The following is a 57,671-nucleotide window of genomic DNA, read 5'->3' as shown; positions in this document are numbered from 1 at the left end:
GGTCCACCCGGCCGAGGAACTCCAACTCCTGGTCCGGCCCCCACCGGACCAGGTCGCCCGTGCGGTAGAGCCGGGATCCCGGTTCCCCGAACGGATCCGGCGCGAACCGCTCCGCGGTGAGGTCCCCGCGCCCGAGGTAGCCGCGTGCCAGGGCGTCCCCACCCAGGCACAGCTCGCCGGGCACACCGACCGGCACCGGCCGCAGCCGCTCGTCGACGACGTAGGCCCGGACGTGCGGCAGCGGTCGACCGATGGGCAGCCGGGTGGCGGTCAAGTCGCCGTCGTCGGTGCGGTATGTGGTCGCGCACACGGTCGCCTCGGTCGGCCCGTAGTGGTTGAACATAGCCGCGCCGGTCATCGCCGCCCACTCCCGCACGGCACTCACCGCGACGGTGTCGCCGCCCACCATCATCGCCCGCAGCGGCGACGGCCCGGGAACCCCGGTGACCGCGAGGTCGTCCACCCACTTGCGCCACAGCGGCGCGGCGGTGTCGACCATCGTGAGGTTCTGTTCGGCGCACCACCGCAGCACGTCCGCGCCGGACAGGGCTGCCGGGTCCGGGCAGGCGACCAGCGAAGCGCCGCTGATGAGGGCGGGGAAGACATCGCCGACGGAGGCGTCGAAGGTCAGCGGCGGGATCATCAGGACCCGCTCACCGGGGCCGAAACCGTGCACGTCGACGAACGCCCGCGCCAGGTTGGCGACCGTGCCGTGCTGGACGGCGACGCCCTTGGGCGCGCCGGTGGAGCCGGAGGTGTAGATGACGTAGGCGAGGTTGTCCGGGCCGAGTTCGGTGGGCGGCGGCGCGTCCCGCCGTTCGACACCGACGACCAGGACGGTCCCGTCGAACGCCACCCGGTCCGCGCGGTCGGTGACCAGCACCGTGACTCCCGCGTCGGCGAGCAGCGCGGCAAGCCGGTCGGCTGGGTGGGCCGGGTCGAGCGGCAGGTAGGCGCCGCCCGCGGCGTGGATCCCGACGAGGGCGACGACCGCCGCCGGACCGGCCGGGGCCGCCATCGCCACCAGCGACTCCGGGCCCACACCGCATTCCCGCAATCGCCAGGCCAGCGCGTTGGCTCGCTCGGTCAACTCGGCGTAGCTGAGCACGTCGTCGCCGTCGAGCACGGCGGGCGCGTCCGGCGTCCGCCGTGCCTGCCGGGCGATCAGCTCGGTGACGCATCGGGCGGCAAAGGGCGCTGGGGCCGCCGGATGCCCGCCCGAGCGGATCAGCGACCACTCGTGGTCGGTGAGGAGATCGACGTCGCCGACCCGCTGGTCGGGGTCGGCGGTGATCGCGGCCACCGCCCGGGTGAAGTACTCGGCGATGCGGGCCACCGTGCCCGCGTCGAACAGGTCCGTCGCGTAGTCGAGGTGGCCCTCGAACCGGGAGCCTTCCTGCGCCAGGGCCAGCGTGAGGTCGAACCGGGCCGTGGCCGACTCCGGCTCGACCGGCTCGGCGGCCAGTCCGGGCACCGACACCGAATGGCCGGGCGGGTTCAGCACGAACATCGCCTGGAACACCGGGTTGTGGCTGAGATCCGGCTGCGGCGCCACCGCCCGGGCGACCAGTTCCCACGGGTAGCCCTGGTGCTCCAGGGCGTCCACGGCGTCCTGCCGCGCCCGGTCGAGCACCGCCCGGACAGTCGGGTCGCCCGACAACTCGGTGCGCATCGCGACCGTGTTGGCGAGCATGCCAACGCAGTTCGACAGCTTCGAGTCGTCGCGCATCGGGACGCCGACGACCACGTCATCAGCTCGGGCGAGCTTGCCCAGAACGATCGAGAACGCCGCCAGCAGCAGCGGGAAGGCGGTCAGTCCTTCCCGCAGGCAGAACGCCGACACCGCTTCGCCGTCCTTGATCGACACCGGGACACTCGCGCCGCGGTAGCTCTGCACCGGCGGCCGCGGCCGATCGGTCGGCAGCTCCAACAGCGTCGGCACACCCGCGAGCCGCTCCTCCCAGTACCGCGCGTGGACGGTCAGGTCCGCGGCCTGGTCCGCCTGCCACACCGCGAAATCGCACGCCGACGTCGCCCGCGCGGCAGGCTGCGCGCCCGCGAGAAGACTGCTGAACTCGTCTACCAGAATCGACAGCGACGGCCCGTCACACACGATGTGGTGCACGCACAGGGCGAACAGGTGTTCGCCATCGGAGATCCGCACCAGGACCGCGCGCAGCAACGGCGGCGTCGTCAGGTCGAACGGCCGCCGCGACTCGGCTTCGAGCTCCGCCATTCCACCGTCCATAACGGACAGCGGAGCGACGCAGCACTCGGCGATCCGCTGGACGGGCTCACCGTCCACCTCGGTGAACGAGGTCCGCAACCCCTCGTGCCGCGCGAGAAGCACGTCGAGCGCGTGCTGGATGGCGGTGACGGACACCGCCCCGGAGAGCCGCCACACCTGCGACATCGTGTAGACGCCGTCGGTGGCGCCCACCCGGTCGAGGAACCACAGCTGCCGCTGCCCGGGTAGCAGCGGCACGACACGCGCCGGGTCCCGTCGCGGAATCCCCTGGGCCGCCGCCAAACCACGCTTCGCCGCGAGCATCGCGAAGAGCCGGTCACGCTCACTCACCGGACACCGCCGTTCTCCAGCATGGCGGCCACCTCGTCGTCCGGCAGCGCGGCGATCTCCGCGCGCAGCACGGCCACCTCATCGACGGCGCCCGGCGTGCTCTCGTACCGCCGCAACGCTTCCGCGAAGCCCGCGATCGTCCGCGTCTCGAACGCCACCCGCATCGGCACGTCGACCAAGAGCTGCTCCCGAACGGCCGCGAGCATCTTGGCCGCGAGCAGCGAGTGACCGCCGAGGATGAAGAAGTCGTCGTTCGTGCCGACTTCCGACACCTCCAGCAGGTCTTGCCAGATCTCCGCGAGCGCGCGCTCGACAGCGTCGCGTGGGGCCACCCGGTCGGCGGTGCGCAACTCGTCCCACGAGGGCTCCGCCAGCCTGCCCCGGTCGACTTTCTCGTTCGGGGTGAGCGGCAGAGCGTCCACCACCACCAGGGCTGCCGGGATCATGTAGTCCGGCAGTGATTCGGCCAGCAGCGAGCGAATCGACGCCCACAGCGCCACCGGGTCGTCATCGGACTCCACATACGCGGCCAGGCGTTCACCCGCCCACGCCTTGACCACCGCCTCGCCGACGCGGGGACACGCCCGCAGGGCGGCCTCGATCTCGCCGAGCTCGATGCGGAAGCCCCGGATCTTGACCTGGTTGTCGGCTCGTCCGAGGAACTCCAGTGTCCCGTTGGGACGGTAGCGTGCCAGGTCGCCCGTCGCGTAGAGCCGCGAGCCCACGCCGAACGGGTCGGGGACGAACTGGGCGGCGGTCAGGTCGCCGCGGCCGTGATAGCCGCGCGCCACACCGACACCGCCGATGTGGATCTCGCCGACCACACCGACCGGAACCGGCCGCAGCGACTTGTCGAGCACATACACGCGCAGATTGCCGACCGGCGGACCGATCTCCAGGGGAGTGCCCGTGACCCTGGTGGCGGTCGCCCAGATCGTGGCCTCCGTCGGCCCGTAGACGTTCCACAGGGTCGCGCCGTCCGCGGCGAGCGTCCGGGCGAGGTCCGGGGTCAGCTCCTCGCCGCCGCACAGCCGCGTCCGCACCGACGCCGGGACGTCGCCCGCGGTGAGGAGCAGCCGCCACCGCGATGGGGTCGACTGCAGCACCGTGGCGCCGGATTCGACCAGCCGGGACCGAAGCAAAGCGGGCTCGCCCGCCTCGATCGTGTCGAACATCGCCACCTTGGCGCCGCACAACAGCGGCAGTAACAGTTCCAGCACCGACGGGTCGAACGACAGGGTGGTCACCGCGGCCCACACGTCGTCGGAGTCCAGGCGCAGCAACGTGTCGAACGCGACCAGGTGGTTGAGGACGCCCGCGTGCGGGACCCCGATGCCCTTGGGCCTGCCGGTCGAGCCGGAGGTGTAGATGAGGTAGGCGAGAGTGTCGGCGTCGACGTCCACGTCCGGCGCGGTGTCCTGTCCGGTGCCGTCGATCCGGACGGTGGTCATGCCGTCGAGAAACCCGAGCCCGGCGGTGGACTCGTCGACGAGGGCCACCGTGGCCGCCGCGTTGGCCAGCATGTAGCGCAGCCGGTCGGCGGGCCAGGACGGATCGAGCGGAACGTAGGCGCCACCGGCCTTCCACACGCCAAGCAGGGCCACAAGCAGGTCGACACCACGGCTGACGCACAGCGCGACCGGAACCTCCGGCCCGACGCCGGCGGCGCACAGCGCGTGCCCGACCCGGTTCGCCCGCGCGTCGAGTTCGGCGTAGGTGAGGCAGTGGCGGCTGTCCTCCACCGCCACGGCGTCGGGCCGCAGGGCGACCTGGGCCGCGATCAAATCGAGCACCGTCCCCGCGGGGAGCGGCAGTTCGGTGTCGTTCCAGTCGACGACGGCCCGCCGCTGTTCCTCGGCGTCGAGCAGCGGCACGTCGAGGATCCGGGTGTCCGGGTCGGCGACCACAGTGGACAGGAACCGCACATAGTGCTCGCCGAACCGCTCGACTGTCGCGGCGTCGAACAGCGCCGTGTCGTACTCGAGGTCGACGTGCAGGTCGTCGCCGCGCTCGGCGGCGGCCAGGGTCAGGTCGAACTTGGCGACGTCGGCGGTGACGAACCGCGGCTCGGACACGGCGACGCCGTCGAGATCCAGCGTGGGGGGACGGGTGCTCTGCAAGGTCAGCTGGACCTGGAACACCGGTGAGTAGCCAAGGCCGCGCTCCGGGTGCAGGGCCTCGACGATCCGCTCCAGCGGCAGGTCCGCGTAGCTCAGGCCGTCCAGCGTCACGTCGCGGACCCGGGACACCAGCTCCCGGAACGTGGGGTTGCCCGCGAGGGAGGTCCGCAGCGGCACGGTGTTCACGAACAGGCCGATCAGCGGTTCGGCGTCCACTCTGGACCGGCCGCCGACCGCGGTGCCGACGACGACGTCGTCTTGGCCGCTGTAGTGGGAAAGCAGGGCCTGGTAGGCGGCGAGCAGCGTCATGAACAGCGTTCCGCCCAGCGCGAGCGTGGCGCTGCGCAGACCGGCGGCGAGCGTCGGTGGCAGGTCGAAGCCGTGCACCCGCCCGCGGTATTCCTGGGCGGCCGGACGGGGACGGTCGGTGGGCAGGGTCAGCAGCGGGGGCGCGTCCCTCAGGTGCTCGACCCAGTAGTCCAGGGCCATGGCTCCCATCGGTCCGGCGGCTTCCTCGCGCTGCCAGGCGGCGAACTCCGCGTACTCCAACGACAGTTCGGGCAGCGCGGGGTCTTCGCCGACACGGAACGCGCGGTAGGCGCTGCCCAGTTCGTCGAGCAGGACCGCCAGGGACCAGCCGTCGGAGATGATGTGGTGCAGGGTGAACATCAGGAAGTGGTCGTCGTCGGCCAGCCGCAGGAGAAGGACCCGCATGAGAGGTCCGGTGGACAGGTCGAACGGCCGCCGGGCCTCGGCCTGGATCCGGCTCTCAGCCTCGCTTTCACCGCTCACGTCGAGCACGGTCAACGCCGCCCGGGCATCGGGCAGCACAACCTGAACCGGCCCGCCGTCGCGCTCCGCGAACACCGTGCGCAGCGCGCCGTGCCTGTGCACGACCTCGTCGAGACCACGCCGCAGCGCGCCGACGTCGAGCGGACCGGTCAGCCGCAGCACGGCGGGCACGTTGTACAGCGCGGAGGCCGGGTGCAGCCGGTCGAGGAACCACAGCCGCTGCTGTCCGAAGGACGGCGGGTGCGTCGTCACCGGGTCCCCACTTCCAGCTCGTCGCGCACCAGCGCGTGCACCATCGCCTCGCGGACGGTCGCGGGCACCTGGCTGGCGAACTGCCGCAGGTACGCGAGTGCGTGGCCGCGGCTTTCCCGCAGGAAGGCGAAGTCCGTGGGCACCATGTGCCGGATCGCCAGCAGCGGGACGGGACTGCGCAGCGGTCGGAAGTCCGGGTTCCACAGGCCGCCCTTGTCCGGCGGCCCGTCGTGGAATTCGCCGATCATCAGACCCCGGTCCACGTAGTCGGACTTGAGTGTCTCCTGGGAACCGTCGATCACCTCGTCGACGTCCTCGGATCGGAGGTCGGGGAACAGCACCAGGATCGTGGTCAGCTGAGCCGTCCCCTGGCCGCGCGGCGCCAGTTCCAGGAACCAGTCCCGGTACGGCAGCATCGCCGCCGCGACGTCCGACGGGTCGGCCGGACGCCCGGGGAAGACCGTGAGGTAGAACTTGCGCCGGTCGATCGACGCCTGGACGAACGGGCACACGCTTCCCTTGCGGCCCAGGCTCTCGTGCGGCCTGGTCAGGTATTGGCGCGCCCAGTCGAGGATCAGGCGCAGCTGCGGGGCGTAAGGGACCATTCGCGTGGGCAGCAGGTTCTGCTCGATGTCGTCGACCTCGAGCAGGACTCTCGCGGGTTCTCCAGGACTGGTCAGCATTTACTTCCCCTTGACGCGACGTGCGAGGTTGCGGAGCAAGACCGCGCCAGCGGCCGCGGTCCCGGTGGCGGCTGCCCCGGCCAGCCAGGCGAGCGTGGTGTTCTGCCTGCGGGAGCGGCGAAGCGCGTCCGCGTACGGCGTGGTGGTGTGCGAGATCATCGTGTACAGCGGGACCCAGCGGTTGCCGAGGATCCGGTTCAACGCGAGGTCGGCGTTCTTGCGGGCGAGGAACAGCGGCGAGGCCAGCCGGTCGCGCAGCTCGATGAAGTTCTCGGCCGAAAGGTCCGCGAGGACATCGGTGTTGGGCTTGCGGATCGCCTGGTATTCGGCGAAAGCGGCGGCCCAGTCGTCGGGATTGCGGTCGAGGCAGCCGTCGAGGGTCACGCAGTCCTCGAACGCGGAGTTCATACCCTGCCCGTAGAACGGGTACACCGCGTGGCAGGCGTCGCCCAGCAGCACCACGCGGTCGTCGTGGTGCCACGGCGCGGTCCGCACGGTCACCAGGTGGCCCACCGGCTGGCTCAGGAACTGCTCGACGACGTCGGGCACGAGCCTGTGCAGATCCGGGAACCGGTCGGCCAGCAGCGATGAGACCGCTTCGGTGGTGCGCAGCGTCTCGAAGCTGTCCGGCCCGGCCAGCGGCAGGAAGATGGTGCCGGTCAGCGACCGGTCGGCGTTGGGATGCGCGACGATGAGGCCGCCGTCGGCGGGCCACACGTGCAACGCCTCCGGGTCGGTGCGCCGCTCATCCGGCGGGCCCGCCTCGATCGACAGTTCCTTGTAGCCCCAGGGGAGGAACTCCTGGTGGTAGTCGGCGGGCTCGCCGCGGTGCATCTGGGCGCGCACGGTGGAGAAGGCGCCGTCGGAGCCGATCACCGTCTCGGACAGGACCCGTCGCACCCCGCCCGCGGTCTGGAAGAGGCACTCGACGGTGGCCTTGCTCTTGTCCATCGCGGTGAGCTTGGCGTCGAACTCGAACCGGACGCCGGGCATCGCCTCGGCGGCGTCGAGCAGCACCGTGTTCAAGTCGTTGCGCAGCACCGAACGCAGGATCTGGTCGTCACTGGTGCCGTAGGGCTGGAAGCCGAGGCCCCCGTCCGGCAGGTGCACGACCCGCCCCCGCATCGGCGCCGCGTGCGCGAGCACCTCGTCGAGCAGCCCGGCCGCACGCAGCGCCGTCATGCCGCGCCGGGAAAGACCGAGGTTGATGGACCGCCCGTGGTCGGCCGCCCGGGATCGAGGGTCCGACCGCCGCTCGAACACCCGGACGCGGCAGCCGCGGCGGGCCAGCAGCACCGCCATGAGACACCCCGACAGGCCCGCGCCCACGATGACTACGTCCCGGTCGGACAGACCACTCACCTACGACTCCCTTTCGAACAAGGATTCCCGCCTCGCTTCGCCAATGAAACAGACGTCCGTACGGGGGCCGGGGTTGCCGGTGAAGTATCCACGAAGGACAGACATCCGCATTAGTCCGAGGAATCGAATCCGCGTTCCTCTTTTCGGCGTAGCGCCCGCCGGCGCGTGCTCGGGAAAGAAGAGCATCGACGGTTCGGCCACGTACACCGACCGCCGCCATTTCCCCCTTTTGGCCGTATAGCCCCAGTTCACCCTAGGGCTGAATGTGGCAACCCAGTGGCGGTCCGTCATGACTCCGACGCGGAGTGTCGTCCCTTCGAATTCTCGAACAAGACTGTGTAAAGCAATCCCTGATCGGCGGCATGCGTCCATTCGCGAATTACCGACCGGTAGTACCTTGAAATCTCACCCGAATGGCCGTAGGGGGTTCAGGGAATAGGGGTTGTCGGGCGCGAGGGGGCGGCGGTTGTATCCGCCTAGTGTCCACGGTGCTGCGTCCACTTGGCGGCAGCGTGGGCGCGGGTGGACCATTCGACCCATGGCTTACGACGAAGGACTCGCCACCCGCGTCCGGGACCTGGTCGCGGAACTGCCCGGCATGGTGGAGAAGAAGATGTTCGGCGGTCTGGCGTTTTTGTTCCAGGGCAACATGTCGGTCGGCGTCCTCGGGGAGGCCCTGATCGTCCGGCTCGACCCGGAGGACGCCCAGGCGGCGCTCGCCGAACCGGGTGTGCGGGTCTTCGACTTCACCGGCAGGCCGATGAAGGGCTGGGTGCTCGTCGGCCCTGAAGCCCACGCCGAGGACGACGACCTGCGGCGTTGGGTCGACACCGGGGTCGACTACGCCTGCTCGCTGCCGCCGAAATGACTCAGATCGCGACGGCGGCACCCCGGGGCAGTTGGACCAGCCGCGTGCCGTAGGCGTCGGCCAGTCGGGCCACGTCGTCGAGGAAGCCCGGCCAGTCCAGGCGCGCCACCGGCCGCGGCGGCTCGCTCAGCGGGCGGAAGAAGTTGTCGTGGTGGCAAGGGATGATCACCTTGGGGCACAGCCGTTCGCCCAACCGGCGGAAGTATCCCTCGGTGCCCTGCCGGGCCGCCAGGCACGCGATCAGCACGTCGACCGGTGCTTGGCGGGCGAGTGGGGAGTCCTCGATCCCGGCGCTGGTCTGCAGGTGCAGCGACAGGCCGCCGACCTCGACCCGGTAGGCGAACACCTGCCCGCGCGGCCACCGGAACACTGTCTTCGGCATCCCTTCGCCGCGTAGCTCGATGACGTCGATCCGGCTCGCGATCGGCACCGTCCCGTGTCGGGAGGCGATGGCCTCCACGGTGAACGGGCCGATGGTGACTCGTTCGCCGTCCTCGACCGGGTGGAGCTGGTCGTCGGGGACGCCCTGCCTGCGGCAGATCTCCGTGGTCGTCGGGCTTGCGTGCACCACGCACCCGGGGTTGGCCTTGGCCAGCGGCGCGACGTCCATGGCGTGGTCGAAGTGGGTGTGTCCGACGAAGATCCCGGACACCTTGCCGAAGGTCCGCTCGACCAGCGCGTGATCGGGGCGGGCCGGGCGGAACAGAGTGTCGCGCAGGCCGGGGTTGCTGGCGTACGGGTCGAAGCAGATCCGCTCACCGCCGACTTCGAGCACGAAACCGGCGCAGCCCGTCCAGGTGATCGATCCGCCCAGCTTGTCCTTGAGCCAACCCGGCTCGGGCGCGCTGGTGGGAAACACCGGCGCGGGGCCGGACACCATCAGCGGCAGCACGCACGTCAGGCACATGCGCCGACCCTACCCACGGTCGCTAGGCGCGCCAGATGGTGATCGCGAGCCGGTAGTACTGGCTGGATTCGTCCGGGTCGGGCGCTTTCCTGACTTCGACCATGGCGACCCGCTGGTCGGTCAGGACGCAGAACTTGGTGCCCACGGTGACGTCGTTGAACTTGGTGGTGAGTGCGTAGCGGGTGTCCGTGGTGCAGGTGCGGTGATCGCCTGCCTGGTCGTCGTCCAACAGCACTACTTGGGCGTTGTTGAAGGAGATCCCCTTGTCATAGACGTGGGCTATGTCGGGGAATCCCTCCCAGCGGACCATCGTGGTGGGTTCAGCCAGGTAGACGCCATTGCCGAGGGCCAGGTCCACAGCGTCGACCTGGGTGAGGATCTCCGGCTCGCCGCCGCCGGGCTTGCTCCCGGTGGCTGTCGACGAGGTGCCTGGAGTGGACTGGTCGGCGCTCTTCTCCGCTGTGTTCTCCGGTGTCTTCGCGTCGAAGGCGCCCGCGATCGCGGCGGCGCCGATGCCCGATCCGATCGCGAGCACCGCGAACCCGACCGCGGCGGCGACTCGGAAGCGAGAACGTTTGGGCGCTCGCGGAACCGGGGGGACCGGCGTCACCGCGATCCGGCTCACCGCGGCCGCGACCGCGGGCGGCAACCACCCTTCGCCCATGTGCAGCTGGGTCCCGGTGGAGGCCTGCCTGCACATCTCGATCACCTGGACCGGCGACGGGCGCTGCCGGGGATCCTTGGCCAGGCACCGGGTCACCAGCTCCCGCAGCTGTGTCGGGCAGGCGGCCAGGTCGGGTTCCTCCTCGAGGATTCGGTACGGCACAGCCGGGTCGAGTCCGCCGCCGAACGGCAGTTCCCCGGTCGCCGCGTACACGGCGAGCGAGCCCAGCGCGAAGATGTCGAGCGCGGGCGTGACCGGTTGGCCACGAACCTGTTCCGGTGCCATGAAAGCGGGGGTGCCGACCCGGATGCCTGCCTGGGTGACCGACGTCGTGTCGACCGCCCTGGCGATGCCGAAATCGATCACACGGGGACCGTCGGCGGCAAGGATCACGTTGGAGGGCTTCAAATCCCGATGCACGATGTTCGCGGAGTGGATGGACTGCAACGCCTCGGCCACTCCGGCCACCAGGATGAGCACACTCTCCACCGGCAGCGGGCCGTACGCGCCGACCGCCTGCTGCAGTGAGGGACCCGCGACGTACGCGGTAGCGAGCCAAGGCTGCTCGGCGCGCGGATTGGCATCGATCACCGGAGCGGTGTAGAGCCCCTGAACCCGTTGCGCTGTGCTGACTTCCTGTTCGAAGCGGCGCCGGAAAGACGGGTCGGCAGCGAACTCGGCCCGGATGACCTTGAGCGCGATCGGTCGCCCGCCAGGGGTGTTGGACAGGTAGACCCGGCCCATCCCGCCCTCGCCGAGTGCGGCCCGCAGCCGATAACCACCGACCTCACGCGGCTCGTCGGCCCCCAAGGGCCGGTGCGCGGCGATCTCAGCCCAGCGGGGCTGTGTCGGCACCGCATCGGTTGGTCCGTCAGGGGTCACGCAAGCCTCCCGTGGTCGACTCAGGGTAGCGTGATCAATACGGTGAGGAGGGGCGATGCGCGAACTTGTGTACTTGTCGGACCGCAAGCTGGAGCAGTTCCTGCCAGCACTGCGGTCGCTCTGGCCGCGGCCGAAGGTGAACCTCAAGACCCCGGTCCTGGAGATCGGCGTCGAGCCCACGCCGGACGCGGAGCGGAGCAGGCTCAAGCAGTTGGCCAGGGTCATCGCCCACATCGAGCGCACCGCCCGCTGGTACGACGACCCGGCGGCGGTGGCGGGCCACTGGGTCCATTTCGAGGCCCCACTGAACTACCTGGTCCTCGACGGCGGCCCCGTCCCGGGCATGACCCTGTTCGTCGACCGCGCGACCCAACCGGGCTCGACCCGCCTGATCCTGCACTGCTCCAGCAACCACCTGCGGATCGAGGGCAGAGCCCAAGCGGTGGCCCCGCCCGCCGGACACACCGTGGAGACGGCGGATTCCGGGGGAAGCGGCGCGGGCGCGATCACCAACAACATCGACTTGCTGATCGGCCTCCTGAGCGCACAGCCGTCCGCCTCCGACGGCCACGTGGTGGCGCCGAACCACTACGCGGGCCGACACCTACCGGGCGCCACCATCGACCTGCTGCGCACCATCGACGGCCGGACACATCCGGAGACAGCGGCCTGGATGGCAGGCTATGCCCGCGTCACGGCGAACTTCGTCGTCGGAACCACCCGCTACGTGATCGCCAGTCCCCTCTACATCGAGTACGCACCCCCGCCGCGCCCCTGAAATCAGTTGCCGCGACGGAACAAAGACGTGGACGCGCCAGTCTCGGTGTGGTCCTCGAGGGTGCACATCAGCGGCGCCCAGGTCGGCGCCGAACTCGGGAACGGGCTCGACCCGCAACTCGAACCGCGCGACCGCGAACTCCAGCGCCATCCGGTCGTCTGCGGGGATTCCGAGGGTTAGTTGACGCTTACGTTAGCGACATCTAACATAAGCCCCGTGGACGCTCAGCTCAAGGCGCTTGCCGAACCTCGCAGGCGCAAGATCCTCGAACTGGTCCGCGACCAGGAACTTCCCGCGGGCGAGATCGCCCGGCGGTTCGCCGTCACCCGGCCCGCCATCTCCCAACACCTCACTGTCCTGCGCGAAGCCGGCCTGCTGATCGAGCGCCGAGAGGGCACAAAGCGCCTGTATCGGGCAGACCCGGCAGGCCTGCTCGGGCTCAAGCGCTTCGTCGACCGCTTCTGGATGACCGGCCTTGAACGACTCAAGCTGGAAGCCGAGACTGAGGCCGCCCGCGGCGAGCGGAAGGACCAAGCGTGACGATCGTTTCCGACCGGGTCGAACACGAGATCCACATCAAGGCCCCACCCGAGACCGTGTTCGCCTACTTCACCGACCCCGAACGCCATCCGCGCTGGATGGGCGTCGAAGCGACCCTGGACCCCCGCCCCGGCGGCGTGTACCGCTGCGTGGTGCACGACAAGGCGACGGTGCTCGGCGAATACGTGCTGGTCGAACCGCCCCACAAGGTCGTGTTCACCTGGGGCTTCGAGGGTAACAAGGACGTCCCACCGGGCAGCAGCACCGTCACGGTCACCCTGACCCCTGACGACACCGGCACCCACCTGCGACTCGTCCACACCGGTCTGCCCCACCCGTCGCTGGCCTCCCACGACCGGGGCTGGACCACCTACCTCCACAACCTCAGCGACGCCGAATAGGAGCCCGGAATGGCATACGACGAATCCCTCGCCACGAGAGTCAGGGCGCTGGTCGGCGAGATGCCGGGAGTGACCGAGAAGAAGATGTTCGGCACCCTCGTCTTCCTCTTCCAAGGCAACATGTCGTGCGGCGTCTACGGCGACGGCCTGATCGTGCGGCTGTCGCCGGACGCTTCCGCGGCGGCCTTGGCCGAGCCTGGCGTGCGGGTGCCGGAGATGGGCAGCCGCCCGATGAAGAACTGGATCATGGTCGACCCCGACCACCTCGCCGACGACGACACCCTGGACGACTGGATCCAGCGGGGTGTCTTGCACGCCCGAGGTCTGCCCGCGAAGTGATCGTGTCTCGCTGAAGCTCCACAACGACTCAGCGGCAGCGCTGAGACCGTGTTGTCCGCAGGCGCCAGCTTTGGGGCGCGCACGTCCGAGAAAGGAGGTTGCCGAACCCGACGCGCGCAAAGATCACGCTGCCTGGCAGGTGCGCTGCCCACGTGCGCCGCCCAGCCGCGCTGTGTCCAGCCGTTCGGCGTCGAACGGCCGGACACCGGGAAAGACCGTCGGTACATACCGTCACAATGGGTGCCATGACAGCGCAAGGCGCAGACACGAGTCAGCCGTTCGCGCACCTGAGCGCACCCAACGCCGAGACCTACCGCGCCGTGCTGCGGACCTTCGCCCGTGCCCGTGACCGGTTCATCGTTCACCTGCGTCCTGAGGACGTCGCCGCCGAACTCGGCAACGGGGACCCTGACCAGGTCGGATCGGCGCTGGACCAGCTCGTCGGGTGGGGAAACCTGCGTTCGGACCCGGACACCGGCCGGGTCACCACGGTCGCCGATTTCCACCGCGCTCGCTACCTCTACCAACTGACCCCGCGCGGGCAGGCGGCCGAGAACGCCATCGCCGTCTACGAGGAAGCGATCGGCAAGCGTGGTGCGCTGCAATCCGTTGCCTTGGCCGACATCGCCGTCCAGTTGCGGGCGTTCGCCGAGTTGGCGGCCACGGATCCCGCCGCCCTGGACCCGGCCAAGGTGCACTTCCTCCTGCTCGGTCTCGCCGAGCGGTTCAGCGGCCTGGCAGACAACGCTCAGGCGTTCATGGCCTCCTTGCGGCGGGTGATTGACTTCGCCGACGGCGACGTGGAGGCGTTCGTCGCCTACAAGCAGCGCCTGATCGACTACATCAACCGGTTCATCGCCGACCTGGCCAACCGTGGCGCGGAGATCGCCACCCTCCTCGGGCAGATCGATGGCGGCGATGTCGACCGCCTGCTCGGCGTCGCCGCGCAGCGGGAAGCGGTCGACGCGGCACCCGACCACGAACTGGCGACGGAGGATTACACCCGCGCCTTGGACGGCTGGCGCAACCGGTGGCGAGGCCTGCGCGACTGGTTCGTCTCGGCAGGCTCGGACCACCCGTCGCAGGCCCGGCTGCTGCGAGGCGCGGCGGTCAGCGCGATCACCCAGCTCATCGACACCGTGGCGGCGCTCAACGAGAGGCGGTCGGGCCGCTCCGACCGCTCCGCCGACTTCCGGACGTTGGCGCGCTGGTTCGCCGAGGTGCCGGACGACGACTCGGCGCACCGACTGTGGCGGGCGGCGTTCGGCCTCAACTCCACCCGACACATGACGGTCACCCCTGCCACCCTCGCCGACTGGCAGGAGACCGAGCCGACACCGAGCACGCCGTGGGCGGACGCGCCCGCCGTGCACATCAGTCCGCAACTGCGTCGCACCGGCAACTATGAGCGACGTGGCAGGCCGTCCCAGGTCGCAGACCGTGGTGAGCAGCGTCGGGCGCTTGAGGCATTGGCCGCGCGGGAGGCCGAGGAGACCGCTGAGGCGCGACGGAGGCTGACCACGCACGGCCCGGTCCGCCTGTCCGAGCTCGATGTGCTCGACGCCCGTTCGTTCCGGCTGTTCCTCGGCCTGCTCGGCGACGCCCTTTCCGCCCGGCTGCCCGGTGACACCGAGGTCAAGACCACGACCAGTGACGGCACGATGGAGATCCGCCTGTCGTTGGTTCCCGACGGCGGGGTGGTCGACATCGAGACGGAGGACGGTGTGCTGCGCGGCCCGGAACACCTCATCGACATCGTCGACCTGACTCGGTCGAGAGCACTCGCATGACGGCGGCTTTCACCGACGAGCAGGCGGTGCAGCGCCGCAAAGCCATGCGTGCACTGCTGATCCGGCCCCTGCTGGTCTCGGGGAAGGACGACGACACGATCCGCCTGGTTCGCAGGCACGCGACCGAGTTGCGGCACTGGCTCTCGCAGGAGACCGGTTGGCGTCTCCAAGTCGACAGCGACTCGGTGCGCCTGTTCAAGACCGCCCCCGCCGACGCCGACGGAACGCACCCAGCCCGCGACGGCGCCACCAAGCCCGCGTTCGGTCGCCGCCGGTACGTGCTGCTGTGCCTGGCTCTGTCGGTGCTGGAACGCGCGGATGCCCAGATCACGCTCGGTCGACTGGCCGAGGGTGTGCTCACGGCTGCCGCCGAGCCGGACCTGGTCGACACCGGGATCACGTTCACCCTCAGCCGCCGTGACGAGCGCTCAGACCTGGTCGCCGTGGTGCGGCTGCTGCTGAACTGGGGTGTGCTCGACCGGGTCGCGGGCGAGGAGGACGCCTACCTCTCGGCCAATGGCGACGTGCTCTACGACGTCCGCCGCCGGGTGCTGGCCGCGATGCTCACCGGGCAGCGCGGGCCGTCGACTGTCACGGCGACGAGCGTGGACCAGCGGATCGCGGACCTGATCCACGAACTGGTGCCTGACACCGACGAACTCCGAAACCGGGCAATGCGCCATCGGCTGACCCGCAAGCTGCTCGATGACCCTGTCGTGTACTACGAGGATCTCGCCACCGAAGAGCGCGTCTATCTCGTGAGCCAGCGACACGCGATCACCCGCCGCATCACCGAGGCCACCGGACTGGTCGCCGAGATGCGCGCCGAAGGCATCGCCATGGTCGACGGAGACGACGAGCTGACCGACGTGCGGATGCCCGAGCAGCGGACCGATGGCCACGTCACGCTCTTGGTCGCCGAACATCTCGCGAACAGGGACACCCCGGTCCCGCTCGACGAATTGCGCGCATACGTGCGGAAACTCGCAGCCAAGCACATGAGCTTCTGGCGCAAGGGCGTCACTGAACCCGGTGCCGAGGACGAGCTGCTCGACATCGCCCTGGGCAAACTGCGCGCGCTGCGGCTGGTGAAGGACCTCCCAGGTGTGGTGGTCCCGCTTCCCGCGATCAGCCGGTACGCCGTCGACGAGCCCACGATTCGTTCCGCCAAGGGAGACAAGAAATGAATCCGACTCCCCAGATAGCGCGGTGGCAGCCCCTGCGCACCGGGCTGGTCGATCTGTTCTATTACGACATCGAGGAGTTCCACTTCCACGATGGCCGACTTCTGTTGCGCGGCAACAACGGCACCGGCAAGTCGAAGGTTCTCGCGCTCACCTTGCCGTTCCTGCTCGACGGTGAACTGTCGCCGCACCGGGTCGAACCGGACGGCGACCGCAACAAGCGCATGGAGTGGAACCTCCTGCTCGGCGGCAAACACCCGAACAACGAGCGGCTCGGCTACACATGGCTCGAGTTCGGCAGGCTCCTGCCCGACGGCACGCCCGAATACCGCACGATCGGCTGCGGACTGAAAGCGGTCGCGGGCCGCGGGATCGCGCGGCACTGGTACTTCGTGACATCCCAACGCATCGGCGAACAACTATCGCTGCTCAGCCCAACGCGAGTGGCGTTGACCAGGGAACGGCTCAAGGACGCCGTCGACGGGCACGGAACGGTCTACGACACCGCCACGGACTACCGGCGCGCGGTGGACGAAGCGCTGTTCAGCCTCGGCGCGCACCGGTATGAGGCGCTGGTCAACCTGCTGATTCAACTGCGCCAACCGCAGCTGTCGAAGCGACCCGACGAGAAACTGCTCTCCCGAGCACTGACCGAGGCCCTGCCGCCGCTGGACCCGTCGCTGGTGACGACGGTCGCCGACGCCTTCCGTGGCCTCGACGAGGAACGCGAAGCGCTGCGCGGGCTCGGCGAGGCCAAGACGGCCGCTGAGGCGTTCCTGACGCACTACCGCCGCTACGCCAGGATCGCCGCCCGCCGCCGCAGTCTCCCGCCCCGCCAAGCGCAGAGCCGCTACGAGGCGCTGAACACCGAGCTCACCAGGGCCGACGCCGACTTCCATACCGCTGAGGTGGCGCTGCGCGCCGTTGAGGAAGCGCTTGCCGGTCTCACGGCGGAACGCGGACGTCTCGCCGCCCGACAGGAAGCACTCAACGACAGTCCGGAAATGGCCGACGCCAAGCGGCTCGACACGGCCCGCCTTGAGGCCGAAAACCTCGAACGCACCGCCGGGAGACGTGAGGACGACCGGGTCGACGCGGCGAACACCGTGCGGGTCAGGAAAGGCAAGGTCGAACGCGAGCGGCAGGCTGCCGAGACCGATCAGCGCACTCTGGACACCGCACGCGCCACCGCCGAGCAGCGCGCGGAGCGCGCGATGGTGGCAATCGCCCACGCCGACGTCATGGCCGAGTTCGCCCGCGACGAGCCGCCATACGCCGACGCGGGGCGGGCGGGGGACGCCGTCGTGGACAAGCAGATTCGCGCCGTGGCGGAACTGGACCGGCTGCTGTCCCTGGTGTTCGCGGCAGATGCTGAGTTGCGCCGTGCGCGGGAAGCGGTCGACCGGATCACCGGCGAGCAACAGCGGGCCGTGGAACTGATCGGCGAAGCGGAAGTCCGTCTCGCCGATGCCGGTAGGCGACTGGTCGAGTCATGTACGGCTTACCTTGCCGGGGTGACCGGGTTCACTCTGTCCGATGTGGACGCGGTGCTCGGGGAACTGGAAGCGTGGACGGACAGTCTCGACGGCGCCAACCCCGTCACCGCCGCTGTCGATCACGCCGTCTCCCAGGCGACCGCGGAGCTGGGCAGGCGCCAGGCCGAGACGACCGCTCGGGCGAAGTCGGTCGACGCCGAGATCAAGGCGGTCACCGACGAGATCGACCGGCTTGAGTCCGGCGGCCACGACGCACCACCCTCGCCCCACACCCGTGCGGTGAACAGCAGGCAAGGACGACCGGGCGCTCCACTATGGAGGGTCGTGGACTTCGCCCCGGGCGTGGGCGGCGCCGACCGGGCGGGCATCGAGGCGGCGCTGGAGGCCGCGGGGATTCTCGACGCCTGGGTGACTCCCGACGGCAGACTGTTGGACGACGACGACACGACCGTCGTCGCCCAGGGCGCGGTCGCCAGCACGGCCTTGGCATCGGTGATGATCCCGGCGATCGACCAGGCCGACGACCGCGCGGCCACTCTCACCGACGCGGGAATCACCGCCGTGCTGCGCGCCATCGGACTCGGGCCGCACGGATCGACCTGGGTGGACGTTGACGGCCGCTACGCCATCGGCGTGCTTTCCGGCTCGTGGCACAAGGATTCGGCCGTCTACATCGGCGAGGGCGCCCGCGAGGCGTCCCGCCGCGCCCGGCTCGCCCACCTGCGGACCGAACTGGATCGACTACTCCTCGTGCGGGCCGAACTGGCCGAGTCGGCGGCCGAGTTGGTCCGGATGATGGACGTGCTCATCGCCGAGCACAAGGCGCTTCCCGGCGATGAGGGTCTGCGGGAGGCCCACACTCGGCTCGCGGGCGCACACCAGGTCAAGCGGGGCATCGACGAGAACCTGGCGTCGGCGCTCGTGGTCGTTTCCGAGAAGGCCGAGCGGGCACAAGCGGAGCGGGAGCGCGCGGAGGAGTTCGCCGGTGACGTCGGACTCCCCGCCGACCGGGACGCGCTGCACGCTGTTCGCGTGGCGGTGGGTGACTACCGGGTCGGGCTCGCCGAGCTGTGGCCCGCCGCGCGGGCAGCCCACCGGGCCGCGTCGGCCGTCGTCGAGGCGGAGACTGAGCTCGCACTGGCCGTTGAGAGGCAGCTCGCCGCCGCCGAGGAGGCCACCGAAGCGCGGGAACGGGCGGTCGCGGCCGCCGAACACCTGGCCGTCCTGCGAGAGTCGGCGGGTGCGGGAGTCGAGCGCCTGTTCGCCGAGCTCGCCGCCGTGAAACGAGCTTTGGTCGGGTGTGAGACGGAGGCGGCAGCCCTGCGGGCGAAAGAGAAGCAGGCAGCCGATGACCGAGGCAAGGCCGACGGGCGGCGTGAAACGTTGCGCGAGAACATCGGTGCCGTGGTCGATGACCGCGACCGCGCGGTCGCCGAGTTGCGTGAGTTTGCCGCGACCGGCCTGCTCGCCACCGCGTTGCCCGACCTTGATGTACCCGACCCGCGGACCGAGTGGGCGCCGACGCCCGCCGTGGTGCTGGCGCGGGCGATCAACACCGCGCTGGAGGGCGTCGACGACGCGGACCGGCCGTGGGAACTCATCCAGCAGCGGGTGTCCACCGAGCACAAGCTCCTCACCGACGCGCTCTCGCGCCACGGCCACTCGGTCGGCCTGACTGTCCACAGTGGCGTCATGCTCGTCGATGTGCGGTTCCAGGGCCGCGACCAGGACATCCCGACCCTGGTCGACGCACTTACCGCCGAGACAGATCAACGCACGAACCTGTTGTCCGCCAAGGAACGGGAGATCCTGGAGAACCACCTCGTCAACGAGGTCGCGGGCACCCTCCAGGAACTCATCACCGGCGCCGAGGACCAAGTTCGCGCCATCAACGCCGACCTGGAGGCCCGCCCCACATCCACCGGCATGCGGCTGCGCTTGCAGTGGCGCACAGCCAAAGGCGCACCCGAGGGTCTCGACCGCGTGCGCGATCGGCTGCTACGCCAGACCGCCGACGCCTGGGGCCAGGAAGACCGAGCACTCGTCGGCGCGTTCCTGCAGGAGCAGATCAACCGCGAACACACCACGGATGACGGCGGCGGCTGGGTCGACCAGCTCACGAGGGCACTGGATTACCGGTCGTGGCACGAGTTCGCGATCCAGCGATACCAAGATGGCCAGTGGCGTCCCGCCGCGGGCCCAGCCTCCGGTGGCGAACGGGTGCTGGCGGCGTCGGTTCCCCTGTTCGCCGCCGCGTCGTCGTTCTACAGCTCCGCGGGCAACCCACACGCACCCCGCCTGATAGCCCTGGACGAGGCTTTCGCCGGCGTCGACGACGACTCACGCGCCAAGTGCCTGGGCCTGCTCGCGTCCTTCGACCTGGACGTGGTGATGACAAGTGAACGTGAATGGGGCTGCTACCCGCAGGTCCCAGGCCTGGCCATCGCCCAACTCGCCCGCCGCGACGGCATCGACGCGGTCCTGGTCACCCCGTGGCGCTGGGACGGCCGCGACCGGGTGGAAGTCAAACGCCCGGTGCCGTACGTGCCGAGCCCGGACACCGGTTCGGTGAGCGGAACCCTCTTCGAATGACCGACATCGACCGCCTGCGCAGGCTCATGGGCAAGCCAGGACTCGCCTGGCTGCTCACCCGCCTGCGCAAGCGCCTGGAATCCGGCAGGCCTCTGACCGGGGTCGTGACGCTGCCGAAGGCGACCCCGGACGAGCGCAGGGCGGTGGAACTGCTCCTGGGTCGCCGAGCGGGCGGGGGAACCTCGGTCTCGGTCTCCCTGGATGACCTGGATGTGATGCTCCGCACGAACGGCGCCGCACGAAGCCTCGCGGACGCCGTGCGAGCGGTGGTAGGTGACATCCCGGACCGCGCGGGCCAGGAGGCAGCCGACCGAACGGCCTGGGCCGCCGCTTTCGTACCCGCTGACGACCTGGTCGAACGCCGCGCTCTGCTACGCCCGTGGCGAGACTGGTTGGCATCGACCGGCATCGTCCGCAGACTCAAACCTGTCCCGGAGGACGCGACTACCCTCGTCGCCCACGCCGTGCGCGTGATCGCTGACCTCCCGTCGCCCGGCATCGCACTGGGCGTCCTCGCCGCCCGCCACACCAACGACGCCCACGCCCTCGACGACGGCACCCCACTGGCCACCCTCGTCCTCGCCGCCGCTCGTGTGCTCGACGGCAAACCACCCACTGGCACCGGCCAGGCAGCCGACCGCCGCGCCGCCTGGGCCGCCGTCGGCGTCCACCGCGACGAACTGTCCTCGACCGTGCTCTGTCTCGGCCTACCCGGCGGCACCGACTCCCACGTGGCACGTGTGCTCGGCCTGGCGCGCGAGGCGGGGGAACCGTGCGTCCTCACCCTGCGCCAACTCGGGCGTGACCCGATCCTCGGCGTCGGCGCCCGGCGGGTCTGGATCTGCGAGAACCCCATTGTCGTCGCCACCGCCGCCGACGAACTCGGCGCCGACTGCCCGCCCCTGGTCTGCCTCAACGGCCAACCGTCAACCGCGGTGATCAGACTCCTGGAACTGCTGGCCGCAGGCGGCGCCGACTTCACCTACCACGGCGACTTCGACTGGGGCGGCGTCCGCATCGCCAACCGCCTGGCCCAGCACATCCCTTGGCTCCCTTGGCGCTTCGACACCCCGGCCTACAACGACGCGCTCGGACGATCGGTGGGCAAGGCTTTGTCGGGTCGTCAGGCGGTCGCCGTGTGGGACGAGGAGCTTTCCCCGCGCATGGCCGAAGCGGGGTGGCAAGTCCAGGAAGAACTCCTACTGCCGGATCTGATCAACGACTTGGCTGAGGTCCGTTCGGCCTGCGGGCCTCGTCAAGGCGGTGCCGGAGACACCGTCGGCGGATAGCGGTCGCCACGCGTCCGCAGGCCGACGGTTGTCACCGAAAGCGACGACGCCATTCGGGTGACTCCGCGCGCATGGCATAACGCGCAGCGCCACACCGGCGACATTTTGTGTGATCGGGGCCACATTTACTGAGGCGTGAGGGTTCGCTCATGACGTCGGAGGACAGTGCGGGCGTGGAGGCGCTGCCGTGGCGTTCACTGCGTCCGTTCGTGTCCGTCGTGGTGCTCGAATGTACGGCGGACGACCTTGCGGCTGGTTTTTCCCGCCTGACGGGACAGTTGCTCCAACCGCGCCGCGGAGTCGCGCTCGGGAGTCAGGCTCTGGTCGCACTCGGCCAGTCCGAGGGCCGGAACCAGACCATCGACGGAGCCGGGTCGCTCGCTGATCTCGGGATCGATCAGGTCTGGGGTTCCGTGCGTCGGCACCAGCGAGCGCCCAGTTGGTCGGGGCGGGATTCGATCTTCGTGGATACCGAGCACCTGCTGACAGTCGCGCTGCGTCGTGGTCGGCTCGTCGCGGTCCATGCCGAGCATTCCATCCAGGCTGGGATACTTCGCTGGCTTTACAAGGAACCGCGACCCCCATTTCGCCGTGTCCCACCGTGGGCATTGGAGGGTGCGTTGCTCCAAGGCGAAGCGAACGGTCTGTGGTTGAGGGGAACGCATCGCAGGCGAAGGACTAAGCCCGACACGAAAACACTCAGTGGCAGGGGCCTGCAGGATTCGCTCGATCCGCACGCGGACAGGTCCTTTGCCTTGTCGGCAGGCTGCTCCGAGCTTGGTGCCTCGCCGGACCGGACTGTCCTCACAGGAAAGGTCGGGACCACACCCGAGAAGTCCACGGTGTGGTTCAAGGCCACGACCGACTTCGCGACGTTCGTGACCGCGGTCGTGGAACTGCTCGTCCTTCTTGACAAGACCATGGTCGACGGACCGGCTGAGTCCCAGTTCTCGATCCTCGCGAGGCAGATCGACGACATCTCACCGGTGTGGGGTGCCTACGAAGTCCTGGTCGACCCGCCTGATCACCTGACGCCGGAAGTCGCGGGGAACGACGATCTCCGAGACGCCGCGGTGATGTTGGAGGACGCGCTTCTTGAGGTGCATGGCACCGCGTCGCAGGCGTTCACGATGGATGTGGGGCTGGACGGATCGATCAGTGGTTGCCTTGGGGTTCGTCCGGTGCCCGTTGGCGGTGGGTACCGGCTTGACATCGGGTTTCGAGGTGAGCCGACGAATCTCCGCCCGGTCCGGGGCATCCTCGACGCGCTTGGCAACGGTGAATTGCTGACAGTGCACTACCGGTCAGGCCACGCGTTCACCGGAGGCCAGTTCTGGGAGGCCCGGACGTCCGTGGCGGGGTTTCCGCAATGGACGTTCGCGGACTTCGCCGGATACCGGGTGGATCAGGAGAAGCCCAAGTTCAAGGCGCCTCAGGCCATCCATGACGCGATCGGCGCACCCGATGATCGGTCGCTGTTCTCGTGGGTGGTCGCGCGCTACACCGACGGATGGCTCATCTGTGACGACGGTTCAGGTGAGGTCGCAGACTTCCTGCACATCTCGCCGGATGGCACAGTGAGCGCGATCCACGTGAAGGGTGCACGAAACGCTAGTTCCAACCGGCGGGTGAGTGCGGCGGCATACGAGGTCGTGGTGGGGCAGGCGGTCAAGAACCTTCCCTTTGCCGACGCCAACCGGCTCCGGGAGCGGCTCGCTGCTCCGGCTCTCGCCGGGCCTGCATGTTGGACTTACGGAGTGCGGGTCACCGGGCGTGGGGACTTCCTTGATTCATTCGACATTCGGGACGCGACCGACGGATACCGGGTAGTTGTTGTGCAGCCGCACATGCGTGAGTCACATTACCGTGATCTCCGGCGGGAGGGAGTCGAAGCGCCACAGAGTGCCGAACGCATGAGGCTCGCCCTGCTGGAGACTTTGCTCAACTCCGCCCGATCGTCCGCCGTCGGCATCGGCTCGGACCTGGAGGTCATCGCGAGCGTGTGATGGTGGTGGCGGTGTGCTCGCGAATGTGATTGCGAGGGCTACGTGGAGCAACACTCTGGTTCGCCAAACTCGCTAGGTAGCGTGATGACTTCGGCGCCGACGACGGAGGTTGCGTGTTGATCGGCTCATCGTCGAGTGGGGGCGTGTGATGGGCACCTCGATAGTGAGGGAAGGCCGATGGAGTTGCAGGCGAAAGTGGGTCGACCGGCGACGTACAGCGGTAGAGCAGTTCGTCGGCGTGCTGGATTGGTGGACGCCACCAAGGTCCGCTTGATCACCAGGGCCTACCGGGTTCCTGGTGGACCGCCTCAGCTTTTGGTCATGAGGCGATGGCATCGGTGAGCTGGTTGACCTGATCGAGCAGGTCGGCTGGCGGAAGCTTCAGGTCGAGCGCGTGGCAGACGATCTTCACGTCCGCCCCCGCGACGACATGGGTCGTCGCGTCGGCGTTGCCCTTGGCGTAGACGAGGTGTCCACGACGCAGTCCGAGCGTCGTGCAGTAGGCGAGGAGTTGATAGAGGTCGGCGTTCGGGTAGCCCGACGGCTTCTCCTGCTTGTATTTCGCGTCGAGCACGGCTGCTGGGCGGTTGTCGGTCATCCACACCAGGTCCGGGTACATGGTCACGGCCCGGGCGTCGTCGAGGTGGCACGGGAACTGGGGTCGGGCCAAGCCGCCGTGGGCCGCGTGCAGGCGTTCCGAGACGGCGACGGTGACGAAGTCCTCGAAGATCTTTGGCAGGTCGAACAGGAAGCCGGTCGCGGCGATGCTGCCGGGCGTGTGCTCCGGTGAGGTGGCCCGCCACACCAACTCGGCCAGGCGCAGCGCGGGCACATAGCGCTGGTTGAGCCTGCTCGGTTGCCAGGTGGGTAGCTGAGACCCGCGAACCAGGCTGGTCACGTCGGCCAACCGGGCACGCAGGCGGCCGATGCGTCTGCGGGAGTCAGGGTCGATCCGCGCGACGGTGAGGATGCGGGTGAGAGCGGCCAGCAGGATCTGGTTCTCCGGGATATCGACGGTGAAATCATCGTGGCGCAACTCCATCGGGATCACCCGACCGTGGTGGCGGCGCAGTTGGTCGGCCTCACGCAGCCGCCCGCGCATCACGTACGAGGTTTCCTCGATCGTCTTGTACCCCTGGAGCAGGCCCTGCCGGATCGCCCGTTCGGTTTGTCGCCACAGGGCTTGGGCGATCGCCGGGATCAGACCGTCGCGGGCGTCGAGGTTGACGGTCTCGTCCTGCCATCCCTTCGGGTCGGCCACATAGCCCACCAGGAACAGCAACCGGTCGATCGGGAGCTTGGGCGTGATCCACAGCTCGAGGTCCGCGACTCGGGCGACCCCGACTTTCCCGTTGGCCGTGATGTCCCACAGGCCGGGGTCGAGCGCGGACGGCGCCGCCGAGACAATCTTGGAAGCCGCGAGCGCGCGTCCCTGCTCCGGGGTCAGCGGGTGCTGTGTCCGGCCGAGTTCGACGATCTCGATCAGGATCATGGCTGTGGGTCAGGCCGTGGGTTGGCGGGTGCCTTGTGCAGTGCGTCGAGGCGGTAGCGGTCAAGGATTTCGGGCGGGCTGCCGTAGTGGTGTTCGGCCAGCAGCGGCAGGATGTCCGACTCCCATACCCGGTTCAGGCCGTCCTCGGATCGGTAGATCGACTCGCGCATCAGGAACGACGGGCCGATGGCCAGGTCCCGGTCCTCAATCCGCGCGTTGAGGGCGTCGAGGAGGTCAGCGGCGTTCTTGTTGTGGTGCAGGTGTCCTTCCGCGTCGAGCCGGGCGAGCCAGGTCCGCAGGAGAACGTCGGTGGGTGACTGCGCGGGGTGCAGTTCCACGAAGGCGAACCGGCGCCGCATAGCCGCGTCGACCAGGGCGATCGAGCGGTCGGTGGTGTTCATGGTGCCGATGATGAAGACGTTCTTCGGCAGCCGGAAGGTGTCCTCGTCGTTGGCGGAGTACAGCAGGCTGATGGCGCGATTGCGGTACTCCAGCAGGAAATACAGCTCGCCGAACACCTTGGCCAGATTCGCCCGGTTGATCTCGTCGATGATCAGGAAGTATGGGTCGGACGAATGTTCCCTGGCTGCGTCCACAAGCCTGCGGAACGGACCGCGGTGCAGGTCGAACGCCAGCTTGCCGTCCTTGCCTTGAACGGGGCGGAACCCTTCGAAGAAGTCCTCGTAGGTGTACGACGGGTGGAACTGGACCAGCTTCACTTGGCTCGGGTCACCGGCCAGGTGATAGGCCAATTCTTGGGCCAGATAAGTCTTTCCCGTGCCCGGAGGACCGTAGAGGATGAGCTGGTGGCGGTCCCACAGCACCTCGGCCTGCTTCGATAGCCAGCCACGGCCGATCATCAGGCGATTCGCTAGATCGTCATCGACCTCGCGGAACGCCAGTGGTCGCTCCGGCGCGGGAGCGGGCTCCTCGATCTCGACGTGGAGTTTGGCGAGCAACTGCTCGATCGTCGCGATGTCCTCTGTCAGGTCGACTACATCGGCTGTGCTGGCCAGCCGCGCGGGAAGGGGGTCTTCCAGTTTTGGGTACGGGATCGGCCGGTCGGCGTTGAACCAGGTCGCCGTGCGCCGAAGGTTCGAGCGTTGGTCATCGGACTGGACGAAGGTCGCGTCGGACGTGATACGCCCGAGGAATGCCTTGCCCTGGGAGGTGGTTAGCAGGTAGTCGCCGGAGCGCATGCGGTTGAGGAAGGCGTCGTACTCAGCGGTCTTAGCCACGCGAGCCGCGTGGGACATGTGCTGGTAGGAGTCCTCGACGATCGCTTTCAGTTCGTCGCGGGGGACTGGCGGGGTAATGGTGGGGAGCTTTGTCCCGGCGAGCGAGACGTAGCCTCCGGTCTGCCAACCCGGCACCAGGTCACGGCCTTCCACCGATGACCCGCGCACCAACCAGGCTCGCGCCGACGGGGTGGGCTCGGCGTCCTCCCCGAGTTCCGCGAGCCGTTCGGCGAGGTCGTCGGCGGTGAGCCGCTGAGTGGGTGAGGCATGGCCGTCCTCATCGAACTCGACGCCCTCCGACATCAGCTTGCGCCGCATATCTCCGCCGCGATAGGTCGCGCTCAGCAGGCGGTCGGGAAGTAGCGTGCCGTCCTCGTTGAGGACCCGGTGTGATCCGGGCAGGGCAGGGTTGGCCTGCGCCAGAAAGTGCGGCACATGCTTGACGGGAACATTCGCTTGGGACGCCAGTGCCGTGAAGGACGTCCACGCCCCCTCCTCGACCGCGGACAGTGCCCTGGCGATGTTGCGCTCATCCCCGCTGAGTTGTTTTACAGCAGCCTTGCGGTGTTTGCGGATCTCCTGGTACCGACGCTCCATCTCGGCAACGAACTGGTCCGCGTCGTAGGTGTCCATGGCGGCTTCGCCCGCAGGGGTGATACTCCAGAGACCGTCCCGTTTGGTCAGCCAGCCCGCCGAGGCCGCCTTGCTTGTGCGCCACCGGAGGTGATTGATCCACCGCCTCATCCCGGTGTCGTTGATCACCGCCAGTTCGTGCGGTGTCAACGACACACGCTGCGCGATCCGATCCGCGACCTCCTTGGCCTGGATCGGCTCGTCGGCCTCGCGCAGCACCTCCATGCATGCTCGCAGCAGCAGCGGTGTGCGCACGGTGTCCGACATGCTCAGCCCTTCTCGGTCTTGGCCGGGTGGCGGTCGCCCTGACCGGGCGGCGGATCGAGCATGGTCCGGTAGGGCTCACCGGACTCGATCGCCTTGGCCATGGCGTCGTAGATGTCGAGGATGGCGGTCTTGGTGCGGGTGAAGCGGTCGGGGTCGTTGTTCTTGAACGCGCGGAACGTGTCCATGATGTAGTCCACGTCGTCGCGCGGCACGCCGTGGAGGTGGAAATAGGCCGCGTCGAGCTCGGCCCGCAACCAGAACCGCCGCCCCTCATTCCACCGAAACGGCCCGCCTTCGTCCCCGTGATCCCGCGCGAATCCCGCCATGTCGTAGGTGGTGTACGACAGTTCGATCACACGATCAGCGACCCACTGCTCGCGAATCGTGCTCTGGTCCCATCCGCAAGTTGCGCTGTAGCTCACTGGAGGGAGGACGGGCAGTTGGTTCATGTAGCCATATGTGAGGTGCGTGCCAGCCATCTTCTGCCGGGCGACGTAGTCGGCGACGATGGACGACAGGTTCGCATACAGGCAGATCGGGCGTGAAGAGATTGACGTTATCAAGGGGAAGGTGTGCCCGATGGCGGCGACCGGGAAGGCGCTGGCGATGAGAGTTCGAGTGTCGGAGCTGCGGCAGATGTCGCGCCAGCCGAGTAGCCAGTCCTTGTCCCAGGACTTTCGGGCTAGGCGATCGGTAACTTCCTTCTCTGGTACCCAGTAGCGCGGGAGCACAGCGAACGACGGGTCATCCTTCTGCTCGGCGGTGAGGCGTGGGAGGGTGCCCATCTTGGACTGGGCCTCGGTCTGGCCGTCGTAGGTGCCGAGTCGGTGATCGAAGTGGTGCACCATTTTCGCTTCGTAGAGCGGCAGCATTCGCTCGCCGCCTCGGACGAACACGTTGCCGTCCAGCGACCAGTCGTCCGCTTCGAGGCTGTCCTTGTCGCGGAACAGGCCAGAGTCGTTGGCCATATCGAGCATCCGCAGGAAAGTCACTTGCCAAGGATTGTCGTCGGGCTCCTCGCGCCACAAGACTCGGCCGACGTGGCGGTAGATCGCCAAGGTGATCTCGGCATTGCGCTTGTAGTCGAACACCGGACAGGTGCCGGTGTTCGGGTTGAGCAGCGTGATGTCGTCCGGGGTGAGGGTGAACCGCCGCTCCTGGATCTGTATCGGCCGGCGAAGGCGGAAGGCCAGGTTGATCCGGTCCTGCCGGGATCGTTTACCAGCACTGGTCCACAGGCAGAACCGGACGCGATGATCGACATCGACGAAGAGCTTTTCCTCGTTCTCGAAGTCGTAGATCGAGGCCAGCGTGCGGGTGGTGACGAGGTCCTTGAAGAAGTACTGGGTCGTCGCGTCGGTGGCGATACCAGTCGGCAGGACCATCCCGACCCGCGCGCGTGGGGCCAGGATCGTGCGGCCCGTTTCGGCGAACACGGCATAGGTGTTGATGTCCCCGCGCCCGGTCAGCGGATACCTGCCGGTCTCCCGCAGCAGGTGGCTCCACCCATCGGCGACCCGCAACTCGGTCCGGAAATCTTTGAACAGCTTCTTGTCCAGCTCGTCGTCGCTGTGTTCCAGCGCGGCGATTGCCTTCTTCCGGGCAGCGGCGTTCTTGGCTTGGGCGATCTTCGGGTGCCGAGCGGCGAAAAACTCCTGTTCCTGCAGCTTCACCCGCTCCCACGGCGGGTTGCCGAGCACGCAGGTGAACCCGCCTCGCCAACCGGTGTCGCTGTCCACGCCACCTTCGGGGACCTCGAAGATATGGGGGAACTCCACATGCCAGTGGAAGAACCGGTAGTCCCGTGTCAACTGCTCCACAGTCACCAGCGTCTGGCTCTGGACCAGGTTCTCCGCGCCCTCCCCAATCCAGAGCAGGGTGCCCTCGGTGATCGGGTGCAGTTTGTGATCGTCGTCCATCGGCTGCACGAACGCCGCGCACCAAGCGTCCGCCTTCCGCTTGGCGCCAAGGCGTTCCTCGTCGATCTGGCGAAGCCGTCGCCGCTGCGCATAGACGTCGACCAGTTCGCCCGGCAGGGCCGCCACCAACTCCGCTGTGTGCTGGGCGATTGCCTCGTTGGTCATCTCCGCGCCACCGAAGGTGAACATGTCGACCTGGCCGCCGAGTTCCTTCGCGTTGAGCTTGACGATCGCCTTGGCCGCGTCCTTGTCGTCGCCCGTCAGGGGCTTGAATGCCTCCTTTGGGATGCCCTTCTCGATCAGCGCGGGAGTCGTGCCCAGCAGGGAGTTCCCGACGCGGATGTTCGCGTCCAGGAACGGCAGCGGCTTGCCCGGCTCCACCGACTCCAGCCACAGTGACACCTTCGCCAGCTCGGCCGCCGTCTCGTTGATGTCCACGCCGTAGATGCATCGCGATACGACCTCCCGCATCGCGTGCCGCACGATGGTGGGCGACGGCTCGTTCTCGCCGCTGCGCAACTGCGCGACCCGTCGCGCGATCCGTCGGGCCGCCGCGACGAGGAAGTGCCCGGATCCACAAGCCGGGTCGCACACCGTCACTCGCAGCAGCGCCTCGATCCGGCCCGCGTCGTCCGTGGCGCTCGTCGCGGCCTCGTCCAGCATCGGGTCCAAAGCGCTGTCCAGCAACGCTTCCGTGAGCGACGACGGCGTGTAGTACGACCCCGTCGTCTTGCGTTCGTTGCCCGCCGCGGCTTGCAACGCGAAGGTCTGCTCGGACAGGTCGTACACCGGGTCCAACTCCAGCAGCGACTCGTAGACGCTGCCCAATTCCTCCGAGTCCAGGTTCTGGAAGTCCACGGGCCGCCGGTTCCCGTCCGACTCGATAACGGCCAGCGATCGCAGTGCCTCGATCACGGCCGCGTTCGACAACCGCAGTCCTTCCAGCGGCGCGTCGAGTTCGTCCGGCAGAGATGGGTCGATCAGCTCACCGGCGGCGTCGCGGGTGATGCGTTCGAACAGGCCACCGATGCCCGGAAGAGCCAGCGCGGCCTGTCCTTGTTCGGTGCCGAGCGCGTCGAACACGAGTCGTACGGCGTCCCACAGATCCTCGTGGTGGTCCGCACCGCCGCGCCGTGCGCGTTCCCGCAGCTTGCGCGCCGAGAAGTACCGGGCATATCGCTCGCGCGCGGCCAGTGGGGCCTCCGGGTCGAGCAGCACATCCCGATCCTCGGCCACGAACCAGAACAGCAGCCGGTACACCAGCCGCAGCACGGATCTCTTGTAGTCGAACCGCCCGAGTGCGCCGGACGCCAGGGCGGCGCGCAGCTCACTGTTCGCGGGATGGCGCAGGAAACCGGTGCCGAGAGTAGTGATCGCGTCCCTGACGCCCACACGGAGGCGTTCCCGGGCACGTTCACCCTGCTTGACGGCCGTGTCGCGCCACTTCTCGAGCCAACAGTCCTTGGGCAAGGACTCGCCGTCCACGACGAACCGCGACGCGTGGACCAGCCGGAACAGCACCATGAAGTCGCTGTAGAGACGTTCGGTGAAGATCAGATCCAGGTCGAACTCGACATACGCCGACCCGGCCAGCGCCCGCGAATCCCGCAGCAGCCGCAGCGTCTGTCCATTTGAGACGATGGCCCACAGGTGCGCGTCGGAGTTATTCAACAACTCTTGGACCATCGACTGTGGCGCCGCGTCGGCGGCACCCGCCACGCCCTTGGTCTTGTGGTCCAGATCCGTTGCCCACGGCAGCAGATGCATCGGCACGTGGTGCCACAGATGGGTGACCTTGTAGGTCTTGTCCGCGATGGTGATCCCGCTGCTCGTCTCCAGGATCCCGTAGCCAAGTTCCCCGAACAGCGCCCGAAGCCAGTCGCGGGCGCTTCCCTTGCCGCGCTCGCGGTTACGAGTGAACGCCTGCCACTCGGTGCCCAGATCGTCGAAGGCGCGGGCCGCCGCCTCGCGGACCGTCTTGCGCGCGCCGAAGCTGTAGTCCTCAGGATCTCGGCCCGCGAGTGTGGCGTCGTCCAACACTCGGCTGAACAACTCGGCAGGGAGCAACGAGCCCGAGACCCGTACGGACGGAAACGGCGACCGGCTCATCGGGCACCCCCGGCCACGGCGGGAAGATAGATGTAGACGCCCAGCACATCGACCGGGGTGTTCGCCCGCACATCGATCTTGGAAGTGCCTGCCTGTCTGGTCGCCTGCCGGACCCGCACATGCGACTCGTGCAATTGAGCCGCCATCGCTTCGGCCGCCGCGTCGAGGTGCGGCATGAGGGGCTCGAGTTGGGTGACCGCCCGCTCGACGTCGTCGCGGGCGAGGTCCGGTGAGACGTTCCCGGACGGTGTCCCGGTCAGCACGAGATCAACTTCTTCCGGGGTCAGCCAGTCCGGTTCGGTCGGTCTCCCTCGGAACGCGAGCACCCTGGCCTCCTCGGCCACCAGAGGTCGTTTGCCGTCACGCGCGGGCAACGTCAGGTGCAGGCGGAAACGGACCAGCAGCAGGGTCGTCCGCTTGGTCACCGCATCGGTGCGCAACACCCCACATCGCCGGGCCGGACGGGGACCGGGCATCTTCTGGTCGAGCGCGCTGTCCAGAACGTATCGAGCGACGGCGGCCACGCTCGGGTCGGTCCGGTCCAGGTGGGCGTGCTTGCGGGGCACTGGAAGATCGCGATGGAACGGAAGCGCGCTCGGTCGCCCCGGTGGCAGGGCGTCGCGGAGACCGGCGGGCAGCGTGGCGGTGATCGCGTCGAAGCCGTAGGGCCGCTCAGTCGGGGAGGCACCCAGGATCTCCAGCGACTCCCGGGTGAACCCCTCCACATCAGCTGCCGACCCCATGCTGGCGCGCACCTCAGCCAACTCGCGAGCCACATCGTCTGGCTTGATCCCCGATTGTGCGAACTTCGTCAGCGCCGCGTTCTCCTTGCTCGCGTAGCTGTCCCACTCCGCGTGCAGGTCGGTCTGCTTCCTCAACGCGAACAGCGCACCCTGCTCCGCCGCCGGCTGCGCGACCAACAGTTCCTCCAAGACCGCCTCGACCACGTTGTTGGCCGAGTCCGGCACCGGGACACTGATGCCGAGCTGCTTGCGGATCTCGTTGTGCTTGCGGATCAGCACCTTCATCACGATCTCGTCGATCTGATTGTCGCCACCGCTGATCGTCACGGCCCGCACGTGGTCGTAGGGCTGGCCGAATCGGTCGACCCGGCCCTCCCGCTGCTCGTGCCGCGTCGGGTTCCATGCCAGGTCGTAGTGCACGACCGCCTGGAAATGCTCCTGGAGGTTCACGCCCTCGGACAGGCAGTCGGTCGCGACAAGCACATGCCTGCGTGGAGTCGAGGTCAACTCTGAGATGCGAGCCTCACGGTCCGATGGCGGCAGAGTGCCAGTCACGCAGCCGACCGCCGCGGTCTTGCCCAGTAAGCCACGTAGGTTCTCGGCGACATACTCGGCGGTGTCGATGAACCGGCAGAACACCACCGGGTCGTAACCATCACCCAGGAGGCTCTGCACAACCTCGGCGAGCTTCGTGAGCTTCGCATCCGCCGCAGGATCAAGGCTTTTGGCTGCCCTGGCGAAGCGAAGCAGCCGCTCCCGTTCGGGATTGCGGCCCTCGGGGGCGTCGTCCGCGCCCGCGACGCTGTCGAGCGACTCCGCGGCTTCGTCCTCGGCGAGGTCAAGGACCGACGCCCTACCCAACCGGTCGGCTTCCTCAGGAGTCTCCGCGCCCATGGCCCGCGCCCGCGTCTCCAACGTCGCCGCCGCGGCCTTCGGAGATGAAGCCAACGCGCGGAGCAGGGCCAGGGCCGACCAGTAGCGGACACGCTGCCGTACTTGCCCACCTGTGGAGTCTTTGACGGTCTCGCGAGCGTAGGCGAGCACGGACTGGAACAGCTTCGCGTAGTCCTCGCCCAGGTAGTACTTGTGCTCCTGGGTCAGGCGATCAGAGGGAAACGGGGTGTCTTCCAAGAACTTGCGGATGTGGGCGCGACGGCGCTGGACCATGTGCTTGGCCAGACGCTCCCGACCCGCACTGGTGCCCAGGTCGACAGTGGCCAGACCAGAGTCCAGCAAGCCGATCAGGTTGCGGAACCCCTCGTCCTTACCGCTGTGCGGGGTCGCGGTGACCAGGAGCATGTGCCGCTGCGGGTCGGCCGCCAGCTTGCGCAATAGGTCATAACGCAGCGTCCGGCCGCTGCTGGTCGATCCGTCCGCCACGCATGTGTGGGCCTCATCCACGATGACCAGGTCAGGGCAGGTCTGGGCGAAGCGGTCGCGGTATTTCGTGGACTTGATGAAATCGGTGGACACCACCGTGTACGGGTAGCGGTCGAAGATCGATTGGTCGTCGAACAGGCCGCGCTCCAGCCGCTTGACCGTGCTGGACAGCACCAGTTCGGCGTCGATACGGAACTTCGCGCTCAGCTCCGCCTGCCATTGTTCGGCCAGCGCCGGACTGCAGAGCACGGTCAACCCGCGCGCGCTGCCCTGGGCCATCAGCTCGGCGGCGATGAGGGACGCCTCGATGGTCTTGCCGATGCCCACGTCATCGGCGATCAACAGCCGCACGACGTCCTGACGCAAGGCCATCAGCAGTGGCACCAGCTGATAGGGGCGTGGCTCCACCGCGATGCCCGCGACCGAGCGGAACGGGCCCGCTGTGGAGCGAAACCCAACCTGCAAGGCGGTGCGCAGCAGACCGGCGCTCACCGCGTTGCCCGCGTCAGCCGGATCGGGTGCTGGGAAGGTCGCGTGCGCGACCGGCTCCACTGCGGTGAGGATCCCCGCGATCTCATCGTCGGTGCCCCCGAGCGGGCGGACTACCAGCAGGTCCGGGTCCGAATCAGGCAGAACGACCCAGTCCCGTCCTCGAGCTCGAACCAACGATCCGACGGCGAACGCGCTCACCGGTCTCCCTTCCGGCTCACGCCGAACACACTCGGATACTTCGTCACGATCTGTGAGTACGTCGCCTCGCGCGGCACTGCTATTACACCCCAGCCAGCATCCCGAAGATCATCTACGATGTCATCGTCCTGGCTGTGGACGAACACGGCCACGGGGCCCGTCACGGTGCGATAGACGAAGTCGGGTTCGGACTCGGACGTGGAGCCGGAGACCTCGTCGGGGCACCGATAGTCGTTGTTTCGGAGCCAATCCAGCAGGTCGGCGACGGGTTTGCGCGGCTCGGCGGCGACGGCGGACTCCCACAGCTCGGCTGGGTCCCTCCGCTCACCCGACTTGTCAGTCTTGGACCCGGCGCAGGCCAGTAGCAAATCACGGGTGCGGTGCCGGTCGATCTCCAGATGGGCGGCCTGGTTGCCGTAGGAGAGCAAACAGTCGTAGCAGGCGCGGGCGCAGCGCTCGCCGGTGTCGTCCATCACGCCGCCCAGGTCGACGCCGTGCTCGTCGAAATGGCAGATGAGCAGCGCCCGCCGAGCTGCCCGGGCGAGCGCGTCGGGCTCCTCCACCAGCCGACGGAGCACGCCGGCGCCGCCTTCGGCGCTCTCCACGAACAGCGTCCGGCCCAGGTCGTCGGCGTCCGGCAGTAGTTCGCTGGCGAGTTCGCTGTCCTCCAGTTGGAATTCGGCCTCGATGCCGCGCTCCAACGCATACATGAACGACAGCGCGGTCGCGTCGTCCACCGGCCCGTCGACGAAACGGGTGATCAGGATGTTGCGGCGGTCCTCGACATAGGGGATGACCTTCTGCTTGCGGGAGACCTTCGCCGCGTCGCCTAGCTCGTCGGTATCCGGGGCGTTCTCCCTGGCATTGCTCTCGGAAAGCCAGTGTCCGCTCTGGGTGTCGATCCAGTACCCGTTGTTGTCTTCCCCGGGCTTGCGTCTGCGACGACCCATGTTCGTGACCCGCACGGTGGCGGTATCGCCGTAGCGGACGCTCAACACCGGCGTGCCATCGACCGTCGCCGTGGCGTCGAGCCTGCCAGGACGAGAGCCATGATCGTTGAACCGGTAGGAGGTGACCAGTTCGAACCCGCCGCGCCTGCGCTCCTCCTCGTCGGAGGAGATCCGCTCGCGCCGCACCGCCTTGACCGTCTGCAAGCGCAGCAGTCGGTACATCGTGTGGTGGAGCAGGGCCCCACAGGACTCACAGACGTCCGTGCCCATTTCATTCTCGTGCAGATAGCCGCACGCTTCACAGCGACGGGCAGCGCGGGTGTCCAACCCGGTTTGCCCATCCTCGGTCGGACCCAACTGCACCTGGTTGACCTGGTATCGCGAACCCTCGTGGTAGATCAGAGCGCCAGGGCCGAACTCACTGATCGCGATGAACCGGGGACGGTGGATGAATTCGGCATCACGCGGAACACCCCGGCGCCCCGGCACGTACGCGCGCAACGGAAGCCGTGGGAAGGAGTAGCCGGGCAGGAAGCCCTCGGCAGCGAAATACCGGTAGGAATAGAAGTCGGTCTGGAAGTCGGTATCGTCGTTGCGCAGCAGCCTGAGCTGGTTCTCCGCTTCCCGTCGCCGCAGCGATGCCTTGTTGCGGGCGTCGTGGCCGCTCGAGTGGTCCAGGACGATGCTGTTCTGCTCACGCTGCTCGGACAGCGCGACGCGGTACAGCTCCCGCCATCGCTCAAGGGCCTGGTCGAAGACATGGGGTGCGCTCGTGACGACTCGACGCACCCACTCGTCGTGCCACCACGATGTTTCGGCGAGCTCGTCGGATAGCTCGGCCAACACCAGGCGCGCTCGCCGCTCCGCACGCTCGCGGGCGATCACATTGTCGATGTGACTTCGCACCGAATCGTGGATCGGATAGCCCTCCCGGCCAGTGTCGACGACATTGGCAATGGACTTGTCCATCACCAATTCCGTCTCGGCAAGCCACATCGCATGCACATGTGACCGCAGGAGATCCTCGTTGACCAGGTCGAGCTTGGGAGGTGCGACTGAGCCGCCGACCATCTGATCGCGATGCCGGAAGTAGTACTGGTCATGCGCGTTACCGGTGGCGCAATACGTCGTCACCAGGGCGGGCTGCCCCGACCGACCTGCCCGGCCCGCGCGCTGGGCGTAGTTCGCGGGCGTGGGTGGCACATTGCGCAGCCCTACGGCGTTCAAGCTGGCGATGTCGATGCCAAGTTCCATCGTCGGGGAGCAGAACAGGACCGGAAGGTCACCGGCGCGGAAGGCGTCTTCACGTTTCATCCGCTCGTCGCTGTTGACCTGGGCGGTGTGCTCCTTGGCGCGCAGGCCGGACAGTGTCGCGGCGACATCGGAGTACAGCCGCAGGAAGAACGGGTTGACCCGAGGGCCGGTTTCCGCGGCGACCTCCCGGCGCAAGCGGTCCTCCGCTCCGGAGCTGCCGTCGCCGGGACGCCACACGATTGACGAGGCCTTGAGTTGGTAGCCGGGGGCGTCGGAGTCGGGAAAGCGGTCGATGGTGAGAAGCCCGCACCGCTCCAGGATCCGAAGCAGATCGCTGATTATCTTCTGAGCGTCATCGCGGGTCAGGGCGTCAGTTGTGCGGGAGAACTGATTCGGGCGCAACAGGTAGCGACCATAGGCGCCGTATCCGCTGAGATAGAGGTGTTCGCGTTTACCGCCTTTGCCGCCGGTCCGGGCGAACGCCACGCCTGTCTGTGGCCGAGTCTCCCGGTCGGCCAGTGCCCATGGCTCGTTGAGGTGCTGGTCGGAAAGTTTCTGCAGTTGCTCAAAGCCCAGATCGGTGAAGCAGTCGACGTCGATCGCCAGCACTCGACGCAGTTCGTCGAGTAGAATCCGCATGAGTTCCAGCCGGTGCTCGGCGACGTCGTCGCGGAGTGCGAAATGCCGGTCGCCCCATAGGTCTTCGTCGGCTGCGATCTCCGGCAGATCGATGTAGTCGATTTTGAGCAGACCGGTTTGCTCAAGGTTCGGCATCGTGATGCGCCAGCCGCGTTCGAGGTCCTGGTAGAGGCGAAACCCGACCAGTCTGCGCAGCGCTTCCCAAGCCCTTTTCTCGGCGGTGAACCGAGCCTCTGGGTTCTTGGCGAAGTCCACCAGCGTCAGGCCGAGCGCATCGGTTACCCGTTGCTCGATTACCTCGTGACTCACGCCGGACGGTTCATTCTTGATCGCCTGATAGAGCGCGCCCCGCAACTGGGTCACCTGGATGAAGTCGTTGAAATGACCGGCTTGCAGGCTCGCGTCCTGACGGTTGTCGGCGAAGGACAGGAGTTTGCGTGCTTCTGGGCTCACCTCTGCTTGATCGCGCAGGCTGCGGACGATGCTCGCGCTGAGGACCGATGTCGCGGAGCTACGACCCTCGACGGCCAGCGACGCCAGTTTGGCGAAATCACTGCTGCGGATCTGCTCGTAGGACACCCGGCAGCGCAGGCAGAAGGTGAACGGACTGGGGATGAACGCCGCTCGTACACCGGCACCGCGTTCCACCTGTGTGCCGGTCGGATCGAGGTAGATCACCGTAGGAAGGCTCTTAACCCGGCGCGGCGCGATCGAGACGTATCCGTCGTCGGACGTTGCGAGCCAGGACTCGGGAAGCCGCTGCTCGCTGATAGCGACATCCACTCCGTCAGGCCAGGGGATGTCCGAGCTGATGAACAGATAGCCGGTTGAGGCGCTGCCACCGGCCGCGTCGGCGTCTCTCCGCGAGGTGAAGCGTGCGACCCCGCCCTGCTCCGTGCGCTGCACGACAAGGTATTCCTGGCCACACTCGCGGCAGAAGGCGGCAGGCAGAAGAATCCGCCCCTCGGCGGCGGAATCCGGAACGATAGTCTGGTATCGCGTTGTGATGTACCGGGTCTCGGGTGTCTCGACGCTCAGGTAAGCATTGTCCCCTTTGGACAGGAACTGGTGCAGACGGAAGGCGAAGGCTGGTCTGCGAGTCTGCGGGTCGGTCAGGCTTGCGCCAAGCTGCAGTGTCTGCTCGACGGCGAGACGGCACTCGTCGGCGCTTCTACCGGTGTGGTCGGCGAGTCGTTCCGCGGCCATGGGCAACGTGGTTGGTTGCCGGGGGCGGACAAGCTTCCCGGATTCCTCGGTCACACCGAATGTCGCCTCGACCCACGCCGCGAGTGGGTCGGCGGTGAAGTCATCGTAGGTGGCTGCCCGCGGCCCGCCCGGCACCCGGGCGGAGATCGCGGCACGGTCGTTTGGGTCGCCCGTAGTCGCCCGGCGCAGGGTCTCACCGATGACTGCGCCCCTGGAAACCGGCACACCGAACAGGCGCGTCGCGACGTCGGCGACCACTCGGCGGCGGTCCGCGTCCGATCCCTCGGTGGTCATCGTCGCCGAGGTGCCGACACATTGCAGTTGGTCGGCGGCACAGGCGTCGCGGAGCCTGCGCACCAACATCCCGACGTCCGCGCCTGCGCGACCACGATAGGTGTGCAACTCGTCAAGAACCAGGAAACGTAGCCCGTGGGCAGCGGTGATCAGACGTTCTCGCTCCTTTGGGCGCGTCAGAACCAGTTCGAGCATCACGTAGTTGGTCAGCAGGATGTCGGGCGGGTCGCTGAGGATCTCGGCGCGTTCGGCGTCGCGGTCCTGGCCGGTGTAGCGGCGGAAAGTGACTGGGCCGCGGCCGTCCGGAAATCCATGCGCCAGGAACTTTTCCAGCTCGTTGCGCTGGCTGTTGGCGAGGGCGTTCATCGGATACACGATGATCGCCTTGACGCCCGGCTGGTAGGCGCCGCTCGCGCGGAGACGGACCACGTGGTCGACGATCGGAACGATGTAGCTCAGGCTCTTGCCGGAACCGGTGCCGGTGGTGAGGACATAGCTCTGTCCGCCGCGGGCGACGTCGATCGCGTCTCGTTGGTGCTGATGCAGTGTGAGCGGATACCCCGCAGAACCCGGCTCGTCTTTGCCGATGCGGAAGATTCGCTCGCACTCTGAGTGTAGAACGCCGTGGTCGACCAGCTCAGTGATCGTTCCGCCCGAAGCGAAGTTCGGGTTCAGCGACAGATACGGATCGGGCCATTGATCGCCTGCGTCCTGGCGTCGGCTGACATGATCTCGGATTCGAGTGTCGTGAATTTCGGTGAAGCCCGAGGTGAACGCCTGATAGTCGGCGATGAGCTGCTCGTGCAGCTTGAAGACGTCCATCGCAACCCACTCCCGGTCATCATCACTACGCGTCAGGCTACCGGTAACGGTCCGCAGTACCAGCGCGTAGCTCCACTCGGTGACCGTGCCCGTAACCGTCCGGGCGATTCGGCTGATTTCCGCCATAAACGACTGGTACGAGCTGGGCTCATATTCCAGAAAGGAAAGCTGCTCTGTGCCTGTGCTCAGCGCTCGATCGCTGCGAGGAAGTCGCACATCGTCGAGGAGGGGTTGTCGTGGGGAAAGTCAGTCCGGTCCCGCTGGTGACGTTGAGATAGTCCGGACGCGCGCAGCGATGCCGCCTGTCGAAGACGCATGTACCGTTCCGCGTCGACCCGCTTGCCCGCGCGCCCATCCAGTTTGCGGCTTCTCCGCTCGGCGTCGTGGGTGTTCATGAAAGCGCTTTGGTCTTCGAAGTGAAGGATCAACCACAGCTCGAAGCAAGGGTTGGAGATGGCGAGACGGATGCCGTGCTTGTCGGCCAGCCGTATCGCTTCGTCGAGGTTGGGGTGGTTCTTGGGCCACTCGACGTCGAACACACACCAGCACTCGTCGATCTCGTCGTCGCCGGCGCGCTCGATCGCTCGCCGCACGAGGGTCAGCGGGACTCCCTGCTTCGGGTCGATCTCGATGTTGATCGACGTTCTGCCGTGGACGTTGGGGAGCCGTTTCAGCGCGTTGATGTAGTCGGGCTCAGACGCTTCGCCCTCGCAGAAGACGAGGATGGTCTTCAGTTCCTGCCGATTGGCGGTCTTTCGCCTGAGATCTTTTGCTCGTGTCCTTCTCGGCGACATCCGGTCAGCCGATCAAACCGAGAGCACGGAGCATTTCAGTGCGATCGATCTCCGGCAACGCGCCGAATCGGCCATGCAAATATGCCTTCTCCAGGTTTTGTGATTTCCTGACCCGTTCACCAGCGAATTCCGCCAAAGCGCCGAGTCGAGTGGCGCCACTTTCGGTTTTCTCGGTCAGCCAGACTTCGTCGCGATTGAGATGGTTGAGCAAGCTGGTGTCGTGCGACGTGAAGATCAGCTGTGCGTTCTTGGGATTTGTCGCCGGATCATGGAATAGTCGAATCAAGTGCATCGACAAGGTGGGATGCAGACTTGCGTCGAGTTCGTCGAACAACACGAGCGACCCAGCTTTGAGTGCGGCCAGGACAGGGCCGATGAGTGCGTACCATGTGCGGGTGCCTTCCGATTCGGCAGCGAGATCGAAAGGCACTCGCTCGCTGCCGGTACGGTGGACCAGGCGCACTCTGCGCCGTGTACGCGTTCGCCCCGACTCACTGCCGCTTCCGGGCGAAGAGACCTCATATTCGTCGAATACGACATCATCAATTCCGAGATCGGCCATGCGTAGCAAGGCCAGTGCCTGGACTCGATCTTCTCGGGTAGGGCTGAGTGGGTCTTCCAGCTCCCACAGTGCTGACTGATCGCCGCCGGGGGAATCGTCGAACCAGCGACGGGTCGAACTCACGTTTGTAAGGCCCGTGAAACGGCGTGTGCGCGGCTTCTGTCCGAGCGTCTGAGTGGACAAAAGGGTGCGGGCGAAATCCGAGACCACCGGTTCGTTGAATCGTCTTGCGATGGACAGCGCCAAGGTGCGTGGCGTCAGGAGTTCGCGGGTGCCGGATAGGCTGCCGAGGCCCCGTTGCAGGATAAAATCTCGGCCCTCGCGTTCGAAGACTCGTCGCCGCTTCTTCTCCGGGTAGTGAAACAATCCTTCGTAGTGGATCGCGTGCCGATCAAGTTGGAGTACGTACTCGAATCTCACGTTCGACACCATGGATTCGATGGTGAATTCCGAGGGCAGGCTTGGGCCGTCGGTGAAGGCGAACGGCTCGAGCGGAATCTCGTCGTCCCAGAAACGCAACGATTCATGGACCGCCGTTTGCAGCCAGCTCATGGCGGCGATGACGTTGGACTTGCCGGACGCGTTGGGGCCGAAGATGGCGGCCACCGGCAGGAGGCTCTCCCCCAAGTTGGGCGCCGGGCGTGCCTCCGGCCGGTCTCGGTCCACGGCGACCATCGACAGCTCGACGGGCTCGAGCACTGAACGGAAGTTCGATACTTCGAATCGGATCAGCACCGCGTGTCCCTCCTGGCGCTGAGGCCGCTGCCACGACCGCGATTTCGTCACATACGTACGACAATCTACCTTTCTCCGCACTCGTGGCGCCAATGGGCGCGTGTCACAGCAGGGCGATCTCACTCCTCGGCGACCCGGCTATGCGAAGAGTTCCCGGATGTCCTCAACGTCCAAGCCAGTGCCGAACATGTTGCCGTCGTCCATGACGCTGGTGAACAGGTCGGCCTTGCGGGCCTTGAGGGCCATCACCTTCTCTTCGATGGTGTCCTTCGCGATGAGCCGGTACACCATGACATTTCGGGTCTGGCCGATGCGATGGGTCCGGTCGACGGCCTGTGCTTCGGTTGCCGGGTTCCACCACGGGTCCAGTAGGAAGCAGTAGTCGGCCTCGGTCAGGTTCAGGCCGAATCCGCCTGCCTTGAGACTGATCAGGAACACCGGAACCGAGCCGGCCTTGAACCGTTTCAGCACGGTGGCTCGGTTGCGGGTCTTGCCGTCGAGGTAGCAGTACTCGACTCCGGCCGCGTCCAGGCTGTCGCGCACTTTGTCGAGGAACCCGGTGAACTGGCTGAATACGAGCGCTCGGTGGCCGCCGTCGACGACCTCTCGCAGGTGTTCGAGCAGGGCGTCGATCTTGGCGGAGGGGAGGTCCTGGTTGGCGTCGTCGACAAGTCCCGCGTGCAGGCTCAGCTGGCGGAGCAGGGTGAGCGAGCGCAGGATCGTGAACCGGTTCTTGTTCATGTCGTCGACCAGGCCGAGCACCCGCCTGCGCTCGCGTTGCAGGTGGGTTTGGTAGATCTTGCGGTGCTTCGGGTGCAGGTCGACTTCGAGTACCTGCTCCTGTTTTTCGGGCAGGTCCGCGGCGACCTGTTCCTTGGTGCGGCGTTGTACCAGCGGCTTGATCCGGCGCCGCAGTTGGGCGAGGAGTTCGGTGTCGCCGCGCTTTTCGATGGGCTGGCCGTAGTAGTCGCGGAACCTGGTCGGGTTCGGGAACAGCCCGGGCGAGGTGATCGACAGGAGCGACCACAGCTCCATCAGGTTGTTCTCCATGGGCGTGCCGGTGATCGCGAGCTTGAACGGCGCGGGCAGCCTGCGCGCGCACTGGTAGTTCTTCGACTGGTGGTTCTTGGTGAACTGGGCCTCGTCCAGGACCAGTCCGGACCACGCGTGTTCGGCGTAGGCGTCGAAGTCGATGCGGAACAAGGTGTACGAGGTGACTACCACGTCGGCGCCCGCGGTGGTTTCGGCGAGGGTTTGGCCGCGGCGGCGCATCGTGTCCGAAATGGACACGACGTTCAGTTCCGGCGCGAACCGCGCGGCCTCGGCCGCCCAGTTCGGGACGACACTGGTCGGTGCGACGACCAGGAACGGCGGGCGGGCCGGGTCGCTCTGCTTGGCGTGGCAGAGCAGGGCCAGCGTCTGCACCGTCTTGCCCAGCCCCATGTCGTCTGCGAGGATTCCGCCGAGTTTGAAGTCCCACAGGAACTTCAGCCAGCGGAAACCGTCGAGCTGGTAGTTGCGCAGATGAACCGCGAGGGTGTCCGGCGGTGGCGTCGGGTCGACGGAGTTGACCGTCCGCAGGGCGTCGACCTGCCGCTGCCAAGCGCCTGCCTGGCGGTCCACCACGCCCAGTTCGGCCAGTTCGTCCCACAGCCCGACCTGGAATCGGCTGATCTTGAGTGGGCCATCCGGTGAGTCGCGCAGTGCTCGCGCCTCCTCGATCAGCTTGCGCAGGGTTTGCAGTTCGGGCTTCTCGAGTGAGAAGTAAGCGCCGTCGGGCATCAGTAGGTGCGACTCTTCGGCGTCGAGCGCCATGAAGACCTCGGCGAACGGCACCTCCCGACCTTCGACGGTGATGGTCACGCCCAGGTCGAACCAATCCGTCTCGCCCGCCACTTCGCCGGTCGACACGCCGATCCGCAGTGAGTCGCCCGCCTCCCGGTAGTCGAGCGGGTCTCCGCCGACCTCGACGGCGGTGTCCGGGGCGTCCGCGAGCAGCGGGATCACTTCCGTGGTAAAGCGCAACGTGTCGATTCCGCGCAGCCGCGTCCGAGCGGTCAGGGCGCGTTCCGGGTCGCGGAGGCCGAACTCCTCCAGCGGGAGATCAAGATCGGCCAGGACTGCTTGTTCCTTGGCCAAGTCCCGGTATCCGTCGTCGGAACCGGCCTGGTCGAGCGGAACGCGAATCGGCGAGTCGCCGATCTGGTACGCCCACTCCCATTCCAGGTCCAGCGCGTGGTCCTCGCCATAGTTCGCGCGCAGCACCAGCGTCGGGTCGGAGATCGCTGGCGGGGTGAAGGAGTTGTCGGAGGAGACCACGCGCGCCACGTGCCGCAGGCGCGGGTAGAACTCGTCGCGGAACCGGTCGCCTTGACCGGGCGGAACCACGAGGTGCTTGTTCTCCACCGCCATCCGCTGCAACTGGGCGGGCGCGGTCCCGTCGAGCCTGGCCAGCCCAAGCCGCCAGTCGGCGTGCTCCACTCCGGCACGGATCTGCGCCCGGTCGACGTAGACGACGCCGTGCCCGTCGGACCCGATGAACCTCAGCGGCGCGGCGTCCACTTCGGACCCGTCGACCAGGAGCACCGGGGAGACCGCGAGTGATCCCGGCTCCGCACCCTGGGTCACGTCCAGCAGCAGCCGCGCGCCACCGGGAGGATCAAGCGGGCCCAGGCGTTTGCGCCCGTGTACCAGCCGCACACCGAGTGTCGCCGCTTCGTCCAGCAACGGCCACAGTTGGCGCGACTCGAACGACGCCAGGTCGAGCGTCTTCTGTTCGCTGTGGTAGCCGTAGGAGTGCAGGCCCTCGTGCGACCGGTACGCCGCGTACAGCTCCCGCAGTACCCGCACGTGCGATGTGCGGTACTCGGTGTACTGGTATGGCGCGCTCAGTTTGGACCAGGACAGCCCGCCCGCGACCCACCCGTTGCGGCCCGGCGTGACCAGCCGGGCGACGACCTTGAGGGCGGGCTCGACAGCCCCGCGGCCGTAGGTCGGCCTGGTTGGCGTCGCCGCGACCGTCAGTTCGATTCCGATCGGCGCCGCGTCCGCCCGGTCAGCCGCGCGTGCGGGTTCGACCAGCGACCCCAGCGACTGCTCCCAGGACGGCGGGGCAGGCGCGGCGGGCTTGCGTCTGTCCATGCCGTTCGCGGTCAGGACCAGCGCGACCACGTGTTTGCAGTCGTACTCGACCGGGCAGTTGCACTCCCCGTGCGCGAATCGCACGACGGCACCGCCGCGCGACGAGAAGAACGCCACGGTCTCGTAGAAGCCGCCCGATTGGCTTCGCACCGTGCCGAACAGTGCTTGCTCGTGCGCGTCCCAGTGCATCCGCACGACCGCGTTCTGGCGTGCGTAGTGGGCACCACGCGCGTACGCGCCGGGGCCTACGGCGTCGGCCAGGTCGCCTGGATCGAGGTCGGGGAGATCCGCACGCATCCGGCAAAGATAGTGACCCGCCCTGTGGCCGGTCCGGCCAGGTTCGCCGGAGCGATCGGGCAGGCCCGATGTTCGCCTAGCTGTTCCTGATCTCGCTCAGCAGGGCGGACATTCCGGTGTGGGGCAGTACAAGCGTGCCCGCACCGGGATTCTTGCTGTCCCGCAGCCCGAACCGGCCACCATCGAGCCACGCCGCCTCCACACAGTCCCCGCCCCCTGTGCCGCCGTCGCCGGAGAAGCTGCTCTTGCGCCACGTCGCACAGGCCTGGGGGGTCATCGGATGCTCCTCAAGGTGGGGATCACTCGTATGTTTTACCAGCCGCCTTGATCGCTTCCAATGACTCAGCCACCGTCAACGCGCGCTCGGTCAGAATGCCCCATCGCTCGATGCAGGTTCGCACCTCGGCGCGGTCCTCGATGTAGACGGCGCCACCAGGGCCTTCCGCGTATCCCACATCAGGGATCGGGTCCGGCAACGTCAAGATTGAGAACGATCCATTCACGGCCGGGGTGGCTCCAGCAGACTTCGGAAGTACCTGGATGGTGATGTGTTCCTGGGTCGCCGCATCGGTCAGTCGACTGAGTTGCCCGACCATGGTCGGGCTTGTCCCGATAGGACGTTCGAGCACCGTTTCATCGAGGATCACGTGATACCGCACTGGGCTTGGACGGGTGAGCACACGCTGCCGGGCGGCCCGAGCCAGGACTCGCCGTTCTACCACCTCATGAGCCATACCCGGATTCGCGCCGTTGATCAGCGCGCGCGTGTAGTCCGGTGTTTGGAGCAGGCCGGGAACGATCATCGTCTCCAGTTGCCTGCGGGCGAGCAGAGCGGCCTCAACGTTCAGCAGCTCATGGAAGTCCTCGGGCAAGTCCTTGCGGATGGCCAGCCAGTAGCCACGTTCGCCCGCGCGTTCGGCAAGGCTCAGGACCCACTCCCGCACGTCGTCGTCGTCGACGCCGTAGGCGTCGAGCAGGCGCTCCACGTCGAAGGATTTCACTCCCTGCTCGCGGTTCTCGATGCGGCTGAGCTTCGACCGAGACCACTTTCCGCCTTGTTCGGACAGCTTCTCGACCACTTGATCGATCGTCATGCCGCTCTGCTCACGCAGACCCCGCAAGGTCTCGGTCAGCTGCCACCGACGCACCGTCGCCGTCACGGCGACCCCAGCATCCTGGCCCACGCGCCCACCTCCGAACGGGTGAAAAATGGGATTCCCGCTTTTATGTCTGAAGCTTTCGCGAGAGCGTATCAGCACAGTGCGTGTTGGTTTCAGTACGGGGTGTAGGAGGCGGACGTGGTCGTGTCGGCGTGGGATGAGTTGGCGTTCACGCGCGTGATTGACGACATGGTGGCCGAGTCGGCACCCCGGACGTTCGCCGTCGTTCAAGTCTTCGGCGAACGGCTTGACGCTCGGATCGCCGCGTGGGGGCTGGCGTGGGACGGGCAAGCGGAGATCGTCGGGGTCGACGGTGATCTGCGGATAGGTGTTCGCTCGCCCGAACGGGCCTGCCGGCTGCTCGCCCAACCGCACGATGTGTCCGCCCGTCTGGTGTGGCTTCCGTCGGGCAAGGAATCACGGTGATCGATAGCGCCGCACTGCACGCCGTGTTCGGTTGGACGGAAGGGGTGCCACGGTTCGCGTGCCGGTGGACGATCAAGGCGAACACCCACGACCTCCAGTGGTGCACCACGATCTTCGACCTGCTGCCCGACCGCACCCACATCGCCGTCTACCCCGGCGCGGTCAGCACCTACGCCGTGCGACTCGACCGCTCCGGCATCGACATGCTCGCCGACACCCTCGAAACCCGCGACGCCTGTGCGGTCCCCGCACTCCACCCCGCACACGGCAAACGTCTACTCACCCTGCGACCGCACACCATGCCCCACCAACCGCCGTGGACGAACCGACCCGCCGACGCGCCGCCCTACCGAGGCCCGATGGAACTCGCACTCGAACTGCCCCGAGACACCGGAATCCGCGTCCTGTTCTTCAACGAACGCGTTCCGCTCCTCGCCGACACCCTCGCCGAGATCCAGCAAGCATTCTCTGGCCTGGCTTAATCCGATCGAGTGGCCGGTCACTCTTCTCACCGAAGCCACCACGAACCGTCATCCCCCTCCGATATCCTCCCTGGCGGGAGACGAAGACCGAGGGGAAATGGGGAGTCATGCCGTACCTGCACGACGGTGGCGGGGGAGCCGCGCAAGCAGGTGGAGCCATCGGCTCCGGCCTCGGCATGGCCACCATGGTGGTCAAACCCGAGAACATCCTCGCCCTCCGCAACGATCTCACGGAGATCCGCGACGAGGTTCGAGACTTTCTCCGATATGAGAGCGAACTCATGCGTGTTCGGCCGCCGGGCGCGGACCCTGTCAGCAGGGACAGCGCGGAGGCCTTCAGCCAGAACGCGGGCTCGGCGATCGAGGCTGCCGACGGGTATGTCATGGAGTTGAGCGCCGTCATCGACGCCTTGGACGAGACCGCTAGGGCGTACGGCCTCGTGGAAGAAACCAACACAGACACCTTCTTGCGAGGACTTCAGTGACGCTGGCACGAAAAGGCAGTCTCCTTGGCGCCATCCTGATTACCGGATCGACGCTCGCTGGGTGCAGCGAGGCGTCCCCGGGAGATCCACGGCCGACGAACGCGAACTCATCTAGCACGGCGACCACCGAGCCGTCGGGAAAGCCAACGTCCGAGCGGCCTCGCGAGATCAAGCTCAACGGCCAGGACCCATGCAGCTTGATCCCGCAAGCAGACTGGGCGAAGTTCGAACTCGAGAAGCCTGGCAAGCCGGGCGTGAACCCCGCATCGAAAGAGCCGCTGTGCGGCTACAACAGCGGCGGTCTCGCTACCTTCGATCTGACCCTGAACTCCAAGGAGGGCATCGAGGTCTGGGACGAGGGCAAGCGATCGATTCACATCGAGGGAACCGAAGCGATCCTCGGATTTCCCGCAATCCACTTCACACAGAGTTCGCCCAAGAGCGCTTGTTCCGTCGCCGTTGACGTCGCCGATGGGCAGACGTTGGACATCCTAGTGATCGTCTCGTCCAGGGAGGCTCTGCCCAGGAAGTGTGAGATCGCTCGGGAAATTGCTGAGTCGGCGATGAAGACGTTGCTGGGGGGCAACTGATGGCGATTTTCGATCGTGGCTACAACTGGGATGCCTGGTCGCACAAGGATCTCCACAAGATGATCAACGGCGAGTCCGCCACCTGGGTCGGTGGCGAGGACGGTGCCGGCGTGGCCAATGTGGGAGCGGCCACGGACCGCTGGAACCGGTTCACCTCACTGATGTCCGCAGCCAGGATCCAAACTGATGCCGCCCTGACCAGGGCTGGCGTGGCCTGGGAAGGCTCGGCTTCCGAGTCGATGACCGCAGGCATCACGCCGTTGTCGCAGTGGACGGTCGATGCGGGCGAAGCGGGTCAGGCCAGTGGGACCAGTGTCGACCAGTTCAGCTCCTCCTACAGTTCCGCCCGGAACCGGATGCCGGAACCGGTCGAGGTCAATTCGACGGCGAACTCGGACTTCGGGGGCATTCCGGCCGGATTCACCCACCTCTTCGGTGGTCAGACCGACCAAGACAAGCAGGAAGCCCAAGCGCAGCAGGCGAAGCAGGAAGCCGTGCGCGTGATGAGTGGCTACAACTCCGACGCGGTGAACGCCCAGTCCAGTGTGGGGCAGTTCGTGCCGCCGCCCTCGGTGACGGTGGCCGTCGCGCCGCCGTCGACGAACCCGGGCCAGATCGACACGCGGGAGAGCGAAACCGTTGTGCGGCCCTCAGGGACCGACTCCCGCGAGCGCTCGAACCCCGCCAACATCCACCCGAGCACCCAGGACGCGACGCGGCCGACGGGGTCGACCGACGCGTCCCTCCAAGGTGCTCAGCAGACAACCAGCAGCAGCGCGACTCCGACCGTCCAGAACCCGCAGGGCACTGGGGTCAACCCTCCCGCGACCGGTGGTGGGCAGTCTGTCGCTCCGAAGCCACACATCGGCATGTACCCGCCCGGTCACCTCGGCGGCGGTCCTGGGCGTGAGCCCACGACCGGTAGGCCCGGCACTGGCGGACCCGCCACCACTGGCGGCGGTCGAGGGCAGGCCGGGGCCGGTGGACCGGGACGCGCGGGCGGTGTCGGCGGCGGTGCAGGCGGCGGCCAGGGTGGCGACGGTCGAGTCGGCGGGCGCGGTCCGATGGCGGGCACCGGGGCCCTGGGAGCCGCCGATGCCCACCAGTCCGCACGCGGTTCGGGTGCGGCGGGCGGCAGGCCCAACGCACCCATGGGTGGTGGAATGGGTGCGGGCGGGAAGGGCCAAGGCGAAGAAGACGGCGAGCACTTCGCCGCCGACTACCTGCACGGCACCAATGACGACTTCTGGGAAGACGGCACCATCACGGCACCGCCGGTGATCGGCGAGTGAACAGATCCATCACGCTGTCCTGGGCGGAGTACGACTTCCTCTGGGAGCACTACCAACTCGGCTCCCGCAGGCCGATCCTGGAAATACAGTCCAACGGCTACACCTTCGACGAGCGCGCGCAGCTCCGCGCTGAGGCGTGGAAGTCCCTGGCGGCCAAGGGGTTGGGCGCACCGGGTGCCTTCCATCGGGACATCGAGACCACGATGTCGGTGTTGGCCCGACCGGAGTGGGAGATCGACGCACGGCTGCACCTCTCCGCAGAAGGGCCTCGCACGTCCGCCTTGGTCGCCACGGCCGGGACGACCGCCGCGGTCGGGGTGCTCGAACCCGGAACGCTCACCTTGACGGAGATCTCGGCGGCTGGGTTGTCGCGGGCGGCGGTGGGCTTGCTCCCCCGCCACAGTCCCGGAACCGGCGCCTCCATCACGTTGCCCGCGCATACCCTCGATGCCTGCGCCGCTCGCGCGGGCGTCAACCGTGACGCGCTGCGTGCGGCGTTGGTTGGTGAAGGGCTCGGCAAGGAGGAGGCGCGCAAGATCGTCGAAGTGGTCGGCAACGTCATCCGGTTCGGTCACTTCGGGGTCGCCCACACACCACGAGGCGAATCCCGCGTCCGCGCGGGACATGTGGTGAGCGTCTACGACAGTCCGCAGGGCCGTTATCTGTTCAGCAGGCGTCCCAGCGGCGGCCAGGCATGGGTCACTCTCGCGCCTGGCACCGACGCCGCCCTCGCCCGACAACTTGACGAACTCATGACCTCGGTGGCCCGCATCTGATTTCAGGCAGTAGGGGGAAGGTAAGTGGACCATGCCAGATGACAGGGCCGCGTTCGCGGTAGAGCTGAACGCACTCGATGAGATCGCCAACAAATTCCTGCCGAATGCCGCTTCCGCGCTACGCGCGCCAGTCGAGATCATCACCGCCCACGAAGGCTTGGAAGGGCCCGGCCGACTTCAAGCCGTGTACGACATGGAGGGCGCTTACGCCAACTTCACCGACTCGATCGGGCACCGGCAGAGCCGCGGCTGCGACCGGATTGACGAGACCGCCCAGGCACTGCGCGACATCATCGCGCTTTATCGCCGCGCAGATGGCCAGGGGTGAGGTGAACACATGCCTTGGCGCACTGATAGTGACCTGCGCGACATCGCCCTTCAACTTGGCGGCAAGTTCATTGAAATGCTCACAAAGGCCGGCGGATGGGTGCCCAATCACGGGGGCATGGGCCGCGATGGAAACCCTCGCAACGTCGTCACCGACGGGGTGATCTTCGACGCTGAACTCTTCATGGCCCTGGATCCTCAAAAGATCACCGACGAGTACTTAAGACTCCAACGAGCGGCCCGGGCAACGGGGGAGGACAGTGAGGCGCTCGCCGAGCTCGAGGTAGCCGGGTCACGGCTGGCGACCTGGCACGGGTCGGCGGCCACGGAGTTCGCCAAACAGATGTCGTTCATCCAGACATTCATGGACCAACAGGAGGACAGGCTCCTGCTCGCCGTCAAGGCAATGGGTATGACTTGCCAACTCACCGTCGACATGCGCAACAGCTACTACGATCTTGCCGAAGCTGCCATCGCCGCATGCGAACTGGAGATGGAGCAGCAAACCACTCGCGACGCCAAAGCGGCCCTCGGCATGGGCACGGAGGCAGTCAAGGCCGGAATCAACTTGTTCACCGGCAACATCAAGGACTTGGCAAGGGCAGGAATCGACGCATTCGTGTCGATGACCTCGAAAGGGGCCGAGATTGCCCTCGAAGGTTCCGAAGCGGGCCAGGTGATCGACAACTACCAACGCGCTCGCGACCGGCTTCGACGGTCCTGGGAAGACGGCCTGTGGGCGATCCGCGACTGGATCAACAACCAAGAAGTCGAGTTGAGCCGCGACAAACTGCCACTGCTGGAACCGCTGGATCCCTGCGCCGACATCGACAGCCCCGACTTCAGCTACGACAAGTTCTCCAGCCACTACCAGCCACCCGCGTCGTTCGGTCCGAAGGTAGCCGAGGAACGTAAGAAGATGACCGAAGAACACGAGCCATCCGGCGTTATCGCCGAGCGTCTCGGAGGTGCGGGGTGAATCGCCGACTTCTGACGATGATCGGGGCGTGGGCCGTGCTAAGCGCCGGTTGCGACGTACCGCAATCAGCCACCACGCCGACTACGACTTCCACCCAAAGTCCGACGAGCGCGTCAAGTGCGCCGATCGCCGCCGATATCCGGCGTTACCTGGATCGACCCTGCGACCTGCTCGGTCCGGACGAGCGCGCAGCGTTCGGCCTCCAGGGGGAACCCGACCGGGACACGAGTGACTACGGCAGCATTTGCTCGTGGAGCGGCGGAGACATTGAGTTAATGATTGACTTGCGCCCCACTAAAAACCCGCTGGACGTTTCCCCGCTCGAAGCCTCAGAGGGGCTGACCTGGGAACCTCGGATCATCGAGGGGCTGTCGGCCGGGGTGCGTCAGCAAGAAGCATCTCGCCAACATTGCGAAATCGCTGTAGAAACCGGGCCGCAGCAAGGGATCTACCTCGTGTACAAGGGCTTAGCGCGAAACGTGGACTGGTGTGGAAAGGCCATTACGCTGGGGGAGATCATGGTGCGCCGACTTCGGGCCGGTTAGTGTCCACGTCAGCACGGAACCGGTGCCTTCATTGCCTTGCCCCGCACCCTCGACGGTGGCGCCGCACGGGCGGGCGCATGCACGCGCGCTGGAAGGCGAAGACCCAGATCCGTTTCACAACAGCGAATGGCGGTCAGGCGTGGGTCACGCTCGCACCTGACACCGATGCCGCCATCACCCGACAACTCGACGAACTGGTCAACTCCCTCACCTGAGGGCCGACCTGGAGCAGCCATGACCAACACCGATCCCAACCGCGTCCTGTCTGACTACGAGAAGCGCGTGGCGGCGCTGCTTGAAAAAGCGGAAGAGGCGAAGGCACAGATCAGGAACCTGACTGGGTCGGCGACCAGCCAGGACGGTGCGGTGACGATGACCGTCAGTGCGGCGGGAGCCTTGGTGGACCTGTCGTTCGGCGCGGAGGCCGAGGGGATGCCGCGGGCGCGGCTCGCGGCGATGGTCATGGCTACCGCGCGGCGGGCGCAGGCGCAGGCCACGCAGCGGATCACCGAGATCATGGCGCCGATCATCGGCGACAACAGTGACGCCATGCGGTTTCTGCATGAGCAGGTGCCGCCCGTGGAGGTGCCGGACGAGCCGCCGCCCGCGCCGCCGGTGTTGCGGCAGTTCAATGAGGAAGAGGCCGCCGAACCGCTTCGACCCACGCCGGTTCAGCAGCCCCGGCCTGCCCGCGCGACCGACGAGGACGAACACGACTACGACCAGGGCGATCCGTTCAACCGGGGGGACAAGTAATGCCGGACGGTGGTTTCCAAGTTGACCTGAAGGTCCTCGAAGCCCACGAGCGGGAACTCAAGGCCCTGCTGGCAGGCATGCCCGGCGCCGAGGATGCGGGTGGCGGGGGTGAGTCCTTGTGGAATCCGGATGTCTTCGGCGTTGTCGGGATTCTCGCAGCCCAGACCCTGCGCATCTGGATCAACGACGCGGTTGATTTCGTCGGCAAGGCGAAGAGTGCTGGGGAGGAGATGGCCGGACGGTTCAAGGAGATGCGCGAGGCCTACGCCAACGGTGACCAGGAGGCAGCGGCGATGTTCGATGCGATCCTCGACCAGCTTGAGGGGCGGAAATGACCGAACCGCAGAACCCACTCAACGCCACCGACGACGCGTCACTGTCCAATTGGGTCAAACCAGCGAACTTCGACAGCCCGACTCAGTCATGGGACGGGTCTGGGTTGTTCGGCAGCGCCGCGAACATTGTCTACGACGGCATGAAGGGTGACTGGGGAGCGCTCGCGGGCGATGCGGTCGGCGGTGGTCTCGACCTCCTCGGCTTCGCCATGGACCCGCTCGGCAGTGTGCTGTCCGGCGTCATCGGCTGGCTGATCGAGCACATCGGGTTCCTCAAGGAGCCTCTCGACTTCCTAGCTGGTGACCCGGATGCCGTCACCGCGATGGCGCAGACCTGGACCAACATCGCCACCCGGATGCAGCAAACGGCGGAGGCTTACACCAACTCGCTGAAAGCCATTGCCGGGGCTGATGGAACCGCGATCGCGGCTTACCAGGCATCGGTTAACAACTTCGCCCAGGTCGTCGCCGGCGGGGCTGGCCACGCGCAGAACGCGGCTGCGGCGGTGACGGTCGCGGCGGAGGTCGTCGGCGTCGTCCGTGGCGTGGTCCGTGACACGATTTCGGAGTTCGCGTCGAACGCGATCATCAAGTTCGCGGCGGCTAGCGCGCTCACGCCGATCACCTTCGGCGCCTCGCAGGCCGCGTTCATCGCCGACACCGTCGTCGAAGGCGCGGTCCTGGCTGGCAAGAACGCCAAGAAGGTCGCCAAGGTCGTCAAGAAACTCGATGGGTTCGCCGATGACGCCAAGAAGTCGCGCAACGCCTTGAACAGCACGATCAAGGGCCTGGATGGCAGCGTTGGAAAGTACAACCGCGCAGCGGCGAAGCATGCGGGCAAGTCGGCGCATGAAGCCAAAAAGATGTTGTCGGGCAAGGGAGATGCTAACAAGCTCGCGGATCTCGGCAAGAAAGGCGACGACCTGAAAGCGGCCAAGAACGATGCCGCGAAAGATCTTGCCCAGTACCGCAAGGACGCATTCCAGGAGAAATTCGGATCCACCAGCGAACGACTGAATCGCATTGAAGGCAAGTTCGAGTACGAGTCGGGTCTCCCCAAGATTCCGGGCTTGGTCGCCGACGCCACCGTGCAGGCCACGAGCGACCAGACCCACCGCGAGCAGGACGCCCGGGCCAAGCAGGCCGAGAAGGACCAGCACTGGGCCCAGCACTGGGAGCAACAGCGACGCGACGCCGCCGCGATTCCCGAACGAACCTACGGTCCGGTCGCCGAGACCGCCGTTGACCCCAAGCCCGAAGGCGTCACTGAAGGCTCCCAGTCGCCCGAATCAGCGTCTCGCGAGGAAGCGCCTTGGCGCACTGAGGGAACCCTGTGACTGTCGACGCGACAACGCCGCTGACCTTTCCGAACGGATACGCCATGCGCGCACGCGCAGGCTTGGCGCTACCTCTGCAGGCGCTGAGTTTGCTCGTGCCGGTTGCCTCGGCCGTGGTGGTGGCGACTTGGGGCAGATATCTGACGGACCGTGCACTCGCGGAGCGATCCGGAGTGCCGCGGCGCTTGACTGACCTTGCCACCGAGGTCTGGGACGCGGTTGGTTACATGAGCCTGGGCTGGGCCGCCGCCTTGGCCGCTCTGATAGCGACTGTGGTGAAGAGGCGCACTTCGGGCGTTTGGGGGCGGTTGTCCTCGTGGGGCGCTGGTCCAGGTGTCGTGATGTTCTGGATTTCTGCCGGAGTTCTGGCCGGAAATGTGGTCCACGGTCGGAACGCGGGTCTCCTCGGCTTGATGGCCACTGTCGTGGTCGTTCTGGTGTGCTGGGGAATGCAGCGGCTCGCGGTTCGAGCCGTTACCCGGCCGATCACCCAGGAGTTGGTCGAGTCCGACTGGGAGATCCTCTTTCGGGTTCCACGGCAAAGTGTTCGCCTGCGCATTCTCGATGATCGCATCGTGCTGGATCGCCTGACAAGCCGAAAAAGAACGCGGCCTCGCTACGGTAACGGCAAGACCGTGTTCAGGTTCGACGAGTTGCCAACCGTCGACGTTGTAGAGATTCCCAACGAAACGTCATTTGTCGCGTTTCCGGACTCGCAACCGAAATCGCTGGCGAAGGTTCCACTGCCGATCGGGAGTGCGCTCCTGTTGGTCGGCTCGAACAAGACGTGGGTGATTCCCATCGATGAAAAAGACGGTCGGCTCGCGATCGCCGTGATCGAACGACGCCGTGCCGCACGCCTTCTTGTCACGACAGCCTTGAACTAACATGGGTTCATGATCGACTTTGAAAAGAGCTCCGTATTCCGACTGTCTCCCTGCGACCCCAGGGACATCGCGCCCTCGGTCGCTCCGATCATCATCGCCGGGGAGGAGATCGTCCTGTGCTTCAAGGGAGCCCGGGACTTCGTGGTGTTCACGAACAAGCGGCTGATCGCGGTGAACGTCCAGGGGATCACCGGGAAGAAGCGGGACTTCACTTCTCTGCCTTACAGCAGGATCCAGGCGTTCTCCATCGAGACGGCGGGGACGTTCGACCTCGACGCCGAGCTTGACCTCTGGTTCAGCGGGCTCGGCAACGTGCGCCTGGAGTTCAAGGGGCGGGCCGACATCCGCCAGATCGGCCACCTGATCGGGTCCTACGTGCTCTAGCGGACCTCGACGTGGACCGGGGTGCCCGCCTCGACGGTGCGGCTGACGGTGCACAGACGGTCGTGGGACTGCTTGGCGGCGCGGGGGAGGGCTTCTCGAGCGGTGTCGCCTTCCGGGCCTTCGGGGAAGCGGACGGTGAAGGTGACTTCCAGGTTGTCCATGTGGTTGCCACGTTCGGCGTCGCGGAGTTTGTCGCCGGTGACGGTGACGGTGAAGGCTGTGGGTTCGGCTCGGCGGCTCGTGATGTAGTCGACGTCGATGGCGGTGCAGCCACCGATGGCGGCGAGCAGCAGTTCCACGGGGGTGAAGTCGGTGTCCTCGCCTTCGCCGATGGTGATGGTGCCGCCGCGGGCGTTGGTGATCTCATAGCGACCCAGGGCCGCCCGCTCGATGGATACCGTGCGCTTGGTGTCGCTCATGTCGTCCTTCCGAGTGATCGTCCCCGTTCACTCTACGGCCCGCTCCGGGGTCACCTGCTCTGACTTGCGGGCTTCGCCAGTCTGGCGGCTTGGACGTAGGGGGCCGCTGGGCTCAGTCGCAGCCAGCCGGGTAGTCCGCGCACGATCCAGCGGGTGCCGGTGAGGGTCAGGGCACCCGTCTTGGCCGCCGCGGTGAAGTCGATCTCGCCCACCCACACGCGGTACAGGGTGGCCAGGTCGGAGGCCAGGACGACGTCCACGTCGAAGCCCGGGTCGGTGTAGCAGACGGAGGCGTCGCCGGGTTCCAGGACCAGCCAGAACACCCGCGAGCGGTCGGCGACCTCGATCTGGATCACCGCTCGTTTCGTGAGTGTGCTGGTGTCGACCCGGCCGTGGAGCCACCACATCAGGACCTCGGGGTCCAGTTCCTCCGGTTGGGGATCGCCGAAGGCGTGGCGGGCGCCCCAGTCGGCCAAGCCGAAGACCAGGGGACGGAGGTCCTCGCCCGCCTGGGTCAGGGCGTACGCGCTGCCGGCGTGGGTGGTGATGCCCGCGTTCTCCAGTTGGCGCAGCCGCCGCGACAGCAGGGCCCGGGAGAGGCCGGGTAGGCCGCGCGCGATCTCGTTGAAGCGGGTGGCGCCGTTGAGCAACTCGCGGGCAATAAGCAGGGTCCAGCGGTCGCCGAGGACTTCTACCGCTCGGACGATGGGGCAGTACTGGGCGTAGGGCCGCACACCTTCAGAGTCGCGCGTGGACACCCCCGGCGTTACGGGCGCGGTTCAGTTTCTGCACTACCTGGGGGCGACGGGCGTTCCTACCGTTGGGCGGACACCGATATGGGAGGTATCGCCATGACCGTCATCGACCGTCCTGTCCAGACCCGCTCGTTCCCCACCGCCGTGCGCCCGGACGACACCCGGTTCGTCGGTCTCGCCGCCGACATCGGCGCCGTCGCCGCCGCGCACGCCGCTGAGCACGACCGGGATGCCACGTTCGTCGCCGAGGCGTACGACGCCATGCGGGAGCGCGGCTATCTGGCGTTGTCCGTGCCCGACGAACTCGGCGGGTTGGGCGCCACGATGCGGCAGGTCTGCTACGCCCAGGCCGAACTCGCCAGACACGACGGCGCGACCGCGCTGGCCAGTGCGATGCACCAGTACCTGACACTCATGCAGGGCTTCCGCCGCCGCAAGGGGGCGCCGGACGCCGAAGGGGTGCTGCGGCGGGTGGCGGCCGAGGGGATCGTCATCGCGACCAGCGGGGGTTCGGACTGGCTGTGGCCGACGACCACCGCCGTGGCCGTCGAGGGCGGGTTCCGGGTCAGCGGGCGCAAGACCTTCTGCAGCCAGTCGCCCGCCGCGACGGTGGTGGCCACCTGCGCGGTGCTGGGGGAGGAGGTGCTGCACTTCAGCGTGCCGCTGGCGGCCGACGGGGTCCGGATCGAGGAAACGTGGGACACGCTCGGGATGCGGGGGACCGCGAGTCACGACGTGGTCCTGGAGGACGTGTTCGTGCCCTCGGACAAGATCGCCGGGCGGCGGCCGTACGGGGAGTTCGGGGTGCCGCTGATGGCCGCCGCCATCCACTTCGCGCCGGTCGTCGCGGCGACCTACTACGGGATCGCCGCGGGAGCCCGGGATGTGGCCGTGCACGCCGCCTCACCGCAGGCGTCGCGGCAGGTGGGACTGATGGACGCGCACCTGCGGGAGGCGTGGTGGTCGCTGCTGGGCGCCATCGAGGAACTGGGCGACGACTACGGTGCCGAGCCCGCGGTCCTCGCCACCGTCATGACCGCCAAACGGC

At 67.2% G+C, this 57,671-nt stretch carries 45 protein-coding genes (2 of these 45 only partly in view); 27 read left to right on the top strand and 18 right to left on the bottom strand.

Features of this window, described 5'->3' with window-relative positions; all coding sequences use genetic code 11:
* The 4 genes in view from GPZ80_RS13055 to GPZ80_RS13040 are tightly spaced (each overlapping or abutting the next) and all read right to left on the bottom strand, a layout consistent with a single transcriptional unit that may run on beyond the window.
* Nucleotides 1-2,578 carry the 5' portion of a non-ribosomal peptide synthetase gene (locus GPZ80_RS13055; protein ID WP_187220596.1) on the bottom strand. Its footprint begins 1,763 nt before the window's first position, so the window shows 2,578 of its 4,341 coding nt (coding positions 1-2,578); it begins with the start codon at nucleotides 2,576-2,578; its stop codon lies off the left edge, out of view.
* Entirely contained in the window at nucleotides 2,575-5,742 is a 3,168-nt protein-coding gene (locus GPZ80_RS13050) for a non-ribosomal peptide synthetase (RefSeq protein WP_187220595.1), read from the bottom strand. The genes GPZ80_RS13055 and GPZ80_RS13050 overlap by 4 nt, the downstream gene beginning before the upstream one ends.
* Nucleotides 5,739-6,425: a DUF6875 domain-containing protein gene (locus GPZ80_RS13045; RefSeq protein WP_187220594.1), complete on the bottom strand. Its 687-nt coding sequence runs from the start codon at nucleotides 6,423-6,425 to the stop codon at nucleotides 5,739-5,741. Before GPZ80_RS13045 ends, GPZ80_RS13050 begins: the two co-directional genes overlap by 4 nt.
* On the bottom strand, nucleotides 6,426-7,787 hold the full coding sequence (locus GPZ80_RS13040) for an FAD-dependent oxidoreductase (RefSeq protein ID WP_312880289.1): 1,362 nt from the start codon (nucleotides 7,785-7,787) through the stop codon (nucleotides 6,426-6,428).
* A gap of 538 nt (nucleotides 7,788-8,325) precedes the next feature.
* Here GPZ80_RS13040 and GPZ80_RS13035 point away from each other — a divergent pair.
* On the top strand, nucleotides 8,326-8,655 hold the full coding sequence (locus tag GPZ80_RS13035; protein WP_187220593.1) for a TfoX/Sxy family protein: 330 nt from the start codon (nucleotides 8,326-8,328) through the stop codon (nucleotides 8,653-8,655).
* Between the two features lies 1 nt (nucleotide 8,656).
* Here GPZ80_RS13035 and GPZ80_RS13030 read toward each other — a convergent pair whose 3' ends face one another.
* Nucleotides 8,657-9,562 (bottom strand): MBL fold metallo-hydrolase, encoded by a 906-nt coding sequence (locus GPZ80_RS13030; RefSeq protein ID WP_187220592.1) that lies wholly within the window; start codon nucleotides 9,560-9,562, stop codon nucleotides 8,657-8,659.
* 22 nt (nucleotides 9,563-9,584) lie between these two features.
* Complete coding sequence (locus GPZ80_RS13025; protein WP_222719229.1) at nucleotides 9,585-11,081, bottom strand: serine/threonine-protein kinase; 1,497 nt, start codon at nucleotides 11,079-11,081, stop codon at nucleotides 9,585-9,587.
* 82 nt (nucleotides 11,082-11,163) lie between these two features.
* Here GPZ80_RS13025 and GPZ80_RS13020 point away from each other — a divergent pair, with 82 nt between their 5' ends.
* From GPZ80_RS13020 to GPZ80_RS12975, 10 genes are all read left to right on the top strand, one after another.
* Nucleotides 11,164-11,886 (top strand): SAVMC3_10250 family protein, encoded by a 723-nt coding sequence (locus tag GPZ80_RS13020; RefSeq protein WP_222719228.1) that lies wholly within the window; start codon nucleotides 11,164-11,166, stop codon nucleotides 11,884-11,886.
* A 27-nt stretch (nucleotides 11,887-11,913) separates the two neighbouring features.
* Nucleotides 11,914-12,066: a hypothetical protein gene (locus GPZ80_RS13015; RefSeq protein WP_187220589.1), complete on the top strand. Its 153-nt coding sequence runs from the start codon at nucleotides 11,914-11,916 to the stop codon at nucleotides 12,064-12,066.
* A gap of 36 nt (nucleotides 12,067-12,102) precedes the next feature.
* On the top strand, nucleotides 12,103-12,426 hold the full coding sequence (locus GPZ80_RS13010; RefSeq protein WP_187220588.1) for a metalloregulator ArsR/SmtB family transcription factor: 324 nt from the start codon (nucleotides 12,103-12,105) through the stop codon (nucleotides 12,424-12,426).
* On the top strand, nucleotides 12,423-12,827 hold the full coding sequence (locus tag GPZ80_RS13005; protein WP_187220587.1) for an SRPBCC family protein: 405 nt from the start codon (nucleotides 12,423-12,425) through the stop codon (nucleotides 12,825-12,827). Before GPZ80_RS13010 ends, GPZ80_RS13005 begins: the two co-directional genes overlap by 4 nt.
* Before the next feature lie 9 nt (nucleotides 12,828-12,836).
* Nucleotides 12,837-13,166: a TfoX/Sxy family protein gene (locus GPZ80_RS13000; RefSeq protein ID WP_187220586.1), complete on the top strand. Its 330-nt coding sequence runs from the start codon at nucleotides 12,837-12,839 to the stop codon at nucleotides 13,164-13,166.
* A 245-nt stretch (nucleotides 13,167-13,411) separates the two neighbouring features.
* Nucleotides 13,412-14,956 (top strand): TIGR02677 family protein, encoded by a 1,545-nt coding sequence (locus GPZ80_RS12995; RefSeq protein ID WP_187220585.1) that lies wholly within the window; start codon nucleotides 13,412-13,414, stop codon nucleotides 14,954-14,956.
* The gene (locus tag GPZ80_RS12990; protein WP_187220584.1) at nucleotides 14,953-16,143 is read left to right on the top strand and encodes a TIGR02678 family protein; all 1,191 of its coding nucleotides are present in this window, start codon (nucleotides 14,953-14,955) and stop codon (nucleotides 16,141-16,143) included. The genes GPZ80_RS12995 and GPZ80_RS12990 overlap by 4 nt, the downstream gene beginning before the upstream one ends.
* Complete coding sequence (locus tag GPZ80_RS12985; protein WP_187220583.1) at nucleotides 16,140-20,228, top strand: TIGR02680 family protein; 4,089 nt, start codon at nucleotides 16,140-16,142, stop codon at nucleotides 20,226-20,228. Before GPZ80_RS12990 ends, GPZ80_RS12985 begins: the two co-directional genes overlap by 4 nt.
* Nucleotides 20,225-21,517, top strand: a complete 1,293-nt coding sequence (locus GPZ80_RS12980) for a TIGR02679 family protein (protein ID WP_187220582.1) — start codon at nucleotides 20,225-20,227, stop codon at nucleotides 21,515-21,517. Before GPZ80_RS12985 ends, GPZ80_RS12980 begins: the two co-directional genes overlap by 4 nt.
* Before the next feature lie 149 nt (nucleotides 21,518-21,666).
* Entirely contained in the window at nucleotides 21,667-23,523 is a 1,857-nt protein-coding gene (locus GPZ80_RS12975) for a hypothetical protein (RefSeq protein ID WP_187220581.1), read from the top strand.
* A 319-nt stretch (nucleotides 23,524-23,842) separates the two neighbouring features.
* Here the strand turns inward: GPZ80_RS12975 and GPZ80_RS12970 are convergent, their stop codons facing one another.
* From GPZ80_RS12970 to GPZ80_RS12925, 10 genes are all read right to left on the bottom strand, one after another.
* The gene (locus GPZ80_RS12970) at nucleotides 23,843-25,015 is read right to left on the bottom strand and encodes an McrC family protein (protein ID WP_187220580.1); all 1,173 of its coding nucleotides are present in this window, start codon (nucleotides 25,013-25,015) and stop codon (nucleotides 23,843-23,845) included.
* The gene (locus GPZ80_RS12965) at nucleotides 25,012-27,153 is read right to left on the bottom strand and encodes an AAA family ATPase (protein WP_187220579.1); all 2,142 of its coding nucleotides are present in this window, start codon (nucleotides 27,151-27,153) and stop codon (nucleotides 25,012-25,014) included. Before GPZ80_RS12965 ends, GPZ80_RS12970 begins: the two co-directional genes overlap by 4 nt.
* Nucleotides 27,154-27,155: 2 nt before the next feature.
* Nucleotides 27,156-31,181, bottom strand: a complete 4,026-nt coding sequence (locus tag GPZ80_RS12960) for an Eco57I restriction-modification methylase domain-containing protein (protein ID WP_187220578.1) — start codon at nucleotides 31,179-31,181, stop codon at nucleotides 27,156-27,158.
* On the bottom strand, nucleotides 31,178-33,994 hold the full coding sequence (locus GPZ80_RS12955) for a DUF8741 domain-containing protein (RefSeq protein ID WP_187220577.1): 2,817 nt from the start codon (nucleotides 33,992-33,994) through the stop codon (nucleotides 31,178-31,180). Before GPZ80_RS12955 ends, GPZ80_RS12960 begins: the two co-directional genes overlap by 4 nt.
* A complete protein-coding gene (locus GPZ80_RS12950) occupies nucleotides 33,991-39,285 on the bottom strand; it encodes a DEAD/DEAH box helicase family protein (protein WP_246477040.1) in 5,295 nt (1,764 codons plus the stop codon). The genes GPZ80_RS12955 and GPZ80_RS12950 overlap by 4 nt, the downstream gene beginning before the upstream one ends.
* 59 nt (nucleotides 39,286-39,344) lie before the next feature.
* Nucleotides 39,345-39,953, bottom strand: coding sequence for an RloB family protein (locus GPZ80_RS12945; RefSeq protein ID WP_187220576.1), 609 nt, complete (start codon nucleotides 39,951-39,953; stop codon nucleotides 39,345-39,347).
* Nucleotides 39,954-39,957: 4 nt separating this feature from the next.
* Nucleotides 39,958-41,250, bottom strand: coding sequence for an AAA family ATPase (locus GPZ80_RS12940; protein WP_187220575.1), 1,293 nt, complete (start codon nucleotides 41,248-41,250; stop codon nucleotides 39,958-39,960).
* A gap of 138 nt (nucleotides 41,251-41,388) precedes the next feature.
* Nucleotides 41,389-44,688: a DEAD/DEAH box helicase gene (locus tag GPZ80_RS12935; RefSeq protein WP_187220574.1), complete on the bottom strand. Its 3,300-nt coding sequence runs from the start codon at nucleotides 44,686-44,688 to the stop codon at nucleotides 41,389-41,391.
* A 76-nt stretch (nucleotides 44,689-44,764) separates the two neighbouring features.
* Nucleotides 44,765-44,965, bottom strand: a complete 201-nt coding sequence (locus GPZ80_RS12930; protein WP_187220573.1) for a DUF397 domain-containing protein — start codon at nucleotides 44,963-44,965, stop codon at nucleotides 44,765-44,767.
* A 22-nt stretch (nucleotides 44,966-44,987) separates the two neighbouring features.
* The gene (locus GPZ80_RS12925; protein WP_187220572.1) at nucleotides 44,988-45,872 is read right to left on the bottom strand and encodes a helix-turn-helix domain-containing protein; all 885 of its coding nucleotides are present in this window, start codon (nucleotides 45,870-45,872) and stop codon (nucleotides 44,988-44,990) included.
* Between the two features lie 114 nt (nucleotides 45,873-45,986).
* Between GPZ80_RS12925 and GPZ80_RS12920 the strand changes: the two genes are divergently transcribed.
* From GPZ80_RS12920 to GPZ80_RS12850, 15 genes are all read left to right on the top strand, one after another.
* Nucleotides 45,987-46,274: a hypothetical protein gene (locus GPZ80_RS12920; RefSeq protein ID WP_312880287.1), complete on the top strand. Its 288-nt coding sequence runs from the start codon at nucleotides 45,987-45,989 to the stop codon at nucleotides 46,272-46,274.
* Complete coding sequence (locus tag GPZ80_RS12915; RefSeq protein WP_187220571.1) at nucleotides 46,271-46,756, top strand: hypothetical protein; 486 nt, start codon at nucleotides 46,271-46,273, stop codon at nucleotides 46,754-46,756. The genes GPZ80_RS12920 and GPZ80_RS12915 overlap by 4 nt, the downstream gene beginning before the upstream one ends.
* Before the next feature lie 107 nt (nucleotides 46,757-46,863).
* Nucleotides 46,864-47,241, top strand: a complete 378-nt coding sequence (locus GPZ80_RS12910; RefSeq protein WP_187220570.1) for a PE domain-containing protein — start codon at nucleotides 46,864-46,866, stop codon at nucleotides 47,239-47,241.
* Nucleotides 47,238-47,831 carry a DUF3558 domain-containing protein gene (locus GPZ80_RS12905; protein ID WP_187220569.1) on the top strand — a complete coding sequence of 198 codons (594 nt, stop codon included), beginning with the start codon at nucleotides 47,238-47,240 and terminating at the stop codon, nucleotides 47,829-47,831. The genes GPZ80_RS12910 and GPZ80_RS12905 overlap by 4 nt, the downstream gene beginning before the upstream one ends.
* Complete coding sequence (locus tag GPZ80_RS33365; RefSeq protein ID WP_187220568.1) at nucleotides 47,831-49,123, top strand: PPE domain-containing protein; 1,293 nt, start codon at nucleotides 47,831-47,833, stop codon at nucleotides 49,121-49,123. The genes GPZ80_RS12905 and GPZ80_RS33365 overlap by 1 nt, the downstream gene beginning before the upstream one ends.
* Nucleotides 49,120-49,899 (top strand): ESX secretion-associated protein EspG, encoded by a 780-nt coding sequence (locus GPZ80_RS12895; protein ID WP_187220567.1) that lies wholly within the window; start codon nucleotides 49,120-49,122, stop codon nucleotides 49,897-49,899. The genes GPZ80_RS33365 and GPZ80_RS12895 overlap by 4 nt, the downstream gene beginning before the upstream one ends.
* 31 nt (nucleotides 49,900-49,930) lie before the next feature.
* Nucleotides 49,931-50,227, top strand: a complete 297-nt coding sequence (locus GPZ80_RS12890; protein ID WP_187220566.1) for a hypothetical protein — start codon at nucleotides 49,931-49,933, stop codon at nucleotides 50,225-50,227.
* A 9-nt stretch (nucleotides 50,228-50,236) separates the two neighbouring features.
* A complete protein-coding gene (locus tag GPZ80_RS12885) occupies nucleotides 50,237-51,205 on the top strand; it encodes a hypothetical protein (protein WP_187220565.1) in 969 nt (322 codons plus the stop codon).
* Nucleotides 51,202-51,750, top strand: a complete 549-nt coding sequence (locus GPZ80_RS12880) for a DUF3558 family protein (RefSeq protein ID WP_187220564.1) — start codon at nucleotides 51,202-51,204, stop codon at nucleotides 51,748-51,750. The genes GPZ80_RS12885 and GPZ80_RS12880 overlap by 4 nt, the downstream gene beginning before the upstream one ends.
* A 77-nt stretch (nucleotides 51,751-51,827) precedes the next feature.
* On the top strand, nucleotides 51,828-51,965 hold the full coding sequence (locus GPZ80_RS12875) for a hypothetical protein (protein ID WP_187220563.1): 138 nt from the start codon (nucleotides 51,828-51,830) through the stop codon (nucleotides 51,963-51,965).
* A gap of 19 nt (nucleotides 51,966-51,984) precedes the next feature.
* Nucleotides 51,985-52,506 (top strand): YbaB/EbfC family nucleoid-associated protein, encoded by a 522-nt coding sequence (locus tag GPZ80_RS12870; protein ID WP_187220562.1) that lies wholly within the window; start codon nucleotides 51,985-51,987, stop codon nucleotides 52,504-52,506.
* The gene (locus GPZ80_RS12865) at nucleotides 52,506-52,841 is read left to right on the top strand and encodes a hypothetical protein (RefSeq protein ID WP_187220561.1); all 336 of its coding nucleotides are present in this window, start codon (nucleotides 52,506-52,508) and stop codon (nucleotides 52,839-52,841) included. The genes GPZ80_RS12870 and GPZ80_RS12865 overlap by 1 nt, the downstream gene beginning before the upstream one ends.
* Nucleotides 52,838-54,178: a hypothetical protein gene (locus GPZ80_RS12860; RefSeq protein WP_187220560.1), complete on the top strand. Its 1,341-nt coding sequence runs from the start codon at nucleotides 52,838-52,840 to the stop codon at nucleotides 54,176-54,178. Before GPZ80_RS12865 ends, GPZ80_RS12860 begins: the two co-directional genes overlap by 4 nt.
* Entirely contained in the window at nucleotides 54,175-55,065 is an 891-nt protein-coding gene (locus GPZ80_RS12855; protein WP_187220559.1) for a hypothetical protein, read from the top strand. Before GPZ80_RS12860 ends, GPZ80_RS12855 begins: the two co-directional genes overlap by 4 nt.
* A 9-nt stretch (nucleotides 55,066-55,074) precedes the next feature.
* Nucleotides 55,075-55,449 carry a PH domain-containing protein gene (locus tag GPZ80_RS12850; RefSeq protein WP_187220558.1) on the top strand — a complete coding sequence of 125 codons (375 nt, stop codon included), beginning with the start codon at nucleotides 55,075-55,077 and terminating at the stop codon, nucleotides 55,447-55,449.
* Here GPZ80_RS12850 and GPZ80_RS12845 read toward each other — a convergent pair.
* Both GPZ80_RS12845 and GPZ80_RS33695 read right to left on the bottom strand, forming a co-directional pair.
* Nucleotides 55,446-55,868 carry an OsmC family protein gene (locus tag GPZ80_RS12845; protein WP_187220557.1) on the bottom strand — a complete coding sequence of 141 codons (423 nt, stop codon included), beginning with the start codon at nucleotides 55,866-55,868 and terminating at the stop codon, nucleotides 55,446-55,448. The two genes, GPZ80_RS12850 and GPZ80_RS12845, sit on opposite strands and share 4 nt — an antisense overlap.
* Nucleotides 55,869-55,918: 50 nt before the next feature.
* Nucleotides 55,919-56,602, bottom strand: a complete 684-nt coding sequence (locus tag GPZ80_RS33695) for a winged helix-turn-helix transcriptional regulator (protein ID WP_187220556.1) — start codon at nucleotides 56,600-56,602, stop codon at nucleotides 55,919-55,921.
* Nucleotides 56,603-56,719: 117 nt separating this feature from the next.
* On the opposite strand from GPZ80_RS33695, the gene GPZ80_RS12835 reads away from it, so the two are divergent.
* Nucleotides 56,720-57,671: the 5' portion of an acyl-CoA dehydrogenase family protein gene (locus GPZ80_RS12835; protein WP_187220555.1), read on the top strand. Its footprint extends 194 nt past the window's final position; only the first 952 of its 1,146 coding nucleotides appear in the window; the start codon lies at nucleotides 56,720-56,722; its stop codon lies off the right edge, out of view.

The sequence above is a fragment of the Actinokineospora xionganensis genome, from assembly GCF_014323725.1.
Lineage (GTDB): Bacteria > Actinomycetota > Actinomycetes > Mycobacteriales > Pseudonocardiaceae > Actinokineospora > Actinokineospora xionganensis.
Note: the sequence above shows the minus strand (reverse complement) of the source record. Positions and strands in the feature narration are given on the sequence as shown.

Excerpts from the sequence above, each read along its gene's own strand:
- GPZ80_RS13045 (WP_187220594.1), bottom strand. The coding sequence starts at position 6,425 with ATGCTGACCAGTCCTGGAGAACCCGCGAGAGTCCTGCTCGAGGTCGAC.
- GPZ80_RS13035 (WP_187220593.1), top strand. The coding sequence starts at position 8,326 with ATGGCTTACGACGAAGGACTCGCCACCCGCGTCCGGGACCTGGTCGCG.
- GPZ80_RS13030 (WP_187220592.1), bottom strand. The coding sequence starts at position 9,562 with ATGTGCCTGACGTGCGTGCTGCCGCTGATGGTGTCCGGCCCCGCGCCG.
- GPZ80_RS13020 (WP_222719228.1), top strand. The coding sequence starts at position 11,164 with ATGCGCGAACTTGTGTACTTGTCGGACCGCAAGCTGGAGCAGTTCCTG.
- GPZ80_RS13000 (WP_187220586.1), top strand. The coding sequence starts at position 12,837 with ATGGCATACGACGAATCCCTCGCCACGAGAGTCAGGGCGCTGGTCGGC.
- GPZ80_RS12995 (WP_187220585.1), top strand. The coding sequence starts at position 13,412 with ATGACAGCGCAAGGCGCAGACACGAGTCAGCCGTTCGCGCACCTGAGC.
- GPZ80_RS12990 (WP_187220584.1), top strand. The coding sequence starts at position 14,953 with ATGACGGCGGCTTTCACCGACGAGCAGGCGGTGCAGCGCCGCAAAGCC.
- GPZ80_RS12985 (WP_187220583.1), top strand. The coding sequence starts at position 16,140 with ATGAATCCGACTCCCCAGATAGCGCGGTGGCAGCCCCTGCGCACCGGG.
- GPZ80_RS12980 (WP_187220582.1), top strand. The coding sequence starts at position 20,225 with ATGACCGACATCGACCGCCTGCGCAGGCTCATGGGCAAGCCAGGACTC.
- GPZ80_RS12975 (WP_187220581.1), top strand. The coding sequence starts at position 21,667 with ATGACGTCGGAGGACAGTGCGGGCGTGGAGGCGCTGCCGTGGCGTTCA.
- GPZ80_RS12970 (WP_187220580.1), bottom strand. The coding sequence starts at position 25,015 with ATGATCCTGATCGAGATCGTCGAACTCGGCCGGACACAGCACCCGCTG.
- GPZ80_RS12965 (WP_187220579.1), bottom strand. The coding sequence starts at position 27,153 with ATGTCGGACACCGTGCGCACACCGCTGCTGCTGCGAGCATGCATGGAG.
- GPZ80_RS12960 (WP_187220578.1), bottom strand. The coding sequence starts at position 31,181 with ATGAGCCGGTCGCCGTTTCCGTCCGTACGGGTCTCGGGCTCGTTGCTC.
- GPZ80_RS12950 (WP_246477040.1), bottom strand. The coding sequence starts at position 39,285 with ATGGCGGAAATCAGCCGAATCGCCCGGACGGTTACGGGCACGGTCACC.
- GPZ80_RS12945 (WP_187220576.1), bottom strand. The coding sequence starts at position 39,953 with ATGTCGCCGAGAAGGACACGAGCAAAAGATCTCAGGCGAAAGACCGCC.
- GPZ80_RS12935 (WP_187220574.1), bottom strand. The coding sequence starts at position 44,688 with ATGCGTGCGGATCTCCCCGACCTCGATCCAGGCGACCTGGCCGACGCC.
- GPZ80_RS12930 (WP_187220573.1), bottom strand. The coding sequence starts at position 44,965 with ATGACCCCCCAGGCCTGTGCGACGTGGCGCAAGAGCAGCTTCTCCGGC.
- GPZ80_RS12910 (WP_187220570.1), top strand. The coding sequence starts at position 46,864 with ATGCCGTACCTGCACGACGGTGGCGGGGGAGCCGCGCAAGCAGGTGGA.
- GPZ80_RS33365 (WP_187220568.1), top strand. The coding sequence starts at position 47,831 with ATGGCGATTTTCGATCGTGGCTACAACTGGGATGCCTGGTCGCACAAG.
- GPZ80_RS12890 (WP_187220566.1), top strand. The coding sequence starts at position 49,931 with ATGCCAGATGACAGGGCCGCGTTCGCGGTAGAGCTGAACGCACTCGAT.
- GPZ80_RS12885 (WP_187220565.1), top strand. The coding sequence starts at position 50,237 with ATGCCTTGGCGCACTGATAGTGACCTGCGCGACATCGCCCTTCAACTT.
- GPZ80_RS12875 (WP_187220563.1), top strand. The coding sequence starts at position 51,828 with ATGCACGCGCGCTGGAAGGCGAAGACCCAGATCCGTTTCACAACAGCG.
- GPZ80_RS12870 (WP_187220562.1), top strand. The coding sequence starts at position 51,985 with ATGACCAACACCGATCCCAACCGCGTCCTGTCTGACTACGAGAAGCGC.
- GPZ80_RS12865 (WP_187220561.1), top strand. The coding sequence starts at position 52,506 with ATGCCGGACGGTGGTTTCCAAGTTGACCTGAAGGTCCTCGAAGCCCAC.
- GPZ80_RS12860 (WP_187220560.1), top strand. The coding sequence starts at position 52,838 with ATGACCGAACCGCAGAACCCACTCAACGCCACCGACGACGCGTCACTG.
- GPZ80_RS12850 (WP_187220558.1), top strand. The coding sequence starts at position 55,075 with ATGATCGACTTTGAAAAGAGCTCCGTATTCCGACTGTCTCCCTGCGAC.
- GPZ80_RS12845 (WP_187220557.1), bottom strand. The coding sequence starts at position 55,868 with ATGAGCGACACCAAGCGCACGGTATCCATCGAGCGGGCGGCCCTGGGT.